Source organism: Pseudoalteromonas sp. S327 (assembly GCF_005886415.1).
Taxonomy (GTDB): domain Bacteria; phylum Pseudomonadota; class Gammaproteobacteria; order Enterobacterales; family Alteromonadaceae; genus Pseudoalteromonas; species Pseudoalteromonas atlantica.
The window spans coordinates 1-57,671 of the sequence record NZ_PNDP01000027.1; the positions used below are offsets into that span (position 1 = coordinate 1).

At 41.9% G+C, this 57,671-nt stretch carries 46 protein-coding genes (1 of these 46 running past the window's edge); 29 read left to right on the top strand and 17 right to left on the bottom strand.

Annotated features, from left to right (window positions below; translation table 11 throughout):
* The 6 genes from CWB60_RS08805 to CWB60_RS08830 form a co-directional block, all read left to right on the top strand.
* The coding region (locus CWB60_RS08805; RefSeq protein WP_502704738.1) for an elongation factor Tu at nt 1-262 on the top strand (262 nt) is incomplete at its 5' end.
* A gap of 397 nt (nt 263-659) precedes the next feature.
* Nucleotides 660-1,457, top strand: a complete 798-nt coding sequence (locus tag CWB60_RS08810; protein ID WP_138577659.1) for a VOC family protein — start codon at nt 660-662, stop codon at nt 1,455-1,457.
* Nucleotides 1,458-1,575: 118 nt separating this feature from the next.
* The gene (locus CWB60_RS08815) at nt 1,576-1,941 is read left to right on the top strand and encodes a hypothetical protein (protein WP_029774302.1); all 366 of its coding nucleotides are present in this window, start codon (nt 1,576-1,578) and stop codon (nt 1,939-1,941) included.
* Complete coding sequence (locus tag CWB60_RS08820; protein ID WP_138577661.1) at nt 1,938-4,271, top strand: fatty acid cis/trans isomerase; 2,334 nt, start codon at nt 1,938-1,940, stop codon at nt 4,269-4,271. Before CWB60_RS08815 ends, CWB60_RS08820 begins: the two co-directional genes overlap by 4 nt.
* Before the next feature lie 158 nt (nt 4,272-4,429).
* A complete protein-coding gene (locus CWB60_RS08825; protein WP_138577663.1) occupies nt 4,430-6,154 on the top strand; it encodes a response regulator in 1,725 nt (574 codons plus the stop codon).
* Nucleotides 6,155-6,231: 77 nt separating this feature from the next.
* On the top strand, nt 6,232-7,644 hold the full coding sequence (locus tag CWB60_RS08830) for an ATP-binding cassette domain-containing protein (protein ID WP_138577665.1): 1,413 nt from the start codon (nt 6,232-6,234) through the stop codon (nt 7,642-7,644).
* Between the two features lie 36 nt (nt 7,645-7,680).
* On the opposite strand, the gene CWB60_RS08835 is transcribed toward CWB60_RS08830, so the two are convergent.
* Nucleotides 7,681-8,559, bottom strand: coding sequence for a TraB/GumN family protein (locus CWB60_RS08835; protein WP_138577667.1), 879 nt, complete (start codon nt 8,557-8,559; stop codon nt 7,681-7,683).
* Between the two features lie 866 nt (nt 8,560-9,425).
* On the opposite strand from CWB60_RS08835, the gene ilvG reads away from it, so the two are divergent.
* From ilvG to CWB60_RS08875, 8 genes are all read left to right on the top strand, one after another.
* Nucleotides 9,426-11,075: an acetolactate synthase 2 catalytic subunit gene (gene ilvG, locus CWB60_RS08840; RefSeq protein ID WP_004589294.1), complete on the top strand. Its 1,650-nt coding sequence runs from the start codon at nt 9,426-9,428 to the stop codon at nt 11,073-11,075.
* Nucleotides 11,072-11,314, top strand: a complete 243-nt coding sequence (ilvM, locus tag CWB60_RS08845) for an acetolactate synthase 2 small subunit (RefSeq protein WP_138577669.1) — start codon at nt 11,072-11,074, stop codon at nt 11,312-11,314. Before ilvG ends, ilvM begins: the two co-directional genes overlap by 4 nt.
* A 105-nt stretch (nt 11,315-11,419) precedes the next feature.
* The gene (gene ilvD / locus CWB60_RS08850) at nt 11,420-13,276 is read left to right on the top strand and encodes a dihydroxy-acid dehydratase (RefSeq protein ID WP_024032149.1); all 1,857 of its coding nucleotides are present in this window, start codon (nt 11,420-11,422) and stop codon (nt 13,274-13,276) included.
* Between the two features lie 2 nt (nt 13,277-13,278).
* Nucleotides 13,279-14,832 carry a threonine ammonia-lyase, biosynthetic gene (gene ilvA, locus CWB60_RS08855; protein ID WP_138577671.1) on the top strand — a complete coding sequence of 518 codons (1,554 nt, stop codon included), beginning with the start codon at nt 13,279-13,281 and terminating at the stop codon, nt 14,830-14,832.
* A 144-nt stretch (nt 14,833-14,976) separates the two neighbouring features.
* The gene (locus CWB60_RS08860; protein ID WP_039972499.1) at nt 14,977-15,963 is read left to right on the top strand and encodes an ABC transporter substrate-binding protein; all 987 of its coding nucleotides are present in this window, start codon (nt 14,977-14,979) and stop codon (nt 15,961-15,963) included.
* 62 nt (nt 15,964-16,025) lie between these two features.
* Entirely contained in the window at nt 16,026-17,201 is a 1,176-nt protein-coding gene (locus tag CWB60_RS08865; RefSeq protein ID WP_138577673.1) for a methyltransferase, read from the top strand.
* A gap of 64 nt (nt 17,202-17,265) precedes the next feature.
* On the top strand, nt 17,266-17,925 hold the full coding sequence (can, locus tag CWB60_RS08870; RefSeq protein WP_024032154.1) for a carbonate dehydratase: 660 nt from the start codon (nt 17,266-17,268) through the stop codon (nt 17,923-17,925).
* Nucleotides 17,926-17,933: 8 nt separating this feature from the next.
* The gene (locus tag CWB60_RS08875) at nt 17,934-18,581 is read left to right on the top strand and encodes a Rossmann-fold NAD(P)-binding domain-containing protein (protein WP_138577675.1); all 648 of its coding nucleotides are present in this window, start codon (nt 17,934-17,936) and stop codon (nt 18,579-18,581) included.
* 80 nt (nt 18,582-18,661) lie between these two features.
* Here CWB60_RS08875 and ubiK read toward each other — a convergent pair whose 3' ends face one another.
* The gene (ubiK, locus tag CWB60_RS08880; RefSeq protein ID WP_004589302.1) at nt 18,662-18,925 is read right to left on the bottom strand and encodes a ubiquinone biosynthesis accessory factor UbiK; all 264 of its coding nucleotides are present in this window, start codon (nt 18,923-18,925) and stop codon (nt 18,662-18,664) included.
* A gap of 161 nt (nt 18,926-19,086) precedes the next feature.
* On the opposite strand from ubiK, the gene rep reads away from it, so the two are divergent.
* A complete protein-coding gene (rep, locus tag CWB60_RS08885; protein ID WP_004589303.1) occupies nt 19,087-21,105 on the top strand; it encodes a DNA helicase Rep in 2,019 nt (672 codons plus the stop codon).
* Here rep and CWB60_RS08890 read toward each other — a convergent pair.
* The 3 genes from CWB60_RS08890 to elbB all read right to left on the bottom strand — a co-directional run bounded on the left by CWB60_RS08890 (nt 21,098) and on the right by elbB (nt 25,099).
* Nucleotides 21,098-23,671, bottom strand: a complete 2,574-nt coding sequence (locus CWB60_RS08890) for a sensor domain-containing diguanylate cyclase (protein WP_055254670.1) — start codon at nt 23,669-23,671, stop codon at nt 21,098-21,100. The genes rep and CWB60_RS08890 overlap by 8 nt on opposite strands.
* A 181-nt stretch (nt 23,672-23,852) precedes the next feature.
* The gene (locus tag CWB60_RS08895) at nt 23,853-24,248 is read right to left on the bottom strand and encodes a c-type cytochrome (protein WP_004589305.1); all 396 of its coding nucleotides are present in this window, start codon (nt 24,246-24,248) and stop codon (nt 23,853-23,855) included.
* A 203-nt stretch (nt 24,249-24,451) separates the two neighbouring features.
* The gene (gene elbB, locus CWB60_RS08900; RefSeq protein WP_138577677.1) at nt 24,452-25,099 is read right to left on the bottom strand and encodes an isoprenoid biosynthesis glyoxalase ElbB; all 648 of its coding nucleotides are present in this window, start codon (nt 25,097-25,099) and stop codon (nt 24,452-24,454) included.
* 524 nt (nt 25,100-25,623) lie between these two features.
* Between elbB and polA the strand changes: the two genes are divergently transcribed.
* The 3 genes from polA (at nt 25,624) to CWB60_RS08915 (ending at nt 30,166) form a co-directional block, all read left to right on the top strand.
* A complete protein-coding gene (polA, locus tag CWB60_RS08905) occupies nt 25,624-28,353 on the top strand; it encodes a DNA polymerase I (RefSeq protein WP_029773397.1) in 2,730 nt (909 codons plus the stop codon).
* A 710-nt stretch (nt 28,354-29,063) separates the two neighbouring features.
* Nucleotides 29,064-29,651: a YceI family protein gene (locus CWB60_RS08910; protein WP_024032161.1), complete on the top strand. Its 588-nt coding sequence runs from the start codon at nt 29,064-29,066 to the stop codon at nt 29,649-29,651.
* Complete coding sequence (locus CWB60_RS08915) at nt 29,648-30,166, top strand: DUF1285 domain-containing protein (protein ID WP_138577679.1); 519 nt, start codon at nt 29,648-29,650, stop codon at nt 30,164-30,166. The genes CWB60_RS08910 and CWB60_RS08915 overlap by 4 nt, the downstream gene beginning before the upstream one ends.
* 10 nt (nt 30,167-30,176) lie before the next feature.
* On the opposite strand, the gene yihA is transcribed toward CWB60_RS08915, so the two are convergent.
* Nucleotides 30,177-30,833, bottom strand: a complete 657-nt coding sequence (gene yihA / locus CWB60_RS08920) for a ribosome biogenesis GTP-binding protein YihA/YsxC (RefSeq protein ID WP_054982948.1) — start codon at nt 30,831-30,833, stop codon at nt 30,177-30,179.
* A 280-nt stretch (nt 30,834-31,113) separates the two neighbouring features.
* Here yihA and CWB60_RS08925 point away from each other — a divergent pair, with 280 nt between their 5' ends.
* The 3 genes from CWB60_RS08925 to CWB60_RS08935 all read left to right on the top strand — a co-directional run bounded on the left by CWB60_RS08925 (nt 31,114) and on the right by CWB60_RS08935 (nt 33,609).
* A complete protein-coding gene (locus CWB60_RS08925) occupies nt 31,114-31,746 on the top strand; it encodes a c-type cytochrome (RefSeq protein WP_004589311.1) in 633 nt (210 codons plus the stop codon).
* Nucleotides 31,747-32,487: 741 nt separating this feature from the next.
* Nucleotides 32,488-33,081: a Der GTPase-activating protein YihI gene (gene yihI / locus CWB60_RS08930; protein ID WP_054982946.1), complete on the top strand. Its 594-nt coding sequence runs from the start codon at nt 32,488-32,490 to the stop codon at nt 33,079-33,081.
* Between the two features lie 12 nt (nt 33,082-33,093).
* Nucleotides 33,094-33,609 (top strand): DUF2489 domain-containing protein, encoded by a 516-nt coding sequence (locus CWB60_RS08935; protein ID WP_004589313.1) that lies wholly within the window; start codon nt 33,094-33,096, stop codon nt 33,607-33,609.
* 106 nt (nt 33,610-33,715) lie between these two features.
* On the opposite strand, the gene hemN is transcribed toward CWB60_RS08935, so the two are convergent.
* Together hemN and yjgA are read right to left on the bottom strand one after the other, a co-directional pair.
* Nucleotides 33,716-35,089 carry an oxygen-independent coproporphyrinogen III oxidase gene (gene hemN, locus CWB60_RS08940; protein ID WP_138577681.1) on the bottom strand — a complete coding sequence of 458 codons (1,374 nt, stop codon included), beginning with the start codon at nt 35,087-35,089 and terminating at the stop codon, nt 33,716-33,718.
* Nucleotides 35,090-35,201: 112 nt separating this feature from the next.
* Complete coding sequence (gene yjgA, locus CWB60_RS08945) at nt 35,202-35,735, bottom strand: ribosome biogenesis factor YjgA (protein WP_004589315.1); 534 nt, start codon at nt 35,733-35,735, stop codon at nt 35,202-35,204.
* 144 nt (nt 35,736-35,879) lie between these two features.
* Between yjgA and pmbA the strand changes: the two genes are divergently transcribed.
* From pmbA to CWB60_RS08960, 3 genes are all read left to right on the top strand, one after another.
* Nucleotides 35,880-37,229 carry a metalloprotease PmbA gene (gene pmbA / locus CWB60_RS08950; protein WP_029773391.1) on the top strand — a complete coding sequence of 450 codons (1,350 nt, stop codon included), beginning with the start codon at nt 35,880-35,882 and terminating at the stop codon, nt 37,227-37,229.
* A 117-nt stretch (nt 37,230-37,346) separates the two neighbouring features.
* On the top strand, nt 37,347-37,829 hold the full coding sequence (locus tag CWB60_RS08955; RefSeq protein ID WP_004589317.1) for a DciA family protein: 483 nt from the start codon (nt 37,347-37,349) through the stop codon (nt 37,827-37,829).
* Nucleotides 37,830-38,079: 250 nt separating this feature from the next.
* Complete coding sequence (locus CWB60_RS08960; RefSeq protein ID WP_138577683.1) at nt 38,080-40,155, top strand: M13 family metallopeptidase; 2,076 nt, start codon at nt 38,080-38,082, stop codon at nt 40,153-40,155.
* Nucleotides 40,156-40,309: 154 nt separating this feature from the next.
* Here CWB60_RS08960 and CWB60_RS08965 read toward each other — a convergent pair whose 3' ends face one another.
* From CWB60_RS08965 to CWB60_RS08980, 4 genes are all read right to left on the bottom strand, one after another.
* Nucleotides 40,310-41,377, bottom strand: a complete 1,068-nt coding sequence (locus CWB60_RS08965; RefSeq protein WP_138577685.1) for a phosphotransferase enzyme family protein — start codon at nt 41,375-41,377, stop codon at nt 40,310-40,312.
* A gap of 5 nt (nt 41,378-41,382) precedes the next feature.
* Nucleotides 41,383-41,781, bottom strand: a complete 399-nt coding sequence (gene mutT, locus CWB60_RS08970) for an 8-oxo-dGTP diphosphatase MutT (RefSeq protein WP_029773387.1) — start codon at nt 41,779-41,781, stop codon at nt 41,383-41,385.
* Nucleotides 41,782-41,841: 60 nt separating this feature from the next.
* Nucleotides 41,842-44,550 (bottom strand): preprotein translocase subunit SecA, encoded by a 2,709-nt coding sequence (gene secA, locus CWB60_RS08975; RefSeq protein ID WP_138577687.1) that lies wholly within the window; start codon nt 44,548-44,550, stop codon nt 41,842-41,844.
* Nucleotides 44,551-44,981: 431 nt separating this feature from the next.
* Nucleotides 44,982-47,009 (bottom strand): methyl-accepting chemotaxis protein, encoded by a 2,028-nt coding sequence (locus tag CWB60_RS08980; RefSeq protein WP_029773386.1) that lies wholly within the window; start codon nt 47,007-47,009, stop codon nt 44,982-44,984.
* A 116-nt stretch (nt 47,010-47,125) separates the two neighbouring features.
* Here CWB60_RS08980 and CWB60_RS08985 point away from each other — a divergent pair, with 116 nt between their 5' ends.
* On the top strand, nt 47,126-47,896 hold the full coding sequence (locus CWB60_RS08985; protein ID WP_004589323.1) for a Rossmann-fold NAD(P)-binding domain-containing protein: 771 nt from the start codon (nt 47,126-47,128) through the stop codon (nt 47,894-47,896).
* On the opposite strand, the gene hutH is transcribed toward CWB60_RS08985, so the two are convergent.
* The 3 genes from hutH to hutC form a co-directional block, all read right to left on the bottom strand.
* Nucleotides 47,874-49,427, bottom strand: a complete 1,554-nt coding sequence (gene hutH, locus CWB60_RS08990) for a histidine ammonia-lyase (RefSeq protein WP_138577689.1) — start codon at nt 49,425-49,427, stop codon at nt 47,874-47,876. The genes CWB60_RS08985 and hutH overlap by 23 nt on opposite strands.
* Nucleotides 49,428-49,429: 2 nt before the next feature.
* A complete protein-coding gene (gene hutU, locus CWB60_RS08995) occupies nt 49,430-51,103 on the bottom strand; it encodes a urocanate hydratase (RefSeq protein ID WP_024032171.1) in 1,674 nt (557 codons plus the stop codon).
* A gap of 67 nt (nt 51,104-51,170) precedes the next feature.
* Nucleotides 51,171-51,878, bottom strand: coding sequence for a histidine utilization transcriptional repressor HutC (gene hutC / locus CWB60_RS09000; protein WP_054982938.1), 708 nt, complete (start codon nt 51,876-51,878; stop codon nt 51,171-51,173).
* A gap of 111 nt (nt 51,879-51,989) precedes the next feature.
* On the opposite strand from hutC, the gene hutI reads away from it, so the two are divergent.
* Together hutI and CWB60_RS09010 are read left to right on the top strand one after the other, a co-directional pair.
* The gene (hutI, locus tag CWB60_RS09005) at nt 51,990-53,237 is read left to right on the top strand and encodes an imidazolonepropionase (RefSeq protein ID WP_138577691.1); all 1,248 of its coding nucleotides are present in this window, start codon (nt 51,990-51,992) and stop codon (nt 53,235-53,237) included.
* 122 nt (nt 53,238-53,359) lie between these two features.
* A complete protein-coding gene (locus tag CWB60_RS09010) occupies nt 53,360-55,024 on the top strand; it encodes a GGDEF domain-containing phosphodiesterase (RefSeq protein WP_029771746.1) in 1,665 nt (554 codons plus the stop codon).
* Between the two features lie 202 nt (nt 55,025-55,226).
* Here CWB60_RS09010 and CWB60_RS09015 read toward each other — a convergent pair whose 3' ends face one another.
* Nucleotides 55,227-56,273 (bottom strand): formimidoylglutamase, encoded by a 1,047-nt coding sequence (locus CWB60_RS09015; protein WP_138577705.1) that lies wholly within the window; start codon nt 56,271-56,273, stop codon nt 55,227-55,229.
* Between the two features lie 77 nt (nt 56,274-56,350).
* Nucleotides 56,351-56,848: a ribonuclease E activity regulator RraA gene (gene rraA / locus CWB60_RS09020; RefSeq protein ID WP_138577693.1), complete on the bottom strand. Its 498-nt coding sequence runs from the start codon at nt 56,846-56,848 to the stop codon at nt 56,351-56,353.
* Between the two features lie 202 nt (nt 56,849-57,050).
* On the opposite strand from rraA, the gene CWB60_RS09025 reads away from it, so the two are divergent.
* Nucleotides 57,051-57,590 (top strand): phosphatase PAP2 family protein, encoded by a 540-nt coding sequence (locus CWB60_RS09025; RefSeq protein ID WP_138577695.1) that lies wholly within the window; start codon nt 57,051-57,053, stop codon nt 57,588-57,590.
* Nucleotides 57,587-57,671, top strand: the 5' portion of a protein-coding gene (locus tag CWB60_RS09030) for an MJ1255/VC2487 family glycosyltransferase (protein ID WP_138577697.1). Its footprint extends 953 nt past the window's final position; 85 of the gene's 1,038 nt are visible here — the first part of the coding sequence; its start codon is at nt 57,587-57,589; its stop codon lies off the right edge, out of view. Before CWB60_RS09025 ends, CWB60_RS09030 begins: the two co-directional genes overlap by 4 nt.

The window sequence follows — 57,671 nt, forward strand, 5'->3', positions numbered from 1 at the left end:
AGTATACGTACTTTCTAAAGATGAAGGTGGTCGTCATACTCCTTTCTTCAAAGGTTACCGTCCACAGTTCTACTTCCGTACAACTGACGTAACAGGTGACGTACAGTTACCAGAAGGCGTAGAAATGGTAATGCCTGGTGATAACGTTAAGATGACAGTAACTCTAATCGCGCCAATCGCGATGGACGAAGGTCTTCGTTTCGCTATCCGTGAAGGTGGCCGTACTGTAGGTGCTGGTGTTGTAGCAACTATCGTAGAGTAATAGTTAACTTTTAAGTTAATTAATACTATAAAAACCCGAGCTTAGCCTCGGGTTTTTTAATGCCTGAAATTTACGTCATGTGAAGGTGGCGCTATTACCTTTAGGCGTAGGTGCTATGTAGCAACTATCCTAGATTAATAATTAGCCTAGCTAATTAATACTAAAAAGAGGTCACTTCGGTGGCTTTTTTATTGCCTGAAGAAAAGTGATTAGTTTTTAACTATCAGCTTTTAGCTGCTTTACGTTAACGTAAGTAATGTTGTTTGGTTGGCTTTACAAAGCCCGAGTAGAAGTGGTCACTGATGTATAAGGAGGTTTATTGAGTGAATAACTATCGACACTTACAGGGTATTAGCCTAAGCTAAAAATGGCTTAAATTTACAACAGGAAATGGGCGATGAATAATAAAAATAATTATCCGCAAGGTATATTTTGCTGGGCTGAACTGTGTACTCATAATTGGCAAGACGGGAAAGCTTTTTATACCTCGTTGTTTGAGTGGGGAAATGACGATCAGCCCATTGGCGATGATGAGTATTACACTATGCTACAAAAGCAAGGTGACGATATTGCTGCCATGTATCAAATGCCTAAAGAGCAAGTGGCCTCTACGCCTAGCTACTGGCTTACCTATATTGCCGTAGATGATGTTGATGCATGTGCAATTAAGGCGCAAGAGCTCGGTGCGCAAATTATAGCAGGCCCTCATAATGTTATGGATGCAGGGCGTATGTTAATGCTTAAAGATCCCGCGGGTGCCACGGTGGCATTGTGGCAAGGTAAAGAGCATATAGGATGTAAGCGTCCTTGTGAGCTCAACACGCCTTATTGGCATGAAATGGCAACGCGCGATAGTGAAACAAGCCGTGATTTTTACTGTGAACTACTGGGGTGGAAAAGTGAAACAAAGCCTATGGAAGGTATGGATTACACCTTGTTTTTAGTTGCAGGTAAGCCCGTAGCAGGCATACTACAAATGACTGATGAGTGGCCACTAGACGTACCTCCCCATTGGATGATTTACTTCGCCGTGGATAACTGCGATAGCTATGTAAAAAAAGCGGCGACTCTTGGAGGGCAAGTGTCTGTACCTGCTACAGATATTCCTGATGTAGGGCGTTTTAGTGTTATTTGCGACCCTCAAGGGGCTGTATTTTCTATTATTGAATCGGCAATGGATGATATTAAAGCTTAGTCATTAACAGCGCTTAAGGCTAAATTTTAGACTTTAGTGTGGTTATTTAGGCGCAGTAATTATGTGCTTTTTTGCTATAATGGCGGGTAATTACACCGTCAGTCAGCAAGAGAGCACAATGGAATTTGAACAAGATAGTAAATTAACCTTACCGTTATTTATTTTAAATGAGTCGCTTAGTGAGCGAGATGTAGAAAAGCCCGATTTAGACATTTCATTTGCTCTTGATGATGAGCTACTGACGCAGATATGCCAAAACCCAGCACCTGATAGCAGTATCGCTATTAGTTTAAAAGAGTATGAGCTTGCGCCGCATAGCAGCGAATTTAATGCGTTGTTAAACCAAGAGCACGATGCACAAATAACGCTGACCCACGGGCCACTGTTAAGTGTGGTGTTAAATACCCACGACAACCAAACTTTTGTCTCTCCACAAATGGATATGATGCCAACCTTCGACCTGGGTGATGAGGACGAAGAATGAAAAAAATTCTGATCAGTACATTCGTCCTTATTATCCTCAGCGGGTGTGCTTATTTAGGCAATGCTCACTACAACGACTTATTTGGTGATGAACAAACGCAGCAGCGTATTGTGCCGCATGATACAGGTGCTGGTGCCGAGTTTTTGCAAGAAGTAAAACCTGTGCTAGATACACGCTGTGTAGTATGTCATGGCTGTTATGATGCGCCTTGTCAGCTAAAACTTTCTTCCCCTGAAGGGATAGATAGAGGGCTAAGCAAAGAGCTTGTTTATGATGGTACACGGCTATTAGCCACTACACCAAGCCGGTTATTATTTGATGCAACCAGCACTGAGCAATGGCGTAAAAAGGGCTTTACTCCGGTACTTAACGAACGTGACCAAAACCCAGAAGCAAACCTTGCCGGTGGGGTGTTATTTAATTCATTAGTACTTAAGCAAAGTGCACCCTTACCAGAGAATGGAATTCTTGATGACGAATTTGACTTTTCACTAAGCCGCTCTCAAACATGCGCCACTATGGGAGAATTCGATCGTTTAGCTGCAGAGCAGCCTCACGGCGGTATGCCTTACGGTTTACCGGGCGTGTCTAGCCAGGAGTTTTATCATTTACAAAAGTGGCTTAAAGACGGTGGAAAAATGGCGCATATTAAACCGCCCACCAAAGCCGAGCTAACAAACGTTAAAAACTGGGAAGCGTTTTTAAATCAAGACAGCTTAAAATACCAATTAGCCGCACGTTATATTTACGAGCATTGGTTTTTAGCCCATATTTATTTTGGTTCTGATAAACCACAGAGCTTTTTTAAACTGGTTCGTTCAAGTACGCCGCCAGGCGAAGAAATTAAGTTAATTAATACGCGCCGACCATACGATGACCCTAAAGTAAGCCGTGTGTATTACCGTTTACTACAGGACCGCTCAACTGTTTTATCAAAAACACATTTACCGCTAAAGCTTGATGATGCAAAGCTTGCACGTATTTATGAGCAATTTATAGCTCCCGATTATACGGTTACTAAAATGCCAAGTTATAAGAGCGAGACGGCATCTAATCCTTTTAAAACGTTTGAAGTAATTCCTATTAATTCTAAGTATCAATTTATGCTTGATGAAGCTGAGCTAATTATTATGGGCTTTATTAAGGGCCCTGTATGCCGCGGCCAAATTGCACTTAATGTGATTAACGATCATTTTTGGGTTGCCTTTGCAGACCCTGAAAAAGTCGCGACTCCAGCAGTGGAAGATATGTTGCTTCAGCACGAAGAAGCCCTTGAATTACCTGCAGCAGAAGAAAGCAATGCATTGCCTATCTCTAGCTGGGTTAAATACTCAGTGCGTGAGAAAAAATACTTACAAGCCAAAGTTGAACTGGCTAACGAGATGTTTAAAAACGGAGAGCATTTAACAACCGACCTATTGTGGAAAGGTGAAGGGCATAACAAAAATGCAGCGCTTACAATATTTCGCCATTTTGATAGTGCCACGGTAGTGAAAGGCTTTATTGGTCAAGAGCCTAAAACTATGTGGGTATTAGATTATGCGCTATTTGAGCGTATTCATTACTTACTTGTTGCAGGCTTTGATGTATACGGAAATATCGGCCACCAATTAGTGACCCGCCTATACATGGACTTTTTACGTTTAGAGGGTGAGCAAAACTTTTTGGCTTTATTACCTGAAGCGAAGCGCCATCAAATTAAAAAAAGCTGGTATAGAAAGTCTCCGCCAAGCTTATCTAAGTTTTTTAAAAACAACCGAGAGTTTAGCCAACCTAGCGGTATTGAATATAAAACGGATGATCCACAACACGAGCTGTATGGGTTAGTTAAGCAAACTTTAGCGCCAGTACTGAGTGAGCACTACGACTACACAAAAGTACCCACGCCATTAAATGCACTAAACAATATGCCGGCTAAAGCTATAAATTTATTACCGCAGTTATCGTATATTTTGGTTAAGCAAGACGATGCTTCACATAAAGCTTATACGCTTATTCATCACAACGCGCATTACAATATTTCCAGCTTATTAAATGAAGATGGGCAGCGCGCTTATGATGAAGATACCGCCACCCTAGTGCCAGGCTTTATTGGTGATTACCCTGCGGCTATTTGGTATTTAAATGATCAAAATGAAGTGGGTGAATTTGCACAGCTATTACCTATGATGCAAATTGAAGCAGATTATGCTGCAATAAAAGTAAAATTTGGTATTCGTCGCTCACATCCAGAGTTTTGGAAATACAGCGACATAATGCACCAAGTAGCTAAAGAGTATCGCGGCGTTGAATTTGGTATGTTTGACTACAACCGATTAGAAAATCGCTAACTGGTAATTACAAAAGTGTCGCAAGTATTGCCCTTTTTGCCTCACACTTAATACATTTAGCCCAGTCATGTTACTGGGCTTTTTATTTATATAATTACTAAAGCTGATGTTGAGTTTTCTATATATAGGCTACACTTAAAATAAAAAAGCGGCCTTGTATGTTTAAAATTATTGCCAATGTAAGACAGCGTTACCGATGGGCGCTTATTGCTATTGCTCTGTTAATAAGTGGCTCAGCATTGTTGCTGCAGTATGGCTTTTCTGTACAAAAGTACGATGCCAAAATTATTAATATGGCAGGTAAGCAGCGCATGCTCTCGCAAAAAATTGCTTGGCATAGCAATGCACTTCTTTCATCACGAATCGATGTTGCTACCCATACCAATTCCCTCGAACACTCTCTCGCACAATTTAAAACAGCTCATGAGGTATTACTTACCAAGCAAGGTAGTAGTTACCGTTATTTAACGCCAGAATTAGTAAAGTTATACTTTGCTGAGCCAGCTAATCTAGATAGCGAAGTGAATGAATTTATTGCCCAAGCTAGCTGGCTGCTGTATCAAAAAGGCGAGGTAGACACACAGGTGCTCAACGTAGCACATGTAGAAAACCTGCTAGCTAAGCTTGACCGCGCGGTTACTTTATTTGAGCAACACGCAGTAAAAAAAGTTAACCGCGTGTCTAATTTAGAATTGCTGTGCTGGTTAGTCGCCATGGTGTTATTGCTCGTTGAGCTAAGATTTGTGTTTATGCCGATGGAAAAAGAGGTGGAACGCACCTTAACAGCTCTTCAAAAACAAAAGGACTTTGTAGCGCAAATGAGCCAAAACAAAGAGCACTTTATTGCCAGAGCAAGCCACGAATTTAGAACACCGTTACAGGGATTAATTACGTCGATTGATGAGCTATCCATCAATGCCGAGCAGCAAAATATTAAAACGCAAGCAAGCTACTGCGCCCTTAGACTTCTATCTATGCTTGATGAGCTACAAGACCTACAAGCACTAAGCACAGGAAAGTGGGCGCCAATTCTTAAAAACGAAAACCTTTTAGAATCCATAAACAAAGTGGTGTTGGCGTATGAGTATGCAGCGCAGCAAAAAGGGCTAACATTAATCACTCATTTTGATGAGTCTCTTAATTGTTTTTGTAAGTTAGATCATCAGCGCTTACAGCATGTATTAACCGAGCTAATTAGCAATGCAATAAAGTTTACCGACAAGGGCGAGGTTGAAGTTGCTGCAAACATGCAAAACTCGCAATTACAATTAACCGTTAATGATAGTGGGTGTGGTTTTTCTAGCGAAATAACAGAACTAGAGTTTGACTCATTTAAACAAACTAACCACTTTCAAGGCCTAAGAACGGGATTAACACGGGCGCAGTATGTTGTTAAAGCGCTGCATGGTTCGCTTTCATTTAAAAACAACGCAGCGAGTGGCGCTCATGTTACGCTTAACTTGCCGATTGAAATTACGAATCAGCAAACAGAAAGAGAAGTCGAAAAAAAGCTTTTTTGCCTTGTGGTTGAAGACAACGAATTAAACACCTTGTTACTCACACGTATTTTGGCAACGTTAGGTGTGGACTATGAATGCGTTGTAAATGGCCTAGAAGCCTGCGAAAAGGTATGTAAGGCTGACTATGATGTGGTGTTTATGGATTTAAACATGCCGGTCATGGATGGCTTTGAAGCGACTAAAAAAATACGCAAAGAGCTAAATAAAACCATGCCCATAATCGTTGTTACAGCAAATACCTCAGCCGAAGACATGGACTTAATTTATGAATATGGCGCGAGTGAGCATATTCATAAGCCCATAAGTAAGCAGGCAGTGGCTGATGCGTTGGTAAATGTATGCATAGCTAATGAAATAAATTAATACGCAATTAAATACGCTTGCTAAAGCAATTTACTATACGTTAAGTTGTTCATTTAGCTTATGGTGAAGGCAGTATTGTGCAAAGTATTGTATTTGAACAATTTAGTGGTTATTTAAAAGGGCATGGTAAAAGCCGTTACACAATTAATGACTTAAGTTGGCAAGTGAATGCTGGTGAGCACTGGCTCTTATTAGGCGCTAATGGCGCAGGTAAATCGGTATTGAGCGCCGCATTAACGGGTGAAGCTAAGCAGCAAAGTGGTACTTTTAAAAGTACCTTTAATAGCACGCAGCTTGTGTCATCTGATGTGCAAAAGCAGTTAATCAAAAATGAAATTGAGCATGAACATCACAGCTTAGTAAAAGATTTTATCTTCCCTCAAAATAGTAGCTACAACCATGAGTTACGTACAAAACTAATAGATGCCTTTAATTACAGCGCCCTTTTAGATAGGCATTTTAGAGATCTCTCTACCGGCGAAACCCGTAAACTCCTACTTATAAATGCGCTAAGTAGTCATGCTGATTTAGTGGTACTAGATGAGCCATATGATGGCTTAGATAAACATTCGTGTGAGGTGCTAAACACTTTATTAGAAACACTTAGCTCAACAATTAACTTTGTGTTTGTGTTAAATAGGCTTGATGAAATCCCGCCGTTTATTACTCATTACGCTTATGTAAATCAGGGGCAGTTGCAGCATGTACTTAATAATCCAAACGCAGAGCAGCGTGCTGACTTGCTTAAACTACTGCATTTAACCCATACCGCTTTAGAAATACCTCAACCGGATGACTCCCAAGGCCGTGCAGAATATACCGCCGATACATTGGTTAAGCTTAGTAATACAAAGGTTAGCTACGCTGGGGTTGATGTATTTAAAAATCTCAATTGGCAAATTAATAAACATCAACACTGGCAATTGAGTGGTAAAAATGGCTCAGGTAAAACCTGCTTATTAAAGTTAATCACTGGCGATAACCCTCAATGCTACAGCAATGATATTCAGGTATTTGGTTTTAAACGCGGAAGTGGTGAAAGTATTTGGGATATAAAACAGCATATTGGCTATATATCAAATGCACTGCATATGGATTATCGAGTAAGTATATCGGCATTGAATACAGTTATTTCTGGGTTTTACGACAGCATTGGTTTATATCAAAAGCCAACAGAGTCACAAGTAAATACAGCTAAGCAATGGTTAGCGCTGATTGGGTTAGGCGATAAACAAAATAGCTCATTTACGCAACTTTCATACGGCGATCAGCGCATGCTATTAATAGTGCGTGCTATGGTAAAACACCCCACGTTACTTATTTTAGATGAACCTTGTTTGGGGCTTGATGAAGCAAATAGACAGCGAGTACTAATATTAATAGAGAAAATTTGTGCCGCAAATACCAGCACTGTAATTTATGTAAATCACCATGCGGCAGACAAAATTAAAGGGATTGAGCATTACTTAAAAATGGAAGATTTTAATTAAAGGCTGGGCTGAATATGCCCAACCTTTAACGCCACGTTATAGGCGAGTAATGGTAAAGCCTGCATCAGTTAACTGTTTAATTAAACCATGCTGCTCTGGTAAGTGCAGCGCGCCTACAGCAATAAATAGCTTTTCGTTTGTTAAGCGAGGCACTAATTGCTCCACCCATTTATTATTACGATTAACTAGCATAACTTGCTCGCTTATTTCACCGTAGTTACTCTCGTCAAAACTCATGTTGTAGTATTCAGTCAGCGTATCCATATCACCATTTTTCCAGGCGTTTACTAACTTAATAAAATAAGTATTAATATCGGCAAGCTGTTCAAACGTTTCTTCAATCATTTCATTACTAAGCAAAGCCATGCCATCAAACATTTGTAGTTGCTGCTCTAGCGTTTCTAACTCTCCAATCGTGATATTTTGCTTTTTAGCGTAAGCAAGTACTTGCTTGTCTATGCCTGTTTGGTCAGAAAACCCTGCATTTTGAAATTCAATCTGCATCATGGTTACCATTACAGCCCAAGGTTTGAGGCCATTAAACATAGCTATATCAATCGATTTTTTAGCAAAGTAGTCTTTAAGCTTATTGTAGTTTTGTTTTGAGAGTTCTGTTTGTAATGTTTTGCCATCTTTAAGCATCATAAAGGGCATTGAACGCTGCTGCATTTGCAAAGGCGTGAGTTTACTAATATCTACTTCAACAACAACTTGCTCGCTTTGATCTATAGCCTTAGTTACTTTTTCTGGTAAGCCTTTCATGCTGGCGTCGCCTACGTGAACCGTGCCAAACAAGTAAGAGCTAGTACCGTTTTTTTCTACTTTAAATAATGCCGGCGCTGCGACACTATTAAAACTAGTTGCTATAAAAAGTGCCAGTATAAAAAACTGACTAATTCGAGTGAGGGCTTGCATGGTTTGTCCTTAAATCTAATTGAGTTGCCTAAATACTAGCTTAAATTAAAGCGCTTTAATAAACCTATTTGGTTATATTAAACACTTTTAAATACGCTTATGAATTTAGTTGCACTAGGGCACCTTGTTTAAATTGGGTGAATGTAATTGAGTGGTGCGTAATAGGGCTCGCGGAGTAAACCTGCCTAATTAGCAAAGTTTTAAGCTATTTACCGTGCTGCGCTGTTATTTGTACTACAATGTATCAAAAATTAATCAAGCCCTATATGGCTATTATGTGGCTAGTGAATTTACTTGATGCAAATTAAGGTATAGATTTTTCATTTAAGCCTTTTTTTGTGAATTTAAAATCCGTTTGAAGTCGCTTTTTGCTCTTTTGTTGAATTAAGTTTGGTGTTGACTTACTCGCCTCAGCGCGGTACAAATACATATACAGAGCGAAGAGTATTACTTCGTAACAAATGAACACATTTTGGTATTAATTACATGCTTACAAATGCACTTAACCTAGTCCTGATTATTATCGTGGTGATTATTCCCGCGAGGGCTTCGTAGTGCTATAAACTTAAGCATTAAAAAGCCCTCCGCACCTAACCGTTCGGAGGGCTTTTTAGTTTTAAGCACAAAGTTTTAAAAATTTTATACCAATTCGCTTAATTAAGTGATCTATTTTGAGGATAGATAAACGTGTTGATAGCTAGGCAAAAAATTCGCTATTTAGTTGTTCTAAATGAGAATTTTTTAACGCAGATAGCGACACTTTTAGCCCCCTAAAAATAATTAAGTATTATTGCGGATTGGTATTAGCTATAAGTTTTTTAAGTAAGTAGGTAATTGGGTTGTCACTGAGGAATGAGGATTAATTAATGACAGGCGCAGAACTAACAATCGATTTATTAGCCAAGCACGGCGTAAATGAAGTATTTGGCTACCCTGGCGGAGCTATTATGCCCATTTACGATGCGCTGTATGGCGCGCCTGTAAAGCATTACCTTACTCGCCACGAGCAAGGTGCTGGCTTTGCCGCAGTGGGTTATGCTCGCAGCACAGGCAAATTAGGCGTTTGTTTTGCTACCTCAGGCCCAGGCGCTACTAACTTAATAACAGCTCTTGCCGATGCAATGATGGACTCAGTGCCATTATTAGCAATTACAGGTCAAGTACCGACTGCCGCTATTGGCTCAGATGCATTTCAAGAAGTCGATGTACTAGGTATGTCACTGTCGTGTACTAAACATAGCTACATGGTAGAGCGCCCAGAAGACTTAGCTGAAATATTACAAGAAGCCATGCACTTAGCTCAAAGTGGTCGCCCAGGCCCTGTGCTTGTAGATATTCCAAAAGATATTCAAATGGCGCAAGTGCCTTTTAAACCTTGGTTAGCTGCTGATGAGTATTTACCACAGCTTGATTTGAACCAAGTGGCCATTGCAAACCAGTTATTAACTGAAGCAAAACAGCCAGTAGCGTATGTAGGTGGTGGCGTGCAAGCCGCCGATGCGCAAAATGAGTTAATGCAGTTTTTAAATAAAACACAAATGCCAGCGGTATCAACATTAAAAGCGCTAGGCAGTGTGTTACCAGATTACGAGCACTACTTAGGAATGCTAGGCATGCACGGCACACAAGCGGCTAACATAGCAGTACAAGAGTGTGATGTACTTGTATGTATAGGTGCGCGCTTTGATGACCGCGTAACGGGTAACTTAGCCAAATTTGCAGCTAAAGCAAAAGTAATTCACTTAGACATTGACGCGGCCGAAGTAGGTAAACGCAAACCTGCTAAAGCGTCCTTAATTGCTGATCTAAAAACCTCATTACCCGCACTTGAGTGTGTTGTAACACCTAAAGCATGGTGCGATACAAATAAGCTCATGAGCGAAAAACACGCGTGGCGTTATGACTACCCAGGCGAAAAAGTATTTGCTCCGTATTTATTGAACCAGTTAAGCCAGCGTATGCCAAAAACAGGCGTAGTGTGCTGCGATGTAGGCCAGCACCAAATGTGGGTGGCGCAACATATGAAATTTAACCACCCAAGTAATCACTTAAGTAGTGGTGGCGCAGGCACTATGGGCTTTGGTTTACCGGCGGCTATTGGCGCACAAGTAGCACGCCCAGACGATTTTGTAATAACGGTGTCGGGTGATGGCTCAATCATGATGAACATTCAAGAGCTTGCCACTATACGTCGTAACAATTTACCAGTAAAAATACTAATATTAGATAACCAACGCTTAGGTATGGTTCGTCAATGGCAGGAACTGTTTTTTGAAGGGCGTTACTCTGAAACCAATCTTTCAGATAACCCTGACTTTGTTCAGTTAGCGGCGGTATTTGGTATTCCTGGGCAAACTATTACTAAAGCCAACGAAGTAGACGATGCAATCACTGCACTGGTAAACAGCGAAGGGCCGTATATTTTACATGCCTGTATAGATGATAAAGAAAACGTATGGCCGCTTGTACCACCAGGGGCTGCAAATGACGAAATGATTACGGAGAAAGCACAATGAAACACAGCTTAACTATTGCATTGAAAAACCAAAGTATTGCGGTGGAGCGCTTTTTACGTGTTGTACGTCACCGTGGTTTTGACCTTACGCATTTTCAGCTTAATACCGATGAAGCTCAATATACGATAGCAATAACGGTCGATAGCGATAAGCCTATTCATCTATTAACCAGCCAGCTAAATAAGTTGGTGGACGTTAAAGAAATCAGCTTAGAAAATTTACAGCAACAAGCAGTGTAACTGCTAACGAAACACATTTACGCGTTACTGAATATGACCATCAGTAACTCAACAATTTTTAGAATGAGGAATGCCCGCTTACACAGCGGCAAAACAGAGGTAACTATGGCTAAATTAAGAAGTGCAACAACAACTGAAGGACGTAAACGCGCAGGCGCACGTGCATTATGGCGCGCAACAGGCATGACCGACACCGACTTTGGTAAACCTATTATTGCTGTAGTTAACTCGTTTACGCAATTTGTACCAGGGCATGTACACCTTAATCAGCTTAGTGAGCTAATGGCTGAAACAATCACGCAAGCGGGCGGCGTACCAAAAGAATTCAACACCATCGCAATTGATGACGGTATCGCAATGGGCCACGGTGGTATGCTTTACTCACTGCCTTCTCGCGACTTAATTGCAGACTCTGTTGAGTACATGGTTAACGGCCACTGCGCTGATGCGATGATCTGTATTTCTAACTGTGACAAAATCACCCCAGGGATGATGCTTGCAGCGCTACGTTTAAATATACCGGTTATTTTTGTATCGGGCGGGCCAATGGAAGCGGGTAAAACCAAACTTGCTAACATCGATATTAAACTAGATTTAGTTGATGCCATGGTAAAAGGCGCTGATGAAACAGTAAGTGATGCTGATTCAGAGCAAGTAGAGCGCTCTGCGTGTCCTACCTGTGGCTCGTGTTCGGGTATGTTTACTGCCAACTCAATGAACTGTTTATTAGAGGCTATTGGCCTTGCACTACCGGGTAACGGAACAACACTTGCAACTCATAAAGATCGTAAGCAACTGTATGTAGAAGCCGGCGCTCGCATTGTTGACTTGTGCCGCGAGTACTACCAAAAAGACAACCACGACGTGTTACCGCGTGCAATTGCAAATAAAACAGCCTTTATGAACTCTATGGTGGTTGATATTGCCATGGGTGGTTCATCTAATACCGTATTGCATTTATTAGCAGCAGCACAAGAAGCTGGTGTAGATTTTGATATGTCGCACATTGATGAGCTTTCTCGTAAAACCCCATTTTTATGTAAAGTAGCCCCAGCTACACCTGAGTACCACATAGAAGATGTGCATCGCGCTGGTGGCATGATGGCAATTGTACGTGAGCTAGGTAAAGCAGGTTTAGTTGATTTATCGGTAAACCACGTAGCGGGTATGACGATGGGTGAGCTTGTTAAAAAGTGGGATGCGACAGATCCTACAAACGAAGCAGCACAAAAGTTTTACCGTGCAGGCCCTGCCGGTATTCGTACTACAAAAGCAATGAGCCAAGAGTGCCGTTGGGATGAAGGCGATAACGACCGAGAGCATGGTTGTATCCGTAGTGTTGAGCATGCCTTTAGACAAGATGGTGGCTTAGCTGTGCTTTCAGGTAACTTAGCGGTTGATGGCTGTATTGTTAAAAGCGCAGGCGTAGTGGACGAAATGCTGCATTTTGAAGGCACCGCCGTGGTGTACGAATCACAAGATGATTCAGTAGAAGGTATTTTAAACGACGAAGTAAAAGCCGGTGATGTTGTGGTTATTCGCTACGAAGGCCCTAAAGGCGGCCCAGGTATGCAAGAAATGCTTTACCCAACGAGCTACTTAAAATCAAAAGGCCTTGCTGAAAAATGTGCCTTGATCACCGATGGTCGTTTCTCGGGCGGCACCTCTGGTTTATCAATCGGCCACGTATCGCCAGAGGCGGCAAGTGGCGGTGCTATTGCGTATGTTGAAAATGGCGACAAAATTATCATTGATATCGCAACACGTGAAATCACCCTTGCATTAAGTGATGAAGAGCTAGAAGCACGTAAACAAAAGCAATTAGCGCGTGGTAAGCAAGCGTATAAGCCGCTTGATCGTGACCGCTATGTATCGTCGGCATTAAAAGCGTATGCATTACTTGCAACCAGTGCCGATAAGGGCGCAGTACGTGATTTAGCCAAACTGGAGGAGCTTAGCTAATTATGGTTTCTCAAGAGCTCGATTATTTTCGCGCTATTATTCAGGCCAATATGGAACCGCTAGCTAAAGTAACTGAGGTCAGCGAAATGCGCGACCTCAGTGATAAATTAGGCAACCATGTTTGGTTAAAGCGTGAAGATCAACAGCCCGTGTATTCGTTTAAGTTACGCGGTGCTTATAATAAATTAAACAAGTTACCAAAAGGGTCTGTTGTTATTACGGCATCTGCGGGTAACCATGCACAAGGTGTGGCGCTTAGTGCTTCACATCTTGGCCATAAAGCCACTATTGTTATGCCAGTTACCACGCCTGAAATAAAAGTAAGTGCGGTACGTGCGCTGGGCGGTGAAGTGGTTTTACATGGCCATCATTTTGATGCTGCAAAAGCACATGCACTTGAACTAACAGAGCAACGCAATGGCGTATTTGTACCGCCTTTTGATGACCCTGACGTAATTGTGGGGCAAGGCACAGTGGCTCGCGAGCTTATGCAGCAACTCAACGAGCTTGATGCGGTATTTATCCCTGTTGGCGGTGGTGGCTTACTTGCTGGTATGGCGGTTTATATCAAATCATTACGCCCTGATATAAAAGTCATTGGCGTAGAAGCTGACGAAAGTGCATGTTTACAAGCCGCGCTTAAAGCGGGCGAGCCTGTTGAGCTTGACCGTGTTGGCAGTTTTGCCGATGGCGTAGCGGTTAAAGTTATTGGCAGCGAAACATTTCGCTTAGCGCAAAAATTTTGCGATGAAGTTGTAACTGTCAGTGGCGATGAAATTTGTGCCGCCATGCAAGATATTTTTGTCTCTACTCGCGCGATTTCAGAGCCCTCAGGTGCACTTGCAACCGCAGGGCTTAAAAAGTGGAGCCAGCAATCGGGCTTAAAAGGGCTGCATTTAGCAGCGGTGCTTTCGGGTGCTAACTTAAACTTTGATCGCTTACGTTATGTGGCTGAGCGTACTGCGCTAGGTGAAAAAAACGAAGCGCTACTTGCGGTGACCATTAAAGAAGAAAAAGGCAGCTTTAAGCAGTTTTGCACCTCTTTAGGTGGTCGGGCTATTACTGAGTTTAACTACCGTTATGCAGGACCAGGTGAAGCGCAAATATTTGTAGGTATTGCCCTGCGCCAGGGTGAGCAAGAACTCAACGAGCTAAAACAAGACCTAACTAACAACGACTACCAATTTTACGATTTATCAGATAACGAACTCGCTAAATTACACGTACGTTATATGGTAGGGGGTAAAGCACCGGAGCAGTTACACGAAAGGTTATTACGGTTTGAATTTCCGGAATACCCAGGAGCCCTTGCGCGCTTTTTAGATACCCTAGGTAGCAATTGGAATATTACTTTATTTCATTATCGCAATCATGGGGGGTCTATCGGAAATGTACTGGCGGGCTTTGCTATTGAGCCAAGCCAATTTGATATGTTTAACGAGCACTTAAATCGCTTAGGTTACAGTGTACAAGATGAAACACATAACCCGTGTTTTACGCAGTTTTTAACCTCTCAGCCACAAAGCCCAAACGTTGACAATTTAGCCTCAGCTTAGGGTTTTTATAAGCAAGTATGCACGTTTGCATGCTTGCTTTATCGTGTGTTTTAAATATAGTTACAGCTAATGACTACTATTTGGAACACCCAGTTGCTTATTAAAGGATTAATATTTGTAATTTTGCTTTTTTGCAGCCAACTAATGGCTCAAGAATCAGTCACTTTACAACTAAAATGGACCCACCAGTTTCAGTTCGCCGGCTATTACATGGCTCAGCAAAAAGGCTACTACAAAGACGCCGGACTTGATGTAACCATACGCGAAGCCAATCCTAAAATGCCTGACACTTTCACGCCTGTAGCAAGTGGAGAAGCCCAGTTTGGCGTAGCGCATTCGGGTATTTTACAACAAAGAGTAAACGGCCAACCGTTTGTAGCAATGGCGGCTATTTTACAGTTTTCCCCGTACTGTTGGATGGTAAAAGACAGCTCTGATATTTTTCATCCTCGCGATTTTACCGCTAAACGTATTACCGAAGTGAGTAAAAAAGACAGTACCGAGCTGCTAGTTATGCTTAAACGCAGCGGTATTGATATTGCTACCTTAGAAGTATACGAAGGCGATGAGCCTGCGCTACAAGCGTGGCAAGAAAACAAACTTGATGCAATGCAAGTGTATGTCACCACTCAGCCTTACTTTATGACTCAGCAAGGGGTATCGCACCGCCTTATATGCCCACAGCGCTATGGCATGGATGTGTATGGTGATGTGTTATTTACCAGCGAATCAATGCTTAAAAAGCACCCGCAAACGGTCGAAAAGTTTTACCAAGCGAGCTTAAAAGGTTGGCGCTATGCGATGATGAATATGGATGAAGCCATTGCAATTACTCAGCAAGTGTATGCGCCAAACAAAAGTTTTCATCAGCTAGCCTATGAAGCCGAAGTATTGAAAGACTACATAATGCCGCCTACGACCCATTTAGGGAATATGTCGATGGCCAAGTGGCGCTTAATTGCAGATTATTATGGTATTAAGCAAACGCAATTTGACGAGCACAAAGCTGGGTTTGTTTATAAATACCAAGAGCCAGAGCGATTACAACTGTCGTGGATGCTAATAGCCGCCTTTATTGTGAGTATTATTTCGATCCCCCTTTATTTGCGTTTAATACTTGGAAAAAAATAACCGCTTAATGCTGCTCTGCGCAACTGGTATAATTAAACGTCTTTTTACTATTTTAAGTTGTTATGAACCTAGCTGAGCAGTTTGCAGCACTCGATGCAGTGCTAATGAATACCCGCGAATATTGGCAATGTACAGCATTTGATTTTGATGAATTACCGTGGCCTGAGCTACAAGCGGCGTTAAATAACTTATCAGATGCAGATGTCGCAAGGCTTGATAACGATCAGCAACAGCTTTATCAATTTTTTAGCCCATTTATCGCCGGGGTAGAGCAGCTACCTGAGCTGTGTAATTTACCAAAAAGCCAGCAGCAACGTAGTGAATACCCGTTTTGGATAAGTAACGGTATTAAAGGGCGTAAGTTTGAGCAACTGCAAGACTTTGTTTCAGCATTAACGAGTAATACACAGCCTGTACTTGAATGGTGCGCAGGTAAAGGGCATTTAGGCCGAATGCTTGCTTATAACGGCGCGCAAAGCGTACACAGTGTTGAGCTACAAGGGCACCTTTGCGAGCAAGGAGAGCACAGTGCACGCAAGCAAGGTTTAGCGATGAAATTTAGCCAAGCTAATGTACTTGAAGATGAAACTCGCCATTTTTTTAATACCGACACACATGCGGTGGCACTGCATGCATGTGGCGCACTGCACCAAACATTTATGCAACACGCCAGCGCCGCTAGGGTAAAACGTATTAGTTTTTCGCCGTGCTGTTATCACTTATTTACCGATAGTCGTTATCAGGCAATGAGTGAGCTTGCCCTTGCTAGTAAGCTTAATTTAACGCACCGCGATTTAAAATTGGCGCTGCAAGAAACAGTTACAGCCCCTTCACGTGTAGCTAAAATACGAAAAACTGAGGTGGAATGGCGCTTAGGGTTTGACGCACTTCGAAAGTCACTCACTCATGAACATTATTACGTGAGTGTGCCTTCAGTTAACAAAGCCGTGTTCTCTGATACGTTTGCACAGTTTTGCGCTTGGGCGGGGGATAAAAAGTCTATAAGTATCCCTCAAGATACTGATTACGATAAGTTTTTATTAATTGGTAAGGCGCGTAAAAAAGTAACAGAGCGAATCGAACTGGTTCGACATGTGTTTAGAAGAGCAATAGAAGTTTGGCTTGTGCTCGATCGTGCTTTATATTTGCAACAGCAAGGTTATCACGTTTCAGTTACCACCTTTTGTGAGAAACAATTAACTCCTCGCAATATTTTAATTCTTGCAAACACCAACTAAAAAGGCGCTCATTATTTGTCTTTTCTGGGGTGTAATTTCTATCCCGTCCTAAATAAGAGATGCAATGAGAAAGCTAAAAAATTTATTCGAAAACAACAAACGTTGGGCTGCACGTACAACCGAAGCCAACCCTGAGTTTTTTAAAATATTATCAATGCAACAAAACCCAGAGTACTTGTGGATTGGCTGCTCAGACTCCCGTGTTCCTGCCAACCAAATTGTTGATTTACTGCCGGGTGAATTATTTGTACACCGTAATGTAGCTAATGTGGTGGTACATACTGACCATAACTGTTTATCGGTAATGCAATACGCGGTAGAGGTGCTTAAAGTAAAACATATTATGGTGGTTGGCCACTATGGCTGTGGCGGTGTACAAGCGGTATTAAATAACGCCAAATTTGGTTTTATTGATAATTGGTTACGCCATGTTGGCGATGTAAAAGAAAAACACTTAGAGCAGCTTAATGCAATGGATGAGCAACAGCGTTTAAGCCGCTTAATAGAGCTAAACGTTATTGAGCAAGTACGCAACGTGTGCAGAACAAACATAGTTCAAGATGCATGGGATAAAGGGCAAGAGCTCACAATTCATGGTTGGGTATATGGATTAGAGAACGGCCACTTGCACGACTTATCATCGGTTGTAACCTGCGCTGATGAAGAAGGCGATGTGTATAAAAAAGCCGTTGCACATGTACTCGCTAAAGCCGGTTGCGAGTAATTTAAACAATGACTAAAACGGCGATAATCATAGGGGCAACAGGGGTTGTGGGGAGTGAGCTATTAACGCTTTTACTGCAAAGCCCTGCGTTTGGCCATGTGATTGCTATAACTCGCCGTAAGCTGGACGTTGAACATACTAAGCTCACTAATCAGGTTATTGATTTTGATTGTTTAACCAACTACTGCGCGTTATTTAAAGGGGATGTGTTTTTTTCGTGTTTGGGCACTACTAAAAAGCAGGCTGGCTCAACCGCGGCGCAGCGTAAAGTTGATTTTGATTATCAGTTTATTGCGGCGCAAATGGCGGCTAACAATGCAGTGAGTCATTATTGCTTGGTGTCATCAAGCGGCGCTAATGCACACAGCATCAGCCCTTACTTAAAAATGAAAGGCGAGCTTGAGCAGCACATAAAAACGCTGGGCTTTGCAAAAGTAAGTATATTCCAGCCGTCTTTATTAATAGGTGAGCGAAACGATACGCGAATAGCTGAGCAAATAGGCGCATTTGTGTTACCTGTTATTACTCAACTTCCTTTTTTAAAACGTTATAAACCCATTAGGGGTAAGCAAGTGGCGCTAAAAATGTGCGCTGTAAGTTTGGCGCAGCAACAACCACTGCAATACTATGTATTAGAGGCACTTTTTAATACATAGTGGGTAAATGTTAAAACTAAAAGCAAAAAAGCAGCCTTGGCTGCTTTTTTTGTGGCTGAGTATACATACGTAAATACGTGCTACTCGGCGTTATTTTTAGCATTTAGTTGTTGCTCTAGTAACACAACTTTTGCTTCAAGCTCTGTGAGTTTTTCACGAGTACGAATAAGTACTTGGCTTTGCACATCAAATTCTTCGCGGCTAACAAAGTCCATTTCAGCCAGCTTATTTTGTAAAACTTGTTTGGTTTTACCTTCCAGTGTATCTGCTAGGTTTTTTACACCTTGCGGCATGTTGTTGGTGATTTGCTTAGCAATTTCTTCAAGTTTTGCTGGATTGATCATAATCGTCCCTTGCTGTTGCCCTAAAATGATAATGACTAATATTACCTTATACCTAAGGTATTTAATACATGATCACCACAATGGAATTAATTAATCTAATGGCTATGCCTGTATCTGTGGTTACGGTAAAATTAGCTGCCTTTTAAAACTCCATGGTCGTTATGAAACTCAATCCAAAACAAGATGAAGCAGTAAAATATATTAGTGGTCCGTGTTTAGTACTCGCGGGTGCAGGCTCAGGTAAAACGCGCGTAATCACTAACAAAATTGCTTATTTGGTGCAAAAGTGCGAGTACAAAGCACGTAATATTGCTGCGGTAACGTTTACGAATAAAGCGGCCAAAGAGATGCGCGAGCGTGTATTACAAACGCTTAATAAGCAAGAAGCGAAAGGGCTGTGGGTATCAACCTTTCATACCCTAGGGCTTGAAATAATTAAAAAAGAGCTCAAAACGCTTGGCTTTAAAGAAGGTTTTTCACTGTTTGATGACCAAGATACTAACCAGCTGTTAGGTGATTTAACCGAAGACGAGCTTAAAAAAGACAAAGACCTACTTAATCTATTGAAAATGCAAATAGGCAGCTGGAAAAATGAATTAATTTTACCAGAGCAAGCCATACGCGAAGCACGTGATGCGCAAAAGGCGTTATTTGCGCAGCTTTACGCGCGTTATCAAAACCAGCTGCGAGCATATAACGCACTGGATTTTGACGATTTAATAATGATCCCCACCTTATTACTGAGTAGTAATGCCACCTCACGAGAGCGTTGGCAGCAACGATTTAGGTATTTGCTGGTGGATGAATATCAAGATACCAATACCAGCCAGTACCAGCTTGTTAAGTTATTAGTAGGCGAGCGAGCGCGTTTTACTGTGGTAGGGGATGATGACCAATCTATTTATTCATGGCGCGGAGCCCGCCCCCAAAACTTGGTACTGTTAAGTAAAGATTACCCCGGCCTTAGGCTCATAAAGCTTGAACAAAACTACCGTAGTGCCCAGCGCATTCTAAAAGCAGCAAATATTTTAATTGCCAATAACCCGCACGATATCGAAAAAAAGCTATTTAGTGAGCTTGGTTACGGTGAGCCGATTAAAGTGATTGGCTGTAGGGATGAAGAGCATGAGTGCGAGCGAGTTGTTGCTGAAATAATTTCTCATAAATTTATGAAGCGCACCAGCTATAAAGATTACGCTATTTTGTATCGCGGTAATCACCAGGCGCGCGGTTTTGAAAAATCATTAATGAGTAACCGCATTCCCTATAAAATTAGTGGCGGAATGTCGTTTTTTTCGCGTTCAGAAATTAAAGATATTATGGCGTATTTACGCTTGTTGGTTAACCAAGACGACGATAATGCTTTTTTACGCATAGTTAATACGCCGCGCCGTGAAATAGGCACCGTTACACTTGAAAAGCTAGGCACACTTGCAAACGAAAAACACCAAAGCTTATTTGCCACCTGTTTTGATAACGACCTAGGCTACCGCCTTAAAGGGCGTGGCTTAAATGCGCTTTCGGGGTTTGCGCGTTGGGTTGTTGAGCTTTCAGATAATGCAGTGCGTAGCGATACACTCGAAGCGGTAAAAGACTTGGTACGTAATATTAACTACGAAGCGTATTTATATGAGTCATCGCCAAGTGCCAAAGCGGCAGAAATGCGCATGAAAAACGTCTCAGAGCTGTATCGTTGGATCACCGATATGCTCACCGGAGATGCCGATAACGAACCGATGACCTTACCTGAAGTGGTCAGCAAATTAACGCTTCGCGATATGCTAGAGCGTAACGAGGAAGAAGATGAGTCTGATGCGGTACAGTTACTTACTTTGCATGCATCTAAAGGCTTAGAATACCCGTACGTATTTATGGTTGGTATGGAAGAGGGGTTATTGCCACACCAAGTAAGTATTGACGAAGAAAACGTAGATGAAGAGCGCCGTTTAGCATACGTAGGGATCACACGGGCCCAGCAAGAGCTGACACTAACGTATGCAAAAATACGTCGTCAGTTTGGCGAAACCTCACAAACAGAGCTAAGCCGCTTTGTGCAAGAGTTACCGCAAGATGACCTAGCGTTTGAAAACAAAAAAGCCCCAAGCTCGCAAGCTGAGCGCATGGAAAAAGGCCAAGCACGGGTCGCTAACTTAAGGGCGATGCTGAAAAAACCTAGTTAATAGACTGCGCGGCGTTGTTATTAGCCGCTACTGACTCCGATAAGCCTTGCTGCTTAGCAACAAATAAGTTTAGTCCGTATTTATCTAGCAAGGCTCTAAAGTTAAGTATAGAAGGGCCTTTGGCAATGACTTTTATGCCTTTTAGCTGAGTGATTGCCAGTACACCTTGTAATTGCAAGTTAAAGCTTTCTTGTTGCAGTACGCGTTTACTAAAGGTTGAGCTAAGTAATACATAATCGAAGGTAATGTCGGTCAGTGCATTTAGCTCACAGCGGTCTTTTGCAAAGTTATTTAAGCCAATGCTGTAGCCAAGCTGCGAGAGCTTTTTAAGGTTTTCTAGCTGAGTTGCACAGGCGTAACGTATTTCTTGGTCGTCAAACAATAAACACAGTTGGCTTTGCCCTTGCAGCTTACTTAATACCTCAGTAAATAAATTGAATTCAAGCGCTTCTAAAAGTAACCCTGAGCATGGCAACAATACCATGGCTACATTTGCCGCTAAGGCATGGGCATAGGCGTGCTGCAATAGTTCTAATTCAACTTGGAGGTGCTGCTCTTTATCGGTTGCAAACTTTTTCAGCACTTCAAAACTGGTATAGCCTAATACAGGGTGTTCACCAAAGGCTTCAAACAGTGACTCTGATTGCTGTTGTTCATCAAGGTTTATAATATCTGCACTTCTAAAACTCATCGGGAGTGAATCAAGATGGTGCTGTGCTGGAGATTCTGCGCTTGTTAGTGTTTGTGTTAATAACGGGTGGAACAGCTCATAGCGGTCGCGCCCTGCATTTTTAGCGTAATACATAGCAGCATCGGCATCGCGAATAATTTCATCGGTATGCTGATAACTTGAATTTGAGTACGTTATACCAATACTTGCACCACTTTGAATGCAGGTACCTTTACTGCAAAATGGCTTTTTCATTATATTAATAATGCGATCAGCTACATCTTCTGCTTGTTGTAGCTCTGTTAAGTGGGTAAGCAAAATTACAAATTCATCACCACCAAGGCGAGCGAGTAAATCGTGTTCGCGAATACAATGCGAAAATAAATCAGCCACACTTATTAAAAATTGATCGCCGGCATGGTGACCTAGTTGATCGTTTATATCTTTAAACTTATCTAAATCAATAAATAACACTGCAAAGTGATGATCAGGAAAACGATGGTAATGCTGCAGTGTTTTTTCTAGCTGGGTTAAAAACAAGCTGCGATTAGGCAGGCCTGTTAATGAGTCGTGATGCGCATCATGATAAAGCTGTTGCTCTACTTTTTTGCGCTCATCAATTTGCATTTGTAAATGTAGGTTAGCTTGCTGCAGCGCTTTTGTTTTTTCGTTAACTCGATACTCTAACTCTTGGTGGCTAGATTTAAGTGCTTGAGTGGCTAACTTTGTTTGTAAAACCGTGGCAATTTGGTGTGATACAAAAGTAATAAGCTCGCAGTCGTCTTTGCTAAAAATATGATTGTTATTATACGCTTGGCATGCAATTAAGCCGATAACCCCTTGCGATGTTTTAAGCGGAGCACCTAGCCAGCTGGTGGCCATTTGCTCCTCTGGTACTGGCTTATTTCGTTGTACATCACCACTTTCTAATAGCTCTTTGGCTCTACTAGGGTGTATAAGTTGGGTCTGCTCGCTGCTAATAACCAGCTCGCTATAACCTTTTGCAAAGGGCCTTGGCTCGGTGTTGTCTTTAAATTCATCCACACAGTACGGGAAGCTAATCCAACCAGTCTCTTTGTTATAAAGTGCAATGTATAAGTTTTCTGCGTATGTAATGGTTTTTATTATTTGATGAATTTTTACATAGGCATCATCTAAGTTTTGCGCTTGCGTTGCCAACTCCGATATTTTAAACAAAATTTGTTGGCGTTGTAGTGCGCGTTTTCGTTGTTCAATTTCTAGGTTTAACGCATCATTACTTTGCGTGAGCGCGCGGGTACGAATTTTTACTTCAGATTCGAGCAGCTCTCTTTTTTTAACTCGCTCTATGGCTGTGGCTAAGTATAAAGACATTACTTCGAGTAAATGCACTTGCTGGCTGCTGTAATCTTGGTGTTTATCGTAACTTTGCGCAGCAAGTACGCCAATAATGTTTTGCTCTTGATAAATAGGGACACCAACCCAGTACTCAGCAGGTGAGCCTAGTGCTTTAAATAAGCCGTTTTGCGCAGCGCTTTGCATTTCTTGTTTGGTAAAGCAGGTGGTTTTGCCAAGCTTATAAACGTAGCCTGTAGCGCCTTCTTCAAAACTATTATCTTGATTGAGGGCGACTGATATACCATCTTTTTCATCGCAAAAATAAGAAAGTTCCAAGGCATGAGTATATTGATTAGCAAGCACCACGTAAAAGCTTTTACTAGGTAGGTATGCTTGTAAAATGTCATGGATAGCGGGGTAAAGTAAGGTTAATTCGGCAACAGAGCTTGCTTGCTCTGATAGCTGGATCAGGGCATTTTGTAAGTGGTGAGATTGCTTATACTTTTCTAATAGCGCTTTAAGACGTTTATTTTGGTGCGCTAGTTTACTCGGTGCCGCGGGCTTATCTTCCGATGACATGAATCATATTATTTTATTATTGTATGTTTATTAAACGTATAATTTCACTTTTAGTTGCGACCGTCAAGTAACTAATGCCCTAAAATAGCAACTAAAAAGATTATTTTAGAAATAAAAAAGGCCTATTATAAAAATAGGCCTTTTTAAATTAATCACCCTATTTATCAGGGGCTTAATTAAATTATTTAGATGTCATGAAATCAATAGCTGCGCTAATCTCATCATCAGAACAATCCATACATGTTCCTTTTGGCGGCATCGCATTAAAACCGTTGATAGCGTGATCAAGCAGTACATCTTTACCTTTAGCGATACGCGGTGCCCAGTCATCAGCTGATTTAGGTGCACCTAGTGCGCCAGTACCGTGACAGGCAAAACATGCGCCTTGGTACACTTGCTCACCAGAGCGAGGGCCAGTAGGAGCTGCGGCTGCAGCAGCTTTCTCGCCTTCAAGATAAACAGCGCCAACTGGTGCTAAACGTTTTTTAATCGCATCTTCAGTCATAGAGTTATCATATGGCTGTGCGTATGCGGTGGTTGCTAGCACTAATAATGCTGCAGCTGATAGTTTTTTCATTTTGCCTTGCTCACTTCGATTTGAACGTGATCAATCACGATTATAGATGACGGAAATTAAACCGATTATACCTTTGTGTAACAATTTATAAAACGCCCACTGGTGTTTTTATCAATAAAACTGACTAATTTTTGCGTTAACGCAATAAAATTGCATGTTTCAGTTAACAAACATTTATAATCGGTGGCTTAGTAAATCACTATTTAAGCTAATGCTAGTACGTTTTTAACCAGTTTTTCGATCCCCGCATCGGCATCTAAAATAGACTGCGCCAGCATATAAGCAGGGGTGGTAACGAGTTTATTGTCCTCATCAATCACAATATCATCAACCGCACAGGCTGCGTGTGTAGAGCCTAGCTGGGTTAAAGCGCTTGCGGTCTGTTCATCATTACCTATGGTTAAAGTAGCATTGGGATATATAAACGGAATTAAAGCCGGCGCAATACACATGTAGCCAGCGGCTTTTTGTGCATTAGCAAATTGTTTACAGGCCTCTAATACTAGGTCGTTTATCTGCGCATCAGCGCCTTTAACGGCAAAATCACATAAATTTTTAGCGGCGCCAAATCCCCCTGGTACTATTAACGCATCAAATTCAGATGCCTTTAATTCGCATAATGATTTTATATCACCACGGGCAATGCGTGCTGCCTCAGTGAGTACATTACGGTTGCTTGGCATTTCTTCACCGGTGAGGTGATTAATAGTGTGAAGTTGTTCTATATCAGGAGCAAAACATTGATATGCAGCATCGTTTTTAGCTATGTGTAGCAGTGTTAATACTGCTTCGTTTATTTCACTGCCATCGTACACACCACAGCCGGCTAATATTACAGCTATCTTTTTCATGCTTTTGTGCTCCTTAAGTATTTTAAATAAGTCGTTTGGGTGAAGTTTAACACGGGCCAAAACACACACTAAAATAATTTTTTAGTTTAAAAAGTATTCGCAGTGCAAGTTGTATTGCGGTTTATGCCATTTTTGCCAGTGCGCTCGTAAAAAAAATTATAAAGGATCGCTATGATCTTTGATCCATTATGCTAGAATACTCCTCCGGTTATTTAAATGGATACAAATAACTAAAGTGACTAACAGCGGATGTATCAGTTAGAAAACCTTTTTCCACATTGGTTTTAAAATAATAAAAAAAGAACCTCGTATTATCTTTTTTAAACAAAACAAGCAGTTATTTATTTTTCTAAGCATTTTATTATGCATTGGAGGAATAGCTCGTGGCTGTTATCTACAAAGTTATCCACAGGTTGCTCCGCAATAATTATGGCTACTAAGCGTAATTCACTGTCGTTTTATTCACAACCTTATGGCATGCTTGTAATAATATTACTTTTTTGTATTTAGGATCCAAATTCACCATGGCTCAGATCCCCGAAAACCCGCTAATTTTAGTTGATGGCTCTTCATATTTATTTCGTGCTTATCATTCTCCACCGCATTTAACCAACTCTAAAGGTGAAGCAACTGGCGCTATTTATGGCGTGGTAAACATGCTTAAAAGTTTGATCAAACAATATGATCCGAGCCACATGGTGGTGGTGTTTGATGCCAAAGGCAAAACGTTCAGAAACGACATGTATAGCGAGTATAAAGCTAACCGTCCGCCTATGCCTGACGATTTACGAACGCAAATAGCGCCACTGCACAGTATTATTAAAGCGATGGGCTTTCCGCTAATTAGTATTGAAGGGGTTGAAGCCGATGATGTTATTGGTACGTTTTCGCGAATAGCAACTGAGCAAAAGCGCCATGTATTGGTTTCTACAGGCGATAAAGACATGGCTCAGCTAGTTAACGAGCATGTTACGCTAATCAATACCATGACCGACAGCATTTCAGATCCTCAAACCGTTGTTGAAAAATTTGGTGTGGGCCCTGAGCTAATCATCGACTATTTAGCGCTAATGGGTGATAAGGTTGACAACATCCCAGGTGTTGAAGGCTGTGGACCTAAAACAGCTGTTAAATGGCTACAAAAATATGGATCGCTTCAAGGTGTAATTGATAATGCCGGCGATATTAAAGGCAAGATTGGTGAGAAGCTTGCAAATGCTCTTGATCATTTACCACTTAGTTATGAGCTTGCCACCATTAAATGTGATGTTGAGGTAGAGTCAGACCTAGATACCTTTAAAGTACAAGAGCCAAATAAAGATGAGCTTATTGCACTGTATGGTGAGTGTGAGTTCCGCCGCTGGTTAGCTGAGCTGCTTGATAATCCAAAAGATGCAGAAAAAGCGCTCCCTACTGAGGCAAATGAACTGCCAAAAGTAGAAGACGCTCATTACGAAACTATCTTAACCGAATCACAATTTGATACGCTTATTGAGCAGCTAAATAGCGCTGAGTTATTTGCCTTTGATACCGAAACAACCAGCCTTGATTACATGCAAGCGCAGTTAGTAGGTATGAGCTTTGCTGTAAAAGCAGGCGAAGCTGCTTACTTACCAATTGCACACGATTACCCGGGTGCACCAGAGCAATTAAGCCTTGAATATGTAATGCAAAAGCTTGGGCCAATCCTCGCCGATGCTAACAAAGCTAAAGTAGGGCAAAACCTAAAATACGACAAGAGCGTACTGGCTAATGCAGGCTATGAGCTCAATGGCATTAAGTTTGATACTATGCTTGAGTCGTACGTATTTAATAGCGTGGGCACTCGCCATGACATGGATTCATTAGCGCTTAAATACTTAGGCCATAAAAACATTAGCTTTGAAGATATAGCCGGCAAAGGGAAAAAGCAGCTTACCTTTAATCAAATTGAGCTTGAGCAAGCTGCGCCTTACGCAGCAGAAGATGCCGATATTACACTGCGTTTACACCAAGTACTTTGGCCAAAATTAGAAGCTGATGAGAAGTTAAAGTCAGTATTTGAAACAATAGAAATGCCATTAGTGAATGTTATTTCTGATATTGAACGCACCGGCGTAGCAATTGATAGCAACATGCTGGCGGCGCACAGCCAGCGTTTAGGCGAGCGTTTACTTGAACTTGAAAAAGAAGCGTTCGAGATAGCTGGCGAACCATTTAACCTAAGCTCGCCAAAGCAGCTGCAAGTACTTTTATTTGAAAAACTTGAGCTGCCAGTCATTAAAAAAACACCTAAAGGTGCACCTTCAACGGCTGAAGAAGTGCTACAAGAACTTGCCCATGACTACCCACTACCTAAGGTGATTATTGAGCACCGTGGTTTATCTAAGCTTAAATCAACCTATACCGATAAATTACCGCTGATGGTTAATGAGAAAACACAGCGCGTGCATACTTCTTATCATCAAGCTGTTACGGCCACAGGGCGTTTGAGTTCTACCGATCCTAACTTACAAAATATCCCTATTCGTTCTGAAGAAGGACGTCGTATACGTGAGGCATTTGTAGCGGCACAAGGCTATAAAATTGTGGCTGCCGATTACAGTCAAATTGAGCTGCGTATTATGGCGCATTTATCGCAAGACAAAGGGCTACTAAATGCCTTTGCTAATGGGTTAGATGTGCACAGTGCAACCGCTGCTGAGGTATTTGGGGTTGAGCTAGAGGATGTAACCACAGATATGCGCCGTAAAGCTAAAGCAGTAAACTTTGGGTTAATTTACGGCATGTCAGCCTTTGGTTTAGCGCGTCAGCTTGATGTACCACGCCACGAAGCGCAGCACTACATAGATAAATACTTTGAGCGTTTCCCTGGGGTACTTGAGTACATGGAAACAACCCGCGAAAAAGCGGCCGAGAACGGGTATGTAGAAACTATTTTTGGGCGTCGTTTACACTTACCAGAAATTAATGCACGTAATGGAGCTCGCCGCAAAGGCGCCGAACGCGCAGCAATCAATGCACCAATGCAAGGTACAGCCGCTGATATTATTAAAAAAGCAATGCTGAGCGTGCATAGCTGGGTTAATCAACAAGCTCCCAATACCATTAAGTTACTTATGCAAGTACACGATGAATTGGTGTTTGAAATTAAAACCGATTGTGCGCAAGCATACACAAAGCAGATTTGTGAGCTAATGTCGCAAGCGGCTAGCTTAGATGTCCCTTTAATTGTAGAAGCTGACGAAGGTGAAAACTGGGAACAAGCCCACTAACCTAAAACATACTTACATTTTAAAAGCGCCGCAAGGCGCTTTTTTATTGCCTCTAAATAACTCACTCAATTAAGCGAATCGATATAAGTATTTCTACGCGTAAACAAAGTTTAGTTAAAAGTAGGTTAATTTAAGCAACTATTTGTATTAAATAGTTATATGTTCGTCAATTCGAACTATTTTGGCGGAATATCATTGTATTTTTATGCGCGCTTTTGCTAAAGTGCGCGCGTCCTCATCCTGTAGGACATCCTGTTGATGATGCATCTGAAAAGGTGCAACAAATTGATAGCTTCTCCCCAGTTTGCTATATCGGCCTGCTTGTTTTAAGCAGGCTGCTTTTTCTTCCTCATTAGATTGCCCTTTAAAGCTAAATAGCACCTCAAAGCGCTTTTTTACTATTCACACTTTATGCTCATTTATGTTTATTATTTTTTGTGCCATACCTTGCGCGCCCTCAAACGGGTATATGTATAAAGCAGTTATAAAGCAAACGTAGGCAAGTAAAGCTATCTCACGCAATGATTAGCGTGGATGTTGCGCTACGCCCCTAAAAAGCATCAGTTATAGGCTGTTATATCGTTATTAATTTTTTAATAACTGTACAGGCTAAGTAATTTAGCGCCGTCTTTAATTTGAGGTGGTTTGCCCCTATTTCAGGTGATAGTATCGAAAGCGCTATTATTCTCATTTTATTTTAGGAGTGCGTTATGTTTAAAACGTTAGCCATTATCGGTTTATCGTTATCAAGTGTTGCTTTGTCTAATGCCGCTCATGCAGATTGGCAGCTAGTCAATGACAAGAGCCAATTAAGTTTTGTTTCTATCAAAAAAGACTCGATTGCTGAGGCACATCATTTTACTAACCTAGAAGGAACACTTTCAGACAGTGGTGCTTTTAGTGTAAATATAGACTTAACCTCTGCAGAAACACTGATCCCTATTCGCAATGAACGTTTAACTCAATTTGTATTTGAAGCGGCTAAGTTTCCTCATGCAGTTTTAACTGCGGATTTAAAAAAGCAATTAAGTAATATTAAAAAGCCGGGCCAGCATGTATTAAAAGAGGTTGATGCACAGCTTGATTTTCATGGTAATAAAAAGCCATTAAAAATAAATGTACTTGTTAGCAGTGCCGAAAATGGCGATTTAAGTGTGTCGTCGTTTACGCCTGTGATTGTAAATAGCCAAGACTTCGGTGTGACCGAAGGCGTTAAAAAGCTACAGCAATTAGCTGGTTTACCTGCCGTTGCTACAGCCGTACCAGTTACTTTTGCGCTAACACTTAAAAAACAGTGATCTCGTTAACGGCGCTTAGTAAGCAATTAAGCGAGCCTAGCAAACCGTTTGATAGTTGGCAGCCTGCCCAGTGTGGTGAGCTGCCGATTATGATTAACGAGCAAGGGCAGTGGTTTTACGATGGCAGCGAAATTACTCGTCCTGCGATGGTAAAACTGTTTGCCAGTGTTTTATGCAAAGAAGGTGAGCAGTTTTATTTAAAAACACCCATCGAAAAAATAGCGATAGAGGTGCAAGATGCGCCTTTCGTTATCGTAAGCTGGCATATTGAAAGCACAGCGCAAGGGCAGGTTATGTGTTGTGTAGATAATTTAGCACGGCAATGGTTAATCAGTGCTGAGCAGCCTCTTTATATAAAAAACTATAAAAATGCAGCGGTGCCTTATTTGCAATTACCTTATGGGTGTAGCGCGCGGTTATCACGGAGTGTGTTTTATCAGTGGGCTGAAATAGCCGACGCTGATGAGCGTGGCTATTTTATAAAATCAGCAGGGGGAAAGTTTTATCTTTCGTAGGTGCTTATTTTTAAGCGTCTGAGCTGTCTTCATCACTTTGCGGTGCTACAGCCACAATTGGTCCTAAATACCACTCATCTAGCTTTTTAGCGACTTCCGGTAAACCTGTTCCCTTAAGTGATGAAAAAGCGTGTACAGTGATGTCACCGTCTAGTTCACTTAATTCGCGGCGTACTTGCAGTACTTGTGCTTTACGCGCACCTTGCTTGAGCTTATCGGCTTTAGTTAAAAGCGCCAATACCGGGATTTCGCTGCCAATAGCCCAGTTAATTAGATCTTTGTCTAAATCTTTTAATGGGTGGCGAATATCCATTAATATAACAATACCTTTTAAACTTTGACGTTTTTGTAGGTACTCACCCAGTGACTTTTGCCACTTCTTTTTCATTTCAATAGGTACTTTAGCAAAACCATAACCGGGTAAGTCGATTAAGCGCATATCGTCTACTTCACCTAACTCAAAGGTGTTGATTAACTGCGTACGACCTGGCGTTTTACTGGTACGAGCAAGTTTTTGATCTGTCAGTGCATTAAGAGCACTTGACTTACCTGCATTAGAGCGACCTGCAAACGCGACTTCAATTCCCGTATCAGCAGGTAATTTAGTGATGTCTGGCGCGCTTGTTACAAAAGACGCAGTATTATATTTGATACGAGATTTGAGCACAGGCTCTCCTAAAAACGTAAAAGTTAATCTTATTGAGCTAAATTCACTCAGGGCGCGTATTTTATACTATAAAGGATGTATTAAAAAGCGTATTTAAACACCTAAAAACTCTATAAATGGCACTATTAAAGCTGCTTAAAGGTTAATCTAGGTCAAAACCCTATAAATTATAAGCTTAATATGAGTAGAAAACGTGCCAGAGAATTTTTTATCGTGTAGAATACATGAATTACAACATCCATATTGTAGATGATACAGGGTCGGAAACAGAGAATTCACCATGAAAAAAATAGCACTATCTTTAACAATATTGCTTGGTGCGTTGTCAGCAAGCAACGCAACAGCATTTGATGGCGATGTAAACGCAGGTAAAGAAAAATCAGCAACGTGTGCGGCTTGTCACGGCCCAGACGGTAATGCACCGGTTAATATTTACCCTAAACTTGCAGGCCAGCACCCAGATTACATCCTTAAACAACTTAAGGATTTAAAATTAGGTATGACTTCAGGCGGTAAAGAAGGCCGTATGGATCCTGTAATGAGCGCGATGGCTATGCCACTTAGCGAACAAGACATGAAAGACCTATCTGCTTATTTTTCTTCATTGAACATGACTGAAGGCGCCACCCCTAAAGACGTGGTTGAAGTTGGTCAAATGCTTTACAAAGCAGGCGATGCTGAACGTGGTATTCCGGCTTGTGCGGCGTGTCATGGTCCGCGAGGCAATGGTTCGTCTCTTGCTAAGTTTCCTAAAATTTCTTTTCAGCACCCAGAGTACATTAAAGCTCAGCTAGAGAAGTTTCGTGATGGAACCCGTAAAAACGACCATAACGGTATGATGCAAGATATAGCGAAAAAGCTAACTGATAAAGATATTGAAGTACTATCTCAATACTTAGGTGGCTTACACTAAAGTCGTATTTATCTAGTATTAGCTAGTGTAATACTATGTAATATGATTAAAAAGCAGCTTACGCTGCTTTTTTTGTGTCCACATTTTAACGATATCACCCTTTAGTTTGTGAGACATTTGCCATGCTCTTTTGTAAGAAATAACTTATTTTAAAAATATTTTTACAGTTAAATTTATGTTTGTTATAAGTTTTTTGTTTTTTATATGTGCTCTATGTAAGAAAAATTATATAAACCAGTTGTAACAAAAATATTAACGGGTAAATTAACCACTGTCGCAAAACAACAATAACAACATGGATTATGCTAAAGGAAAATGGCGCGACACGACTGAATAGCACATTGAAGGTGCTACAAAAGGAAATAACAAGAAAGCGTCAGGATGACCGTAAATAATAAAATCTCAAGGAAGTTTAATAATAAAAACAAAATGGAATGTAACAAGGAAGGTTAAAATAATAACAATACGGACTGATAATAATAAAAATAATAAAGACTAAAAAAAGTCGAAGGGAGAAGTGTCCAGATAATGGCGCTCAGATTAGTAGGCGGTAGAGATGTTTTCTCTACCGCCTTTTTATTTGTCCTGTTACAATACCCACCGTTTAGCAATAAGCTAATGCGCTAATTCAACGAGCAACCCAAGCTTTAATGCGCAAATCGAATTCTTCTGGCTAGGCCAGCACTGCGATGCTCATGTTATGTGCCTCGCTCAAAACCTCTTAAGTGAGATGATCAAGATATGAGTAGAAAGAAAAAATCACGCAAAATTCCTTCAAACGGCCCTGTTCGTTTAAGCCAAGATAAGCTTAAAGAAATGCGTGCGTTAAAAGAGCAACGAGTTAAAAAGCCAAAGGGCGCTAAGCCTGGTTCTCGTAATGCACCTGAGCTATTAGATAGCGATACTAAAAAAGCAAACTCAGCGCCAAAAGATAAGCGCGTCGGCAGTAAAAAAGCCGTGCCTTTAGTGGCTAGTGCACCACAGCCGCAAGTAGAAATGAAGCGTAACTTAAAGCCAACAGTTGAGCTTAAAAAGGTTACAGAGCCAGAGCTTACGCCTGAGCAAGAGCTAGAAGCGCTTGAAAACGATGAGCGTTTACTTAAGCTCGTTGAGCGCCATGAGCAAGGTGAAATGCTGACGGGTAAAGATGCGAAGTACTTTAATAGCCGTATTGCTCGCCACCAAGTACTTTGTAAGTTACTAGGTATCGAAGATGAAGACGAGTTTGAAGATGATTTTGAAGATAACTTCGAAAGCGACGGTAACTCAGATTTCGATAAGTACCTTTCAGATGATTTAGCCAATGAGTGGCTAGATGATGATGACGACAAATAGTAAGGGCGCTTAATGAGTACCGCAGTGATTGTAGCCTTGTTTGTAGGTGCTGTTATTATTGCTGGCTTAGCATTTTATGCAGGTCAGTTGCTCTATAAGCTTAACGCGCAAAAAAAGTTAATTGCGCAAAAGCAAGCAGAGCAACAGCAAAAGCTTAAGCAGTCGCGCTTAAAGCGTAACGCTAAACTTGCAGATAGCATTCATCTAATTGCTCGTGCAATGGCTGAAGAGCAATGTGAGTACTCTGAAGGCTGTTTACGAATTTGGGTTTTAATGTCTCAGTACGCTTTTGAAGATGAGCGAGATTTAACGCTAGCGTACCCAGGCATTTATAAAATGTATAACGTTGTGAAAGAAATGCCGACTCACGATGCACGCAAAAAATACTCTAAAAAAGAGATTTTTAAGCAAGATACAGCACGTTGGCGAGCTGAAGAAAACTTTAGTGATGAGATTAAAGCAGATTGCGACAAAATCATTGTTGAGTTTAAAGCTGCGCCGGGCAGCGAAAACATCGTGTTTAATTAAACCCTATAGAAAATACAAAAGCAGACTCAGGTCTGCTTTTTTTATGCCTGCTTATCGACACGTTTTTACCACCTCAAACGTGATAAGCGAATTGGTATAGCACTAATTAAATCACACGTGAGAAACGGGTTTTACTTATTTGCTTTTGTAAGTGAGCATCAAAGCACATACATATAATACGAATAAATAGATTTCCGCGAGGCGTGACGCGTATTACCTTATCGTTTATATGCACCATGTCATCGTCTATTAAAGGCTTTAGCGCTAACAGCGCATCCGCAAAATACTCATTAAAATGTATAGAATGCTTTTTCGAAAATGCGTGCGTGTCTAATTCAAACTGGCAAATAAGTGATTTAATAGCCTCCGCGCGTATTACATCATCGTGCGTTAAATGCATTCCTTTATGTATAGCACTGCCGGCTTGCGTTTCAATTGCGTGATAATAATGCTTAAGCACTTTTTGGTTTTGTAAAATGGCCGTGCCAATTTGCGAAATAGACGAGACCCCTAAACCTAATAAGTCGCAATTACCGTGAGTGGTATAGCCCTGAAAGTTGCGATGTAGCTGCCCTTTATTTTGCGCGACTGCAAGTTCGTTGTCGGCTTTTGCAAAATGATCCATACCAATAAACTGATAGCCTGCAAAGGTCATTTGCGCCAAGGTGTTTTTAAACATGGTTAGCTTGTCGTGGGCACTGGGTAAGTCAGCCTCTTTTATTTTACGTTGCGCTGCAAAGTGCTCTGGTAAATGTGCGTAATTAAATACAGAGACTCTATCTGGGTTTAAGGCAATTAGTTGCGCTATTGTTTTTTCAAAGCTGTGGGGTGTTTGTTTAGGTAGGCCATAAATCATATCTGCATTTATAGACTTAAAGCCAAGCTCGCGGGCTTGGGTTATCAGTGCTTTAACGGTATCTACTTGCTGCGTGCGGTTAACCGCTTGCTGTACCTCATCGTTAAAATCTTGAATACCAAAGGATACGCGGTTAAAGCCTAAAACCCGTAAGTGTATAAGCATATCTTTAGTAAGGGAGCGTGGGTCTATTTCAATGCCTCGCTCAGTGTTGCGGGTAAAGTGAAAGTGCTGCTCTAATAAGTTAATTAAGCGCGTCATTTGCTTTACAGTTAAAAAGGTTGGCGTACCACCCCCTAAATGTAATTGCTCCACTGTGTAGTGTTTAAATAAAGGGGCATGCGCTGCTATTTCTTTTGTTAAATAATCTAAATATACATCGGCTTTAGACTGATGGCGTGTGATCACCTTGTTACATCCGCAGTAATAGCAAAGCTCACTGCAAAATGGGATATGAATATATAAAGAAAGTGAGCGACTAGAGGATGATTTTATAGCGCTAACAAGGTCTTGTTGCTGATACCCCTCGCTTAAAGATAAAGCGGTGGGGTAGGAGGTATAGCGTGGCCCTGACACGTTATACTTATTTATAAGAGTTTGATCCCATTTTGGAAGCTTTATCATCACGCGCACCTTATGTATTAATGAGGTGTTGAGTATAAAAAGCTTTTAAGGGAGGGGTTTTGATCTACAACAAAAAAGGTGCCTAAGCACCTTTTTAAAATAGTATTTTTTGTTAATACGTTATGTTGTGGGCATCTTTTAAGTATTGAAACAATTCTTTATAGCCCTTGCCTGGCTTTTCAGCTTTAACTTCTTTAGCGGCGTTGCGTACCAATTGGCGCATTTTTTGGCGCTCAAGGGTTGGGTATTGCTCAATAGTTTCGTTAATTAAATCATCGCCTTGCTCAATTAAGTCGGTACGTAATTGCTCAATTTTTTTAATTAAAACCTCAGCTTGGTTATTTTTATTAAGCATTACATCAATAATGGCTTTAATTTCTTCAACGTTTTCTACTGTGCGTAGCGTTTTAGCAATGTAATTTAAGTGGCGGCGGTACGCATCGCTCTTATTACTGATTTTATCAGCAACTACCATGGCTGCTTTCAAATCGTCATTGAGTGGTAAGCGTTCGCGTTGCTTTTTCCCCATTTTAGCAATTTCAGAACCTAACTGATGAAACTCTTGCGCGTCGCGCTTTAGTTCACTTTTTGATACGTAAATAATTTCTTCTTCAATTTCAGCAGGCTTGCCTTTTTTCTTCGCCATGGGGTGCTCTTAAGTAAAAATAACTTTTGCCATTATACGCGATTCTTTTAGTGATTAATATTAGCTGATGTGGTGCAGTGAGTGTGTTAGCATTTAAAGATAAGAAATGCGTGCAATATTGCCTTAAGGCTCAGGACTTAATTTATGAAAAGCCAACAACACGATCCAATTTATTCTCAAATCTCTCAAGTAAAAGATGCCGTAGCTGAAGTGCTCGAGCATGCTAAAAAATTGGGTGCCACTGCCGCAGAAGCTGCTATGTCTAGCACATCGGGTTTATCGGTAAGCACACGCATGGGTGAAGTAGAAACCATAGAGTTTAACCAAGATGGTGGTTTAGGTATCAGTGTTTATGTAGGGAATAATAAAGGCTCGGCGTCTACTGCTGATCTAAACCCAAAAACACTGCGCACGGTAGTAGAAAAAGCCATTGATATTGCCAAATTTACCTCAGACGACCCTTTTAATGGTATTGCCGATAAAGAATTGCTCGAGTTTGCCCCTAAGGACCTTGATTTATATCATCCGTGGGATGTAAGCCCTGAGCAAGGTATTGAGCTATGTCACGCTGCAGAGCAAGCCGCTTTAAATGCTGATGAGCGTATTGTTAATTCAGATGGTGCAAGTTTTTCATCGCACCAAGGCTTACGTGTGTATGGTAATAGCCATGGTTTAATTGCTGGTTTTCCACGTACGCGCCACAGCATTAGCACTATGGTAATAGGCAAAGAAGGCGAGCACATGCAGCGCGACTCTGCTTATACTGTTGCTCGCGATCAGGGCGGACTTAACGACGCCGCTGCGGTAGGCCTAGAAGCCGCCACCGAAACTCTGGCTAAACTAAATAGCCAAAAGCTGGGTACTATGAAAGTCCCTGTTATTTTTAGAGCCGATATTGCCAACTCATTGTTTGGCCATTTAGTGTCGGCAATTGGCGGCGGGGCGCTTTATCGTAAATCGAGCTTTTTACTCGACAGCCTAGGCACTCAAGTATTTAGTAAGAGCGTTAATATTGCTGAGCGTCCTCATATATTAAAAGGATTAGCGTCGTCGCCTTTTGATAGCGAAGGGGTAAAAACGATTGACCGTGAAATTATTCAAGGCGGTGAGCTGCAAACGTACTTATTAGCAAGTTATGCAGCGCGTAAACTAAATATGGCTCCAACAGGCCATGCAGGCGGTATTCATAACTGGTTAGTTGAGCAAACGCACAACGATTTATCGGCTTTATTAAAAACCATGGGAACAGGCTTATTAGTTACCGAGCTGATGGGGCAAGGCGTAAACACCGTTACGGGTGACTACTCGCGTGGAGCAGCTGGTTTTTGGGTAGAAAACGGTGAAATTCAGTACCCTGTTAGTGAAATTACCATTGCCGGAAATTTAAAAGACATGTTTAAAGGTATTTCGGCCATAGGGGGCGATATTGAGCGCAGAGGCGGCATTCAAACCGGCTCAGTACTTATAGAGCAAATGCAAATAGCAGGCGCTTAATAGCAATTAGCAATAATACTTAATTAAGCGAATTGATATAATATAAAAGCACATATTAAAGCCGAGCATTTAATCGCTTGGCTTAAACGTGCTCTATTTAAATTTTTGAGGTGTTGAATGGCTAAAGATAGGTACGCACCAAAACCCCTGACTGACATTATGGCAGGCCTTAATAATCGCTTATCAGCCTATGCAGGTAAAAGCCAAGCGCTTGATAAGCAACAGGTGTTGCTTAAAGAGTTTTTAGGCCCAAAGCTTGCTGAAAAATGCCGTGTGAGTAATTACCGCGATGGCACGTTGATGATTGAAGCTGTATCGGCGGCAATTGCCCTTAAACTTAATTATTTAAAAATGGATATGCAGTCGCATTTTAGAGCGGCAGGCATGGCAGAGCTCGGACAAATTAAAATTGTTGCAAACCCTCAAGCAACAGCGCGCTTAAGCCCAACTGCAGATAAACCCGGCCCCGCAGGTAAAGCACCTGGCAATTCAAGAAAAATGAGCCAGCAAACTTCAGATTACCTTAATGCCATTGCCGCATCAGCGCCCCCTTCGCTGAAAGAAAAGCTAGAGCGCCTTGCTCGCCATGGTAAAAAATAACTCGCAAAAGCGCGATTATGGTTGTTGGTAGGGCTATTTTGTTACCTCGTCTCATAGAAAATACTTTGTTACATATTCTATTTTATTGTTTCTTTAATGGGGTTTATCATACAAATTCGGCGTGTTGTTTTAACCGCCTAAATATTAATTTCATTAAGTGAAAGCATTGCAGGGCGCTTTTATTTTTTCTCTGGCATGCAATAGTTTAATGAAATAGATATTTTATTCTTTACTAACAAACGGAATAATTATGAAAAAAGTAACTATTACCGCTGCAAGTATCGCACTTGCACTGGGCCTAGTAGGTTGCGGTGAAAAACAACAAGAAACGCAAGTGGCCGACACCGCTGCCGTTACAGCACCGGCAGAAAAAACGCTTGAGCTAGGTGTAAACCTTGCCAATATGGATGAGTCGGTTCGTGCACAAGATGACTTTTATTACCATGTAAATGGACAGTGGCTTGCTAAAACAGAGATCCCTGGCGATAAGTCGAACTACGGCTCGTTTACACAGTTATACGACGAGTCGCAAAAAGCGATGAAAACAGCGCTTGAAAGTGCCGCTAATAATAGCAGTGCTAAAAAAGGCAGCGATGAGTACAAAATTGGTGCTTTTTACAAAAGCTACATGGATAAAGACACACGTGATGAGTTAGGTATTACACCTTTACAACCTTCACTTAATACCATTGATAGCCTAGATTCAAAAGCTGACCTTGCTCCTTTAATGGCTAAAATTCAGCAGCAAGGTGCGAGCTTACCATTTGGCTGGTTTGTAAATAACGACGCTAAAAATTCAAGTGAATACGCGTTGTACTTATCGCAATCTGGACTTGGCTTACCTGATCGTGACTATTACTTAAAAGATGATGAAAAATTTACTAAAATTCGCGCATCTTACGAGCAATACATAACCGATATTTTAGCTAAATCTGGCGTTGAAAATGCCGCTGATGCCGCGAAAAACGTTATCGCATTTGAAAGCGCTTTAGCTGAGGCGCAATGGAGCCGAGTACAAAGCCGTGATGCAACTAAGTCATACAATAAAATGACCGTAGCTGAGGCAAATAAGCTAACAGGCGACTTTGATTTAGCTGCATTTTTCAAAAGTGCTGGGGTAGATACCTCAGACATTATTGTACGTCAGCCAAGCTACTTAGAAGGGTTTGCTGATGTGTACAAAGAAACAGATTTAGCAACGTGGAAAAACTACTTAAAGTTTCATTTTGTAAGTGGTTACGCGCAGTTACTGAGCACTGACTTGGTTGATCTTAAATTTGATTTTTACAGCACCACATTACGTGGCGTAAAAGAGCAAGCGCCACTTTGGAAAAAAGCGGTTGATGCATCTAACAGCGTACTTGGCGAAATTTTAGGTAAAGTATACGTAAAAGATAACTTCCCGCCTGAAGCAAAAGCACGTATGGAAGAGCTGGTAGATAACGTTATTAAAGGTTACGGCGTTGCTATTGAAAACCTTGAGTGGATGAGCCCTGAAACCAAGCTTGCAGCCCAAGAAAAGCTAAACAAATTTACCCCAAAAATTGGCTACCCAGATAAGTGGAAAGACTACTCACAGCTGAGCATTAACCCTGATGAATTAGTGGGTAACTACATACGTTACAGCCAGTGGGCTTATAGCGACATGATTGCTAAATTAGGCAAGCCAGTGGACCGCTCTGAGTGGCACATGACGCCACAAACAGTGAATGCTTACTACAATCCAGTAAATAACGAAATTGTATTCCCAGCTGCTATTTTACAGCCACCGTTCTTTAATTTAGAAGCCGATGACGCTGTAAACTACGGTGCAATTGGCGCAGTAATTGGCCACGAGCTAGGTCACGGTTTTGACGACCAAGGTGCTAAATACGATGGTGACGGTAACTTACGTAACTGGTGGAGTGAGTCTGACCTTAAACAGTTTGAAGAGCGTACCGGTGCGTTAGTAGCGCAATACAACGAATATAAACCGTTTGAAGATGCGGGTGTTAACGGCGAGCTTACCCTTGGCGAAAACATTGGCGACCTAGGTGGTTTAACGGTGGCTTATAAGGCGTATCAATTATCGTTAGGTGAGAACAAAGCGCCTGTTATTGATGGCTACACCGGCGATCAGCGTTTCTTTATGGGTTGGTCACAAATTTGGCGTCGTAAGTACCGCGATGAAGAGCTACGTAACCGCTTAATGACAGACCCGCATTCACCAAGTCATTACCGTGTTATCGGTATCTTGTCGAACATGCCTGAGTTTTACCAAGCGTTTGACGTAAAAGAAGGCGACAAAATGTATATCAAACCAGAAGACCGCGTAAAAATTTGGTAATTGATAGCCTTTTAGTTAACTTGAATCTGGTTAAGAGATAAATTAGCCAGCATTTAGGTTGATAAATAAAAGCCAGTAAGTGTTTAGCTTGCTGGCTTTTTTATATTTAAATACTGAGTACTAATACCAATGCGCAATAATACTTAATTTAGGGCTACTGCATGAGTGTTTTATGCATCCAGCTTTGATTGCTTAAAATATTTTTATACAAAGCCAGCTGGTTTTGCGCACGTTCTAAATTATGTTCTGCATGGGTGGTTTTAAAGTACACGTCGTTATTTAAGTAATCAGTTAAAAACCGCACACTGAGCATTAGCGGCATAACTTTAGCGCCAAGTAGCAAACTTGCTTGCTCTTTGTTGCTAATAGCCGATTTAAGGGGGGCAAGGTAGCCTTTAACAAGCGCTGTAAATACCTCTTTGCGAATAACCACTTTATCAATATTAATCGAATCTTCTGCCTCAGCGCAGCAAAATGTGCGCACCATGTCTCCAAAGTCATATAATAAAAAGCCTGCCATACATGTATCTAAATCGATAACTGCTTTTGCTTTATATGTATTGCTGCAATACAGCATATTATTTATTTTAGTGTCGTTGTGGCACACTCGGGTGGGCAAATCGGCTGTTACGTCAGCGAGTTCTTTTACTAAATGCTGTTGTGCAATGCAGTAGTCAATGTCGTTTTTACACTGCTGGAGCCGCTCTTTAGTGGCGGTGCTAATAGCTGTATTAAGCTGCTCAAAGCGCATAGCTAAGTTATGAAAGTCAGTAATAACAGGGTAGAGACTTGATGCGTCAAAATCGAGCAAGGCACGTGTAAAGGTGCCAAATGCAAATGCGGCTTGCTGTGCGTGATGGGGCTCTGTAACCACATCTTCGCTAATACTTTGGCTAATAAAATTAAGCACGCGATAGTACGCGTTGTTAATTGTAATAAGGTATTCACCTTGGCAAGTACTTATATGCTTAACAATGTCGAGCGGGTAAGTATTTGCTTGTTGTTTAGCGCTTAGGTGCTGCTCAATTAACTGGGCGTTATTGACCAGTTGTGCTGGGTTTTTAAATACATGAGTATTGAGCTTTTGAACAACAAATTGCTGCGCAGCATTAGTTAACAGCCACGTGGTGTTTATATGTCCGCTGCCTAAAGAGCTCACCTGAGTAAGCTCAGGGTTTAGCGCTAATAGCTCACTTAATTTATTTTGTATTGCTGTATTCATGTGCTTTAGGCGTATCGCGCTTGTATTTTTTCGATAATCTCAGCGTTAGCAGCAGGGAACTCATAGTTACTAAGCTGATTAATAGCGACCCATTCACTTGGTTGCCCTTCGGCGCCATGTGCTTCACCGCTAAAGTTACTCACAACGTGAATATCAAGTTTTACACATTTATCGCCATAGTCATGTTCAATTACCATAAGTTGGCTAGAGCTATGAATGGTAATGCCAACTTCTTCGCTTAGCTCACGCTTAAGTGCAGCAAATACGCTCTCGCCAGCTTCTACTTTCCCGCCTGGAAATTCCCATAAGCCACCTTGATGTTGCTCATCAGCGCGCTTGCAGATAAAGATGGCGTTATTTTTTTTTATTACGCCTACCGCTACATTTACAATTTTTGTTGTCATGTTTTTTCTCCATAAAAAAAGCGACGCTAGCGTCGCTTTTTAATTACATACAATGCGTCGTTACTTTAATTTACCACAACATTGCTTAAACTTTTGTCCTGAGCCACACGGACACGGATCGTTACGGCCAACTTTAGGCGCTGTTCTTGCCATTACAGTTGCGCTTTGAGGTGCTTCACCGCCTACATGTTCAGCTTCTTCGTGTTGGTACTCGCGAGGGGCATTTTCACTTTTACGGTGTTGCTCTTCTACTTTTTCAACATCTTCTTCGGCACGAACTTGTACTTTACTTAAAATGCCCACTACATCAACTTTTAAGTTTTCAAGCATTTCGGTGAATAGCTCAAACGACTCGCGCTTATATTCTTGCTTAGGATTCTTTTGTGCATAGCCACGTAAGTGAATACCTTGGCGTAAATGATCCATTGCAGCAAGGTGATCTTTCCAGTGCTGATCAAGACTTTGAAGCATAATCGCTTTTTCAAACTGACGTAGTACAGAGTCGCCAACTTGCTCTTCTTTTTGCTTGTAAGCTTGCTCAACCGCTTGCTCAATACGCTCACGAAGTTTTTCTTCGTATAGTTTATTGTCATCAGCTAACCACTGCGTGATAGGCAGCTCAATCAGGAAGTCTTGTTTTAAGCGCTCTTCAAGGCCTGGTATATCCCACATTTCAGCAAGGCTTTGTGGTGCAATGTATTGATCAATAACACCTGCGAGTACGTCCCCACGGATTGCTGTAATGGTTTCTGAAATATCGCCTTCTTCAAGCAGCTCGTTACGTTGAGAGTAAACAACACGACGTTGATCGTTTGCTACATCATCGTACTCAAGTAATTGCTTACGTACATCAAAGTTGCGTGCTTCTACTTTACGCTGAGCGTTTTCAATTGCACGGTTAACCCAAGGGTGCTCAATGGCTTCGCCGCGTTGCATGCCTAGTTTACGCATCATGTTAGTCATGCGCTCGCCGGCAAATATACGCATTAGCGCATCATCCATCGATAAGTAAAAACGGCTAGAGCCGGCATCACCCTGACGACCAGCACGGCCACGTAATTGGTTATCTATACGGCGCGATTCATGACGCTCAGTACCAATAATATGTAAACCGCCAGCGTCAATTACTGCATCGTGGCGAATTTTCCACGCCGCTTTAATTTCAGCAATTTGCTCATCTGTTGGGTTTTCTAGTTTTTCAACTTCGCTGTTCCAGTTACCACCAAGCACAATATCGGTACCACGACCGGCCATGTTGGTTGCAATTGTTACAGTACCTGGTAAACCTGCATCCGATACGATGTCAGCTTCTTGCGCGTGGAATTTAGCATTAAGTACGTTGTGCTTAATTTTTTCTTTGCGCAAAAACTGCGATAAATACTCAGAGCTTTCAATCGAAATAGTACCTACAAGCACAGGCTGTCCGCGCTCTTGGCAATCTTTAATATCGGCTAAAATAGCTTCGTATTTTTCTTCTTGTGTTAGGTAAACTAAATCGGCGCGATCATCACGGATCATCGGCTTATTAGTTGGCATAACAACCGTGTCTAGGCCGTAAATAGATTGAAACTCAAATGCCTCAGTATCGGCTGTACCTGTCATACCGGCTAAAGTTTCGTATAAACGGAAGTAGTTTTGGAACGTGATTGAAGCCAGTGTTTGGTTCTCGTTTTGAATTTTTACACCTTCTTTAGCTTCAACAGCTTGGTGTAAACCTTCAGACCAACGACGACCTTCCATTGAGCGCCCTGTGTGCTCATCGATAATGATAACTTCGTTTTCTTTAACAACGTAATCAACATCTTTTTGATAAAGCTTGTGGGCACGAAGTGCGGCATACACATGGCTCAGTAAGGTAATACTACCGGCTGAGTATAGCGAGTCGCCTTCTTCAATCAAGCCACGTTCAGTAAGTAGGTCTTCTACTTTAATTTGACCGCGCTCAGTTAAATGAACTTGCTTAGACTTTTCGTCAATTGTGTAATCGCCATCGCCTTCAATGCCTTCTTCGTCTTCTTTTTCTTGAAGTTCTAAAAGCGGCACAATTTTATTGATTTCGATGTATAGCTCAGAGCTATCTTCAGCTGGGCCTGAGATAATAAGTGGTGTACGCGCTTCATCAATTAAGATTGAATCCACTTCATCCACTACCGCATAAAACAGTGGGCGCTGTACACGCTCATCAATGCTAAATGCCATGTTGTCACGTAGGTAGTCAAAACCAAATTCGTTATTTGTACCGTAGGTAATGTCAGCAGTATAAGCTTGTTTTTTCTGTTGTGGCATCATGCCTGGTACGTTACAGCCCACAGTAAGGCCTAAGAACTCAAATAACTCGCGGTTTGTTTCAGCATCACGTTTAGCAAGGTAGTCGTTCACGGTAATTACGTGCACGCCTTTGCCTGTTAAGCCATTTAAGTAGGCTGGAAGTGTGGCTGTGAGGGTTTTACCTTCACCGGTGCGCATTTCTGCAATACGACCTTGATGTAAAACCATGCCGCCTAATAGCTGTACGTCAAAGTGACGCATGCCATTTACACGCTTTGACGCTTCGCGTACCACAGCAAATGCTTCAGGTAGAATGTCGTCAAGGCTTTGTCCGTTATCGTAACGTTCTCTAAACTCAGCTGTCTTAGCTCTTAAATCTTCATCAGAAAGCGCTTCTAATTGCGTTTCTAGCGCATTAATTAGCGCGACCGTCTTTCTTAGGTTTTTAATAGTGCGGTCATTGCGACTACCAAAAATCTTGGTAAATAAATTAGATATCATGATAAAACCGTTACAATGTATTCTTTGTTAACCGAGTGTCGGCTAACCCATTTTTTACAATTGGTAATTAATATGTACTTTTACATAACCTGTAGAACATATTAATTAGCAATTTTGTATTAAAGAGCCTCAAAGCACTGTTTAATACGTGTGCTACTATACCAGACTCTGCCAAACAACAAACTATCTCAACTAAAAGATGTGTATTAAAAACAGAAAAATTTGATCTGATGCGTAAAAACCACTTTAACTGATTTAATTACGCTAAAAAATAGCAGCAAGTTGTGAAGATATGGTGTTAAAAAATTTAAAAACAAGAGTGCTAGGGCATGCAGGCCTTGGGTGATTGAAATTCATTCAATCTACAAAGCTCAACACACCCTAGGTGGGTTAATTTATACTTAGTTACCCACCTTATTACGCTGTGCTTTTTAAAGTTTAAACTGATTAACCGTTTTGTTTAAGGCAACAGCAAGATCGCTTAAATCGCGCGCTTCATCTGCTAAAATGTGTGCGTGATCAGCTGTGCTGTTTACTAAGCCATTAATTGCTGCAAGGCTGGTATTAATGTCCTCTGCGACAACGGTTTGTTGCTCAGTTGAAGTGGCAATTTGGTGGCTTTGGTCTTGCACTTTAGTTACCGACTGAGCAATGTTTTGTAATGAACTTAGTACTTCTTTTGTTTGCGATACTGAGCCTTCAGTTTGCTCTTGCCCTTGTAGCATCATTACCGACGCTTGTTGGGCAATTTGCTGTAAGCGAGAAATCATATTACGAATATCGTCTGTTGATTCTTGCGTACGGCTTGCCAGTGAACGTACTTCATCAGCAACTACCGCAAAACCACGGCCATGCTCACCTGCACGCGCAGCTTCAATGGCGGCATTTAGAGCAAGTAAGTTAGTTTGATCGGCAATGGAGTTAATTACATCCACCAATGCACCAATGTTATTACTTTCTTGCTCAAGCCCTGCTACCACTTTAGACGCTTCACCTATGTGTAGCGCAAGTTCGGTCATCACACGTTGTGCTTGAGTTGAGCGGTCAGCCCCTTCGGCAGTAATAGCTTGTACTTCTTCGGCGGCGCTGTTGGTATGCTGTGCGTTACGCGATATTTCAAGTACAGTGCTGGCCATTTCGGTCACGGCGGCACTTACGCTGTCTACTTGTTGTTTTTCTTGCTGTATTTCGGTGTTGGTTTGAGCAGACACGTTTTTAAGTTGCGCTGCGGCATTGGTTAACTGCTCAGCTTGTGCGGCTGTTTCTAGCATCATGGCGCGCAGCTTATCAATGAATGTATTCATGTGATTGGCAAGCTGGCCGACCTCATCCTGGCTGGTAATATTAATCTTTTGGGTTAAATCGCCTTCGCCCGATGCAATATCACGCATTATATTAGTTAAGGTGGTAATAGGCTGCGAGATCATGTGGGTTGCCCATAATATCATCGCTAGAATGATCACTAAAATAATCACCACTGCGGTGGTTGTGGTGGTAACCGCCTCATTAACGGGGGCTTCAATCATGCTGGTTGGGATCAGTATACCTACATACCAATCTAGATAAGGTTGCTCTAGTTGTAAGCGATGATACACCACATAATACTCTTCTCCTTTTAAGGTCACCAATTGGCTGCCTTCGAGGTTATTACGCATTTGTGCGTTAAGCTCTGTAAAGCCTGAAGTATTATTAAACTGGCTTTCAAGGCCATCTAGCCCTTCTTTACCTTTAGGGCCTTCGTCGGTGTTAGACAGCTTATGGCCGGTAGCATTTGAAAAGTGTACAACCTTTTGATTGCCATCGAGTAAAAAGCCATAGCCTTGGCCGTTAAAGCGAATACCTTCAACCATATCGTTGATTTTATTAAGCTGTAAATCAACGCCGCCCATACCAATAAGTTTACGCTGTGCGTTGTATACCGGCTGTTGTACAACTGCTGAGGCAACCCCAGTGGTTAAATCGACCGATATAGGGCCTACGTAAAGTTTATTAATTTGCAGGGCTTCTTGCCACCAACCACGTTTATAGGCGTAGTAAGGTTGGCCATTGTAATGGCTGGTACGCTCGTTTTCTTTAAAGTATTCACCGGTGGTTGCTGATGCGAAAAACGCCGACAGTACATTTTCGTCATTTGAGCTAATGCGTACAAAGTCTTGATTAACTTCGTTGTAGCCGGGGGCATTTTTAATCGGCTGGTCGCGAGTATCCCAATTTTCAAAAAAATTAACTAAATGCGGGTTATTAACAAACGTAGAAACCAGTTTGCCATACTTTGCAAAGTAGCTTTGCATTGAAAGTTGTTCGCTTTGTAGGTAGCTTTGAGCTTCGCGCTCAATGTTTACTCTGGAAAGGTTAGCGATGTGATTTACAAAAAATGTTGAAGCAATAATTAGCAAAATGGTGATGGTGCCACCAATCAATAATAATATTTTCTTCCGTAATGATAAATTATTTAGCATAAGTGCACGTATTATTGTTTTTTAGTAGGTTGTATCTAATCATATCTTACTTTAAATCTCTATGAAGTTAGATAAAAAGCACTAATTATGCGTTTAAAATGAAGGGTTATGCAAAAATGGAAACAAAAGCTAATAAATTAGTAGTATTAGGCGCAGGCTGGTTGGGTCATACTTTGTGCCTACAAGCTAAACAGGCGGGTTGGCAGGTACAAGGTACGCATAGAAGTGATGAGCACACAGACGATTTTCAGCGTCAATTTGTCTTGATTGATGGGCAGCTAATACACCAAATAGATTTACACGATGCTTACTGGGTGTGTGCAATCCCCCCACGAAGCAGACACAGTGAAAGTAACTACCCAGAAACACTAAGCGCTGCACTTTCACTTTCTAAACAATTAAATGCAAAGGGCTTTATTTTGTGCTCATCTACCGGTGTGTACGACCAAGAGCCAGGTGTTTACACTGAAAGCAGTGAAATAAGTTGTACCAATGAGCGACAAATAAAACTGTACGATGGCGAAGAAAAGGTGCTTGAGCAAGATGGTAAAGTACTGCGTTTAGCAGGGTTATTAGGGCCTAACCGCGAGCCGGGGCGCTTTGTTGCTGGGAAAGAATTAAATTCATCGAGCCAGCAGGTGGTTAATATGGTGCATCAACAAGATGTGATAAACGCCATTTTTGCGGTAATAGAAAACTATAATTCGGGGCAAAATATTTATAACGTGGTAAATCCATCGCACCCAACTAAAGCGAATTATTATGCACAAAAGTGTGCAGAGCATGGCGGCGAAATGCCAACCTTTACCAGTAATGAAAGTGCTGAGCGCAAAGTACTTGGCTCAGCAATTGAGGCGTTAGGTTTTAGTTATCAGCATGGAATTTAAAATGCGATGGTAGTGGGTTGTGGTGAATAAAGTCGCACAATGCTCCTTGTGCTAAAAGCGTATTGGTTGCGTCTATATCGGGGGCAAAGTAGCGGTCTTTATCGTAGTAACTTACATGCTCGCGCAGCAGAGCTTTTGCTTTTTCTACTTGCTGTGAAGGTTTTAGTGGGGCTCTAAACTCAAGCCCTTGAGCAGCTCCAAGCCATTCAATTGCTAATACCCCGCGGGTGTTATTGGCCATTTCCTTTAAGCGCCTTGCTGCAAACGTGGCCATAGAGACATGATCTTCTTGATTTGCTGATGTTGGCAGGCTGTCTACCGAGGCGGGGTGCGCAAGCGATTTGTTCTCGGAGGCAAGCGCAGCTGCGGTTACTTGGGCAATCATAAAACCTGAGTTAACTCCGCCGTTTTCAACTAAAAAAGGTGGCAGTGTAGAGAGGTTTGAATCAATAAGTAGCGCGATTCTTCGCTCTGCCAGCGCGCCTATTTCGGCAATCGCAATGGCTAAGTTATCGGCGGCCATGGCAACGGGCTCTGCATGAAAGTTACCACCGGATATAATATCGCCCACATCGGCAAATACCAGCGGGTTATCGGTAACGCCGTTTGATTCACATAACAACACTTCTGCGGCGTGGCGAATTTGTGTTAAACACGCGCCGAGTACCTGAGGTTGGCAGCGAAGGCAGTAAGGGTCTTGTACTTTTTCGCAGTTTACGTGAGATTGGCTAATTTGTGATTCAGTACTAAGTAGCTCTCTAAATACACTGGCCGTATCAATTTGCCCGCGTTGCCCCCGTATTTCGTGAATGCGTGCATCAAAGGGCGCACGGCTACCCATTGCAGCTTCTATACTAATAGAGCCTATAACACAGCTTTGTGCATATAAATCTTCTGCTTTGAAAAGCCCTTGTAACGCAAACGCGGTAGAGGCTTGTGTACCATTTAACAGTGCTAGCCCTTCTTTTGCGCCTAATGTAAGAGGTGAAAGATTGGCAATTTTTAACCCTTGAGCAGCACTTATAATTTCACCTTTGTGGCGCATTTTGCCTTCACCTAATAGTGGAAGGCACATATGAGCAAGAGGCGCTAAATCGCCCGAAGCACCCACAGACCCTTTTTGTGGTACGCACGGGTACACTTCACTGCACAGTAGTTGCATAAAAAATGCGATCACCTCTAGGCGTATCCCTGAGTAGCCCCGAGACAAAGAGTTTACTTTTAAGGTCATCATTAGTCTTACAGTGCTGTCGTCCATGAACTCCCCAATACCGGCAGCATGCGAAAGTACAATACTACGCTGCAGTAGCTCAAGTTCGTCATCTGCTATTTTTGTATTGGCTAATAAGCCAAAGCCGGTGTTAATACCGTACACCGTTTGGCGTTTGTTTATTACGTTTTGAACAGTTTGTGCACTGGCCGCTATTGGTGTACTGGCACCATCTACTAAGTTAAGTGTGACAGCTGAGTCATTAATTTTTCTTAGGGTGCTTAAATCTAACTGCCCTGGTGTGAGAGTGTGTGAAATCATGACTATTCCTTGTTTAGCATAGGGAGATCTAGGTGGTGCTCTTGCGCGCAATTTTTTGCAATGTCGTAGCCTGCATCAGCATGGCGCATAACGCCGGTAGCAGGGTCGTTCCAAAGCACGCGAGCTATGCGTTGTGCGGCTTGTTCACTACCATCTGCAACAATAACTACGCCTGCGTGCTGGCTAAAGCCCATACCCACTCCGCCGCCATGGTGCAGCGACACCCACGTTGCGCCACCCGCAGTATTAAGCAAAGCATTAAGTAGCGGCCAATCAGAAACGGCGTCTGAGCCATCTTGCATACTTTCGGTTTCACGGTTGGGGCTTGCTACAGAGCCAGAGTCGAGATGATCGCGACCAATTACAACCGGCGCTTTAAGCTCGCCATTTTTAACCATGTCGTTAAAGGCCAGTGCAAGGCGAGCTCGGTTTTTTAAACCAACCCAGCATATACGCGCTGGCAAACCCTGAAATTGAATGCGCTCACGCGCCATATCAAGCCAGTTATGTAAGTGGGTATCTTCTGCGATAAGCTCTTTCACTTTTGCATCGGTTTTATAAATGTCTTCGGGGTCGCCTGAAAGCGCAACCCATCTAAATGGGCCAATTCCTTCACAAAATAACGGACGGATATAAGCAGGCACAAAGCCCGGAAAATCAAATGCGTTGGTAACGCCTTCTTCAAATGCCATTTGGCGAATGTTATTGCCATAGTCGGTAGTGGCAGCACCGGCTTTTTGAAGTGCTAGCATGGCGTTTACTTGCACTGCCATAGATTGCTTAGCGGCTTTAACCACTGCCTGTGGGTTTTGTTCACGCATTTTTGCTGCGTGTTGCATGCTCCAACCTTGCGGTAGGTAGCCGTTGAGTGGGTCGTGCGCTGAGGTTTGGTCGGTCACTATATCAGGGGTAATATTGCTGTTTGCCAGTGCAGTAAAAATATCGGCAGCATTACCTAATAAGCCTACCGATAACGCCTTACCTTTAATGCAAGCATCGGTAACTAGCTCAAGCGCGTGCTCAAGTGTCGTGGCTTTTACATCAACGTAGCCGGTTTTAATTCGAAAATCGATACGGGTTTCGTCGCATTCCACAACTAATGCGCTAAAACCTGCCATCGTCGCGGCGAGTGGTTGGGCACCTCCCATACCGCCAAGGCCTGCTGTTAAAACCCATTTACCTTTTGCATTACCGCCAAAGTGTTGTTTTGCCATTGCTACAAAGGTTTCGTAAGTGCCTTGCACTATGCCTTGTGAGCCAATATAAATCCAAGAGCCCGCGGTCATTTGCCCATACATCATTAAGCCTTTTTTATCGAGCTCATTAAAGTGCTCCCAATTTGCCCAATGTGGCACCAGGTTAGAATTAGCAATGAGAACGCGCGGCGCGTTTTCGTGGGTTTTAAATACGCCCACGGGCTTACCCGATTGCACAAGCAGGGTTTCGTCGTTTTCGAGCCTATCAAGGGTTTCAATTATTTTATCAAAGCTTGGCCAGTCTCTTGCCGCACGGCCAATACCGCCATATACCACTAACGCGTGAGGGTGCTCTGCCACATCAGGGTCTAAATTGTTCATTAACATGCGTTTAGCGGCTTCGGTTTGCCAACTTTTAGCGCTAATTTTATCGCCATGAGGCGCGCGGATTTCTCGGTGTGTGTCGAGCCGGTTGTTCATGAATTTCTCCTGTTGTATATACAAGATGGTCAGCTACAAAAAAACGCCCTTGAGCGTTACGTTGTTATTATTTTTTAAATGTTAAGTGCCCGCCCAAACGGTATTTACTGCCCGGTGATACTAAGCGAGCAAAGCTCACTATGCCTTTTGTAGACCAAGTACGACGAATAACCTGTAAGCAGGGCTCTTCGTTATACAGGTTAAGCCATTGGCACATTTGCGAGTTGGGCATAACCGCTTCCACTGTGTGGCGCGCTTGTGTGAGCGGCGCTACGCTCGATAAGTATTCATGCGGGGTGAGGGCGCTAAAGTCTTGTTGTAAATAACCCGCGGCTAAAGCTGGGTTTACAAATCGCTCTTCAACTTGCAGTGGTTTGTCGTTCTCATTGTGTACAAGCACACTGCGATACACCAGGCTATCTACTTCAACGCCAAGCGCAATGGCTATGGGTGCTACCGCATTGATTGATTCAAGCACTTGCACACTACAGCTGTATTGCCCGTTACGTTCTTTTACTTCATCGGCTATGTTTTTAATTTCAAGTAGTGACGACTGCGATTTAAAACTTGCTACAAACGTACCTAACCCTTGGCTGCGCGTTAAAATACCGGCATCTGTTAATTCGCTCAGTGCACGTCTTGCGGTCATACGGCTTACAGAAAATTGGCTGCTAAGCTCGTTTTCTGAAGGGACACGTTGGTTTTCTTGCCATGCGCCATTTTTTATTTTATCGACAATAAATTGTTTTATTTGTGCAAATTTAGGTGTGGTCATTACTATTATTAGCTGTACTTAAAATAAACTATTTAATAAAGATGGCATAATTATCTTGTATATACAAGGTGTATTGTTAGACTGTATTTTAAGCACGTTAGGGAGCTAAGTATGCAAAATAAAACAACGGGTTACACCTTAGAAGATCTCGACTTATTATTAACTGATGCCAACATAGCAACCATGGATGGCACAATAGATGCACCTTATGGGGCTATAGAAAATGCGGCACTGGCGATTAAAAACGGCGAAATTGTATGGTTAGGTGAGCAATCAAACTTACCCAGTTTTGATGCCTTTGCTACCCCTACATTAAGTATTAAAGGGCAATGGTTAACGCCTGGGCTTATTGATTGCCATACACATTTAATATTTGCAGGCTCCCGAGCTGAGGAATTTGAGCAGCGCTTACAAGGTGTAAGCTATGAACAAATAGCTGCACAAGGTGGCGGTATAGCCAGTACCGTTAAGGCCACTCGCGCGGCAGATCATGAGCAGTTATTTGTTGATGCAAAAGATCGCTTAAACACTTTACTTGCCGAGGGCGTAACGACTGCTGAGATAAAGTCGGGATACGGGCTTGATGTTGAAAACGAAATAAAAATTTTAGAAGTGGCGCGTTTGCTTAATGAGCATCATCCTATTGATATTAAAACCACGTTTTTAGGTGCACATGCGCTACCCCCTGAATACAAAGGCCGTGCAGATGAATACATAGATTTAGTATGTACGCAGATGCTTGAGCACGTAGTGGCTAATAACCTTGCCGATGCTGTGGATGTATTTTGTGAAAATGTAGGCTTTAGTCTTGCACAAACAAAACAAGTGTTTGATGCAGCTACAAAACATAACTTGCCGGTAAAATGCCATGCTGAGCAGCTTTCTAATCAGCAGGGCGCACAGCTGGTGGCTGAGTATAAAGGCCTTTCAGCTGATCATATTGAGTACCTTGATGAAAACGGCGTAAAAGCCATGGCAGAGGCTGGCACTGTGGCTGTTTTATTACCTGGGGCTTTTTATTTTTTACGAGAAACACAGCTCCCTCCCATCGATTTGCTGCAAAAATACAATGTGCCTATTGCTATTGCCAGTGACTTTAACCCAGGCACCTCGCCTTTATGTTCTGTGCAATTAATGATGAACATGGCGTGTACTATATTTAGGCTCACCCCTGAGCAGGCCCTTGCGGGAGTAACCCGCAATGCAGCGCAGGCACTAGGTTTGAAAGACAGAGGCGTGCTAAAGGTTGGTGCAAGGGCTGATATTGCGCACTGGCAAATAGGTCACCCTGCACAATTAAGTTACCAATTTGGCGTAAATAAACTGTTAAATCTATGGATTTTGGGTAGAATTAATTAGTTTGTATTATTTTTGTCCATATTTAACATGCTTTTATTAAATTTTATAGCTAGTGGAGTGGCGTAAGCTTGAGTATTTTGACTGACAGTAACTTTCCAATATTTTTTAGCGGCGCGCTGTTAATGGCGATGGTCGCTACGTTATTTGCGGTTAAAAATACCAGTATTAAATTTAGTTACTTATGTACAGGCGCTGTCGGTTTAGCCATTTTAAGTAGCGGGGCTGCTTGGTTAGCAATATTGCTCGCTTTTGGTTTTTGCTTTCATTTATGGCAAGCGTTTGAGCGTAATAGTTGGAGCATGATTATCACAAGCGCCGTTTCAGGGTTGCTATTTGTGGTTTTGTTTTCAGCGCATTTACTTATGGATGTGCCCCTATTTTGGGTGGTGGTGGCTATTATTCTGCTAGCGGTTGTAGGGCTAATGAGTGAGGAAGAAGAGCCCAAAGTTGAAGATTCGCATAACATTAATGAGCCTGAGCCGTACCAAGATGACTCTCCTCTTGCTGCATTTGCAGATAAACAGCAGTTACGCCAAGGCTATTACAGCTGGTGTAAAGAAAAACAGCTAGAAGCAGCACTGGTGATTGTTCGTCTAGAAGGGTTTGAGCAAGTTAATCAGCACATAGGCAGAGATTTTGGTGATTTGTTGTTGGCTCAATCGGCCAACAGAATAAAAGACTTACTAAATAACGACAACGTGATTGATTTAGGTGGCCAAGAAAAATTGGCGCATTTAGGCGGTCTTAACTTTGCCTTTATTTGCAGCTTAGCTGTGCACAAACATAGCCATGAACACATCATTGAGCAAATTATTGGCGCAACACTTAAGCCGTTTAACGTTGCTAATTGTACCGTAGAGGTAAAAGCAAGGGCGAGTTACGTTAATTGCGATGAGCAAGACGCTAACTTTGATAACTTAGTATCGTGTGCATACTTAGCCCTTGATAGTCAGCCTAAAAAAGCTGTGGTTGTGTACCATCAACAAATGATGGTTGAGCAACTTGAGCAGCAAGCCCGTTTAAAAGAGCTGGCTAATATTGATTTTGTAAGCGAGCTTGAACTTTATTTTCAGCCTATTATTCGCAATGACGACGGCCAAATTGAGTTTTTAGAACTTCTGTTGCGTTGGCAGCACCCTCAACAAGGTATTTTATCTGCCCACCGATTTATTGATGATATTCATATTGCGGGTTTAGCTTACCCACTGGCTAAATTTGTTATAGAGCGAGCTGCAGAGCTTGCCATGGCGTTGCGTATAGAGGGAATTGCTATACCGCTGAGCATTAACTTATTTGGCCCCGAAATGCTGAACGAAGAGTTTGTTGAGTTTGTAGATAGTGTGGTGAGTGAGCACAACTTACAGCACGGAGATTTAATTGTTGAATGCCCGCTGCATATATTCACAGATTTAGATAATAAGGGTCGTGCGATGATTGCCCGATTAAATAATATAGGTTTAAAAATATGCGTTGATGGGCTAGGCGATAACCCCATTGTTCTTTCTAAGCTGCCAAATCTAGCTGTTGAATACATTAAGGTGGCGCCATCGCTTACTGCAGATTTTAGCAATCAAAATAATATTCGCAGCCTAGTAGGCGGTATGGTTGAAATGCATAACCAACAAAATACCAAGGTTATTTTTGAGGGCGTTGAAACCTTAGACCAATTAAAGTTTGTAAAAAGTTTAAAAGCGCACGCAGCACAAGGTTATTATTTTGGCCACCCGTTAAGCAGCATTGGCTTAATGAGTTGGCTAAAGCAGTGGCAGGCTCACCAAACTCAATAAGTTTTCCAAGCTGCAATAATTATTTTGTAAGGAAAATTCTGCAATTCGCTGCGATAAGATTACTCACTTATGAGCGTATAGCGTGCAAAAGTGAGTTATACACCTGCCAATAGTAAGCTCAATTAACTCACCATTATTAGCTAAGCCAGTAAGGCAATTTGGCGGCCTTAAAAAATGCAGCGATTAATTAAGCTAATTACAATTAACGCGTTTTTGCATGTAAGTAGGCATTAACTAATGCACTAATAATTTGCCCACAGCTTTGCATACCTGCTGTTAACCCAGCAGGGTGATTTAGCGGTGCAGCTTCACACAAATGTAGGTAGCGGGCAGTGCTGTGTTTTGCTGTTAAATAAACATAATGCTCAGCATCACTAACGCTAAAGCCGCAGCATGTATACGCGCTGGCCGGTAAAAATGAAATACTGTCTAAGTCGAGTTCAATACCAAGTGGCGCATTATTAAACGCTGCTAAGGCGTGCTGTACGGCATCGGTTAGTGATATTTCTCGGCGTACATTAATAGCTTGATAGCTGTGAAAACTACATTGATTTTGCGCGATTAAGTCAAAAATGGCTTGGTTATTTTTTTGCTCATGCAGGCCAATAATATGATATTGCTGCAATGCATTTTTCTTCAAGGCATAGCTAAAGCCATTGCCGCTGTGGCGACCTTCGCAAGGCCGTAAATCTGCATGGGGATCAAAATTTATAGAGTTAACTGAAGCCCCACTATGTTTGCTTAAAGCACTGAGTATGCCAAAGCTATTATTGTGCCCACCGCCGATAATAATAGGCTCAAGGCCCGCATTAAATATAAGCGTTAATACCGCCTCTACTCGCTCATCTATTGTTGCGCATAGTTTGCGTAGTTGAGCCAGCTCTTCAGCATGCTGGTTATTTAAGCCTTGGGCTTGCGCCATTACATCATCAACGTCAATTTCGCCTAACAGCAATACCTGCTGGGTCGCGTTAAACTGGTTAACTGGTTGGTTCAAAAAGTATTGTAAAAAAGCGGGCCAAGCTTGATGTGAGCCGCCATTGCCTAAATTAGCGCGAGGGCCTATATCTTCACATATACCAATTAATACGTAGCGAATACCAAATTGCGCTGCATCGTTAAGGGCTTGTTGTACATTTACATGGGTGTCTAATAGGGCAACAGACTGCCAAGTTTTTGTTTCGTTAACGCGTGTGGAGCAGTAGGGTTTAACGGCGTTTTCATCATACACTTTTAAGGTAGGGTGCACTGTGTTGAATCCGTGTTGAGCAGCAAAAATTATTCGTGGTGGCGTAAGCAGTGCTCTGTTGAGCACTGCTTGTTACTTTATTCTTCGATAACTTCTAGTTCAAGTTCTTCTGCTGATAATACAATGCCAGTACTATCTGCATAGATAAAATCGTCATCAAAAAACGACACACCAGCAAAGTTAACGCCAATACTATCTTCACCAGCGCCTTCGCTGTCGGCGGCAACAGGAATTGATGCAATCGCTTGAATACCTAAATCAATTTCTTCTAACTCATCTACATGACGCACAGCACCAAATACAATAATGCCGTTCCAGTTGTTATCAAGCGCAAGCTCTGCAAGTTCAATGTCGATAAGGGCGCGTCGTGTTGAGCCACCACCATCGATAAGTAGTACTTGATCAGTACCGTCTTGTGAGAGTATTTCACGGATCAGTTCATTATTTTCAAAACATTTAACCGTTTTAATTCGGCCGCCAAACGTGTGTCGACCACCAAAGTTGATGAACATCGGTTCAAGCACGTCAACCACATCGGCAAAAAAGTCACATAAGTCAGAAGTGCTGTAATCCATTATTTTATCCTCAAAGGGTACATAAGTTACCCTCAGTATACCCTCCTTATATGCAATAACAACGACTTAATAGCAGTAAATTTATTCAAAAAATGCCGAAATTAGAAATGGCAACAATAGTGTCTTAAAAGCGTCACTCAATTGTTATTTTCTGCCACTAAGCTTTAACTGTGGTTAGATATTGTGCAGCTAAGGGTGAATAATGAACGACAATAACGTGCTTAAAAAAATGGCTCAAATGGATGAACAACTCTTTTTAACTCTGTTTAATTATAATTCACCCAAATGGCTGAAAACGGCTGCGCTTGGTTTATCTAAAAGTGGTAATGGTGGTTTATATTTACTTATGTGTGGCGCTGTTTGGTGGCTAAGTGCCAATGATCAGCATCAGTTATTGCCAATATCGGTGTTACTGGGGTTTGCAATTGAAAGGCCTATTTATTTTTTAGCAAAACGTAGCTTCGGCCGAATCCGCCCCTGTGATTGCTTAGTCAGTAATGCGTATATTGTGCCTAGTGACAAATTTAGTTTGCCTTCTGGGCACAGTGCAGCAGCATTTTTAGTTGCGGTAATATTGAGTCACTTTTTTGCAGAGTATGCGTGGCTTTGGTTTAGTTGGGCATCGGGGGTGGCGGTTTCTCGCGTAGTATTAGGCGTACATTTTCCGGCAGATATAATAATAGGCGCCGTTATTGGCAGTTCATGTGGTTTATTTGCGCTAGCTTTGGTGGTGCCTGTATGAAGATATTATACGGCATACAAGGCACAGGTAATGGCCACATTACGCGCGCCCGTGTTATGGCAAGCTGTTTTAAAGAGTTAG

Bases quoted from the DNA above. Each gene is read 5' to 3' on its own strand.
- CWB60_RS08810 (WP_138577659.1), top strand. From the start codon at position 660: ATGAATAATAAAAATAATTATCCGCAAGGTATATTTTGCTGGGCTGAA.
- CWB60_RS08815 (WP_029774302.1), top strand. From the start codon at position 1,576: ATGGAATTTGAACAAGATAGTAAATTAACCTTACCGTTATTTATTTTA.
- CWB60_RS08820 (WP_138577661.1), top strand. From the start codon at position 1,938: ATGAAAAAAATTCTGATCAGTACATTCGTCCTTATTATCCTCAGCGGG.
- CWB60_RS08825 (WP_138577663.1), top strand. From the start codon at position 4,430: ATGTTTAAAATTATTGCCAATGTAAGACAGCGTTACCGATGGGCGCTT.
- CWB60_RS08835 (WP_138577667.1), bottom strand. From the start codon at position 8,559: ATGCAAGCCCTCACTCGAATTAGTCAGTTTTTTATACTGGCACTTTTT.
- ilvG (WP_004589294.1), top strand. From the start codon at position 9,426: ATGACAGGCGCAGAACTAACAATCGATTTATTAGCCAAGCACGGCGTA.
- ilvM (WP_138577669.1), top strand. From the start codon at position 11,072: ATGAAACACAGCTTAACTATTGCATTGAAAAACCAAAGTATTGCGGTG.
- ilvD (WP_024032149.1), top strand. From the start codon at position 11,420: ATGGCTAAATTAAGAAGTGCAACAACAACTGAAGGACGTAAACGCGCA.
- ilvA (WP_138577671.1), top strand. From the start codon at position 13,279: ATGGTTTCTCAAGAGCTCGATTATTTTCGCGCTATTATTCAGGCCAAT.
- CWB60_RS08860 (WP_039972499.1), top strand. From the start codon at position 14,977: ATGGCTCAAGAATCAGTCACTTTACAACTAAAATGGACCCACCAGTTT.
- CWB60_RS08865 (WP_138577673.1), top strand. From the start codon at position 16,026: ATGAACCTAGCTGAGCAGTTTGCAGCACTCGATGCAGTGCTAATGAAT.
- can (WP_024032154.1), top strand. From the start codon at position 17,266: ATGAGAAAGCTAAAAAATTTATTCGAAAACAACAAACGTTGGGCTGCA.
- CWB60_RS08875 (WP_138577675.1), top strand. From the start codon at position 17,934: ATGACTAAAACGGCGATAATCATAGGGGCAACAGGGGTTGTGGGGAGT.
- ubiK (WP_004589302.1), bottom strand. From the start codon at position 18,925: ATGATCAATCCAGCAAAACTTGAAGAAATTGCTAAGCAAATCACCAAC.
- rep (WP_004589303.1), top strand. From the start codon at position 19,087: ATGAAACTCAATCCAAAACAAGATGAAGCAGTAAAATATATTAGTGGT.
- CWB60_RS08890 (WP_055254670.1), bottom strand. From the start codon at position 23,671: ATGTCATCGGAAGATAAGCCCGCGGCACCGAGTAAACTAGCGCACCAA.
- CWB60_RS08895 (WP_004589305.1), bottom strand. From the start codon at position 24,248: ATGAAAAAACTATCAGCTGCAGCATTATTAGTGCTAGCAACCACCGCA.
- elbB (WP_138577677.1), bottom strand. From the start codon at position 25,099: ATGAAAAAGATAGCTGTAATATTAGCCGGCTGTGGTGTGTACGATGGC.
- polA (WP_029773397.1), top strand. From the start codon at position 25,624: ATGGCTCAGATCCCCGAAAACCCGCTAATTTTAGTTGATGGCTCTTCA.
- CWB60_RS08910 (WP_024032161.1), top strand. From the start codon at position 29,064: ATGTTTAAAACGTTAGCCATTATCGGTTTATCGTTATCAAGTGTTGCT.
- CWB60_RS08925 (WP_004589311.1), top strand. From the start codon at position 31,114: ATGAAAAAAATAGCACTATCTTTAACAATATTGCTTGGTGCGTTGTCA.
- yihI (WP_054982946.1), top strand. From the start codon at position 32,488: ATGAGTAGAAAGAAAAAATCACGCAAAATTCCTTCAAACGGCCCTGTT.
- CWB60_RS08935 (WP_004589313.1), top strand. From the start codon at position 33,094: ATGAGTACCGCAGTGATTGTAGCCTTGTTTGTAGGTGCTGTTATTATT.
- hemN (WP_138577681.1), bottom strand. From the start codon at position 35,089: ATGATAAAGCTTCCAAAATGGGATCAAACTCTTATAAATAAGTATAAC.
- yjgA (WP_004589315.1), bottom strand. From the start codon at position 35,735: ATGGCGAAGAAAAAAGGCAAGCCTGCTGAAATTGAAGAAGAAATTATT.
- pmbA (WP_029773391.1), top strand. From the start codon at position 35,880: ATGAAAAGCCAACAACACGATCCAATTTATTCTCAAATCTCTCAAGTA.
- CWB60_RS08955 (WP_004589317.1), top strand. From the start codon at position 37,347: ATGGCTAAAGATAGGTACGCACCAAAACCCCTGACTGACATTATGGCA.
- CWB60_RS08960 (WP_138577683.1), top strand. From the start codon at position 38,080: ATGAAAAAAGTAACTATTACCGCTGCAAGTATCGCACTTGCACTGGGC.
- CWB60_RS08965 (WP_138577685.1), bottom strand. From the start codon at position 41,377: ATGAATACAGCAATACAAAATAAATTAAGTGAGCTATTAGCGCTAAAC.
- mutT (WP_029773387.1), bottom strand. From the start codon at position 41,781: ATGACAACAAAAATTGTAAATGTAGCGGTAGGCGTAATAAAAAAAAAT.
- secA (WP_138577687.1), bottom strand. From the start codon at position 44,550: ATGATATCTAATTTATTTACCAAGATTTTTGGTAGTCGCAATGACCGC.
- CWB60_RS08980 (WP_029773386.1), bottom strand. From the start codon at position 47,009: ATGCTAAATAATTTATCATTACGGAAGAAAATATTATTATTGATTGGT.
- CWB60_RS08985 (WP_004589323.1), top strand. From the start codon at position 47,126: ATGGAAACAAAAGCTAATAAATTAGTAGTATTAGGCGCAGGCTGGTTG.
- hutH (WP_138577689.1), bottom strand. From the start codon at position 49,427: ATGATTTCACACACTCTCACACCAGGGCAGTTAGATTTAAGCACCCTA.
- hutU (WP_024032171.1), bottom strand. From the start codon at position 51,103: ATGAACAACCGGCTCGACACACACCGAGAAATCCGCGCGCCTCATGGC.
- hutC (WP_054982938.1), bottom strand. From the start codon at position 51,878: ATGACCACACCTAAATTTGCACAAATAAAACAATTTATTGTCGATAAA.
- hutI (WP_138577691.1), top strand. From the start codon at position 51,990: ATGCAAAATAAAACAACGGGTTACACCTTAGAAGATCTCGACTTATTA.
- CWB60_RS09010 (WP_029771746.1), top strand. From the start codon at position 53,360: ATGGCGATGGTCGCTACGTTATTTGCGGTTAAAAATACCAGTATTAAA.
- rraA (WP_138577693.1), bottom strand. From the start codon at position 56,848: ATGGATTACAGCACTTCTGACTTATGTGACTTTTTTGCCGATGTGGTT.
- CWB60_RS09025 (WP_138577695.1), top strand. From the start codon at position 57,051: ATGAACGACAATAACGTGCTTAAAAAAATGGCTCAAATGGATGAACAA.